The organism is Janthinobacterium sp. LPB2021202312-11-4 (genome assembly GCF_037049705.1).
In the GTDB taxonomy this organism is placed as follows: Bacteria; Pseudomonadota; Gammaproteobacteria; order Pseudomonadales; family Pseudomonadaceae; genus Aquipseudomonas.
This window is the reverse complement of record NZ_JBAGKV010000022.1, coordinates 55,186-110,653: the sequence shown is the minus strand read 5'-3', so window position 1 is coordinate 110,653 and position 55,468 is coordinate 55,186. Positions and strand designations below refer to the sequence as shown.

General features: G+C 59.8%; 58 protein-coding genes and 1 tRNA gene (1 of these 59 cut by a window edge). 19 read left to right on the top strand and 40 right to left on the bottom strand.

Annotated elements, in window-relative coordinates:
- Positions 1-253: 253 nt before the first annotated feature.
- From V5E99_RS22205 to V5E99_RS22195, 3 genes are all read left to right on the top strand, one after another.
- Positions 254-514, top strand: a complete 261-nt coding sequence (locus V5E99_RS22205; protein WP_499804394.1) for a hypothetical protein — start codon at positions 254-256, stop codon at positions 512-514.
- A gap of 95 nt (positions 515-609) precedes the next feature.
- The gene (locus tag V5E99_RS22200) at positions 610-1,017 is read left to right on the top strand and encodes a GFA family protein (protein WP_499804393.1); all 408 of its coding nucleotides are present in this window, start codon (positions 610-612) and stop codon (positions 1,015-1,017) included.
- A gap of 240 nt (positions 1,018-1,257) precedes the next feature.
- The gene (locus tag V5E99_RS22195; RefSeq protein WP_499804392.1) at positions 1,258-1,659 is read left to right on the top strand and encodes a hypothetical protein; all 402 of its coding nucleotides are present in this window, start codon (positions 1,258-1,260) and stop codon (positions 1,657-1,659) included.
- 73 nt (positions 1,660-1,732) lie between these two features.
- On the opposite strand, the gene punC is transcribed toward V5E99_RS22195, so the two are convergent.
- Positions 1,733-2,929, bottom strand: a complete 1,197-nt coding sequence (gene punC / locus V5E99_RS22190; RefSeq protein WP_499804391.1) for a purine nucleoside transporter PunC — start codon at positions 2,927-2,929, stop codon at positions 1,733-1,735.
- Between the two features lie 122 nt (positions 2,930-3,051).
- On the opposite strand from punC, the gene punR reads away from it, so the two are divergent.
- From punR to V5E99_RS22175, 3 genes are all read left to right on the top strand, one after another.
- Entirely contained in the window at positions 3,052-3,972 is a 921-nt protein-coding gene (gene punR / locus V5E99_RS22185) for a DNA-binding transcriptional activator PunR (protein ID WP_499804390.1), read from the top strand.
- A gap of 66 nt (positions 3,973-4,038) precedes the next feature.
- On the top strand, positions 4,039-4,413 hold the full coding sequence (locus tag V5E99_RS22180; RefSeq protein ID WP_499804389.1) for a hypothetical protein: 375 nt from the start codon (positions 4,039-4,041) through the stop codon (positions 4,411-4,413).
- The gene (locus V5E99_RS22175) at positions 4,410-4,607 is read left to right on the top strand and encodes a helix-turn-helix transcriptional regulator (protein WP_499804388.1); all 198 of its coding nucleotides are present in this window, start codon (positions 4,410-4,412) and stop codon (positions 4,605-4,607) included. The genes V5E99_RS22180 and V5E99_RS22175 overlap by 4 nt, the downstream gene beginning before the upstream one ends.
- Before the next feature lie 137 nt (positions 4,608-4,744).
- On the opposite strand, the gene V5E99_RS22170 is transcribed toward V5E99_RS22175, so the two are convergent.
- The 3 genes from V5E99_RS22170 to V5E99_RS22160 all read right to left on the bottom strand — a co-directional run bounded on the left by V5E99_RS22170 (position 4,745) and on the right by V5E99_RS22160 (position 7,429).
- Positions 4,745-5,293, bottom strand: a complete 549-nt coding sequence (locus tag V5E99_RS22170) for an ester cyclase (RefSeq protein WP_499804387.1) — start codon at positions 5,291-5,293, stop codon at positions 4,745-4,747.
- Between the two features lie 46 nt (positions 5,294-5,339).
- Positions 5,340-6,380, bottom strand: a complete 1,041-nt coding sequence (locus V5E99_RS22165) for a polysaccharide deacetylase family protein (protein WP_499804386.1) — start codon at positions 6,378-6,380, stop codon at positions 5,340-5,342.
- Between the two features lie 122 nt (positions 6,381-6,502).
- Entirely contained in the window at positions 6,503-7,429 is a 927-nt protein-coding gene (locus V5E99_RS22160) for a LysR family transcriptional regulator (protein ID WP_499804385.1), read from the bottom strand.
- 117 nt (positions 7,430-7,546) lie between these two features.
- Here V5E99_RS22160 and V5E99_RS22155 point away from each other — a divergent pair, with 117 nt between their 5' ends.
- A complete protein-coding gene (locus tag V5E99_RS22155; protein ID WP_499804384.1) occupies positions 7,547-7,954 on the top strand; it encodes a RidA family protein in 408 nt (135 codons plus the stop codon).
- Here the strand turns inward: V5E99_RS22155 and panB are convergent.
- The 4 genes from panB to V5E99_RS22135 form a co-directional block, all read right to left on the bottom strand.
- Positions 7,942-8,742 (bottom strand): 3-methyl-2-oxobutanoate hydroxymethyltransferase, encoded by an 801-nt coding sequence (gene panB, locus V5E99_RS22150; protein WP_499804383.1) that lies wholly within the window; start codon positions 8,740-8,742, stop codon positions 7,942-7,944. The genes V5E99_RS22155 and panB overlap by 13 nt on opposite strands.
- 46 nt (positions 8,743-8,788) lie before the next feature.
- Positions 8,789-9,595, bottom strand: a complete 807-nt coding sequence (locus V5E99_RS22145; RefSeq protein ID WP_499804382.1) for a helix-turn-helix domain-containing protein — start codon at positions 9,593-9,595, stop codon at positions 8,789-8,791.
- 56 nt (positions 9,596-9,651) lie between these two features.
- The gene (locus tag V5E99_RS22140; protein ID WP_499804381.1) at positions 9,652-10,296 is read right to left on the bottom strand and encodes a LysE family translocator; all 645 of its coding nucleotides are present in this window, start codon (positions 10,294-10,296) and stop codon (positions 9,652-9,654) included.
- 115 nt (positions 10,297-10,411) lie between these two features.
- Positions 10,412-11,065: a peroxiredoxin gene (locus tag V5E99_RS22135; RefSeq protein WP_499804380.1), complete on the bottom strand. Its 654-nt coding sequence runs from the start codon at positions 11,063-11,065 to the stop codon at positions 10,412-10,414.
- A gap of 197 nt (positions 11,066-11,262) precedes the next feature.
- On the opposite strand from V5E99_RS22135, the gene V5E99_RS22130 reads away from it, so the two are divergent.
- The gene (locus tag V5E99_RS22130; RefSeq protein ID WP_499804379.1) at positions 11,263-12,036 is read left to right on the top strand and encodes an SDR family oxidoreductase; all 774 of its coding nucleotides are present in this window, start codon (positions 11,263-11,265) and stop codon (positions 12,034-12,036) included.
- Positions 12,037-12,060: 24 nt separating this feature from the next.
- Positions 12,061-12,966, top strand: a complete 906-nt coding sequence (locus V5E99_RS22125) for a LysR family transcriptional regulator (RefSeq protein WP_499804378.1) — start codon at positions 12,061-12,063, stop codon at positions 12,964-12,966.
- A gap of 8 nt (positions 12,967-12,974) precedes the next feature.
- Here the strand turns inward: V5E99_RS22125 and V5E99_RS22120 are convergent, their stop codons facing one another.
- From V5E99_RS22120 to V5E99_RS22095, 6 genes are all read right to left on the bottom strand, one after another.
- Entirely contained in the window at positions 12,975-14,297 is a 1,323-nt protein-coding gene (locus V5E99_RS22120; RefSeq protein ID WP_499804377.1) for a purine-cytosine permease family protein, read from the bottom strand.
- A gap of 111 nt (positions 14,298-14,408) precedes the next feature.
- Positions 14,409-15,383: a 5-oxoprolinase subunit C family protein gene (locus tag V5E99_RS22115; RefSeq protein ID WP_499804376.1), complete on the bottom strand. Its 975-nt coding sequence runs from the start codon at positions 15,381-15,383 to the stop codon at positions 14,409-14,411.
- Positions 15,380-16,252, bottom strand: coding sequence for a 5-oxoprolinase subunit B family protein (locus V5E99_RS22110; protein ID WP_499804375.1), 873 nt, complete (start codon positions 16,250-16,252; stop codon positions 15,380-15,382). The genes V5E99_RS22115 and V5E99_RS22110 overlap by 4 nt, the downstream gene beginning before the upstream one ends.
- Positions 16,249-17,622 (bottom strand): acetyl-CoA carboxylase biotin carboxylase subunit, encoded by a 1,374-nt coding sequence (locus V5E99_RS22105; RefSeq protein WP_499804374.1) that lies wholly within the window; start codon positions 17,620-17,622, stop codon positions 16,249-16,251. Before V5E99_RS22105 ends, V5E99_RS22110 begins: the two co-directional genes overlap by 4 nt.
- A gap of 10 nt (positions 17,623-17,632) precedes the next feature.
- The gene (locus V5E99_RS22100) at positions 17,633-17,878 is read right to left on the bottom strand and encodes an acetyl-CoA carboxylase (RefSeq protein ID WP_499804373.1); all 246 of its coding nucleotides are present in this window, start codon (positions 17,876-17,878) and stop codon (positions 17,633-17,635) included.
- A 94-nt stretch (positions 17,879-17,972) separates the two neighbouring features.
- Positions 17,973-18,731 carry a 5-oxoprolinase subunit PxpA gene (locus V5E99_RS22095; protein ID WP_499804372.1) on the bottom strand — a complete coding sequence of 253 codons (759 nt, stop codon included), beginning with the start codon at positions 18,729-18,731 and terminating at the stop codon, positions 17,973-17,975.
- A 126-nt stretch (positions 18,732-18,857) separates the two neighbouring features.
- On the opposite strand from V5E99_RS22095, the gene V5E99_RS22090 reads away from it, so the two are divergent.
- The 4 genes from V5E99_RS22090 to tspO all read left to right on the top strand — a co-directional run bounded on the left by V5E99_RS22090 (position 18,858) and on the right by tspO (position 22,993).
- The gene (locus V5E99_RS22090; RefSeq protein WP_499804371.1) at positions 18,858-19,775 is read left to right on the top strand and encodes a LysR family transcriptional regulator; all 918 of its coding nucleotides are present in this window, start codon (positions 18,858-18,860) and stop codon (positions 19,773-19,775) included.
- 151 nt (positions 19,776-19,926) lie between these two features.
- On the top strand, positions 19,927-21,303 hold the full coding sequence (locus V5E99_RS22085; protein ID WP_499804370.1) for a pyridoxal-phosphate dependent enzyme: 1,377 nt from the start codon (positions 19,927-19,929) through the stop codon (positions 21,301-21,303).
- Positions 21,300-22,478 (top strand): cystathionine gamma-synthase, encoded by a 1,179-nt coding sequence (locus V5E99_RS22080; protein WP_499804369.1) that lies wholly within the window; start codon positions 21,300-21,302, stop codon positions 22,476-22,478. Before V5E99_RS22085 ends, V5E99_RS22080 begins: the two co-directional genes overlap by 4 nt.
- Before the next feature lie 71 nt (positions 22,479-22,549).
- Complete coding sequence (tspO, locus tag V5E99_RS22075) at positions 22,550-22,993, top strand: tryptophan-rich sensory protein TspO (RefSeq protein ID WP_499804368.1); 444 nt, start codon at positions 22,550-22,552, stop codon at positions 22,991-22,993.
- Positions 22,994-23,531: 538 nt separating this feature from the next.
- Here tspO and V5E99_RS22070 read toward each other — a convergent pair.
- The 6 genes from V5E99_RS22070 to V5E99_RS22045 form a co-directional block, all read right to left on the bottom strand.
- The gene (locus V5E99_RS22070) at positions 23,532-23,900 is read right to left on the bottom strand and encodes an antibiotic biosynthesis monooxygenase family protein (protein ID WP_499804367.1); all 369 of its coding nucleotides are present in this window, start codon (positions 23,898-23,900) and stop codon (positions 23,532-23,534) included.
- A 41-nt stretch (positions 23,901-23,941) separates the two neighbouring features.
- Entirely contained in the window at positions 23,942-24,916 is a 975-nt protein-coding gene (locus V5E99_RS22065; protein ID WP_499804366.1) for a zinc-dependent alcohol dehydrogenase family protein, read from the bottom strand.
- Positions 24,917-24,978: 62 nt separating this feature from the next.
- Entirely contained in the window at positions 24,979-25,281 is a 303-nt protein-coding gene (locus V5E99_RS22060) for an ArsR family transcriptional regulator (protein ID WP_133839813.1), read from the bottom strand.
- A gap of 100 nt (positions 25,282-25,381) precedes the next feature.
- Positions 25,382-25,573 (bottom strand): hypothetical protein, encoded by a 192-nt coding sequence (locus V5E99_RS22055; protein WP_499804365.1) that lies wholly within the window; start codon positions 25,571-25,573, stop codon positions 25,382-25,384.
- Positions 25,570-26,721: a PepSY-associated TM helix domain-containing protein gene (locus V5E99_RS22050; RefSeq protein WP_499804364.1), complete on the bottom strand. Its 1,152-nt coding sequence runs from the start codon at positions 26,719-26,721 to the stop codon at positions 25,570-25,572. The genes V5E99_RS22055 and V5E99_RS22050 overlap by 4 nt, the downstream gene beginning before the upstream one ends.
- A 78-nt stretch (positions 26,722-26,799) precedes the next feature.
- Complete coding sequence (locus tag V5E99_RS22045; protein WP_499804363.1) at positions 26,800-28,902, bottom strand: TonB-dependent siderophore receptor; 2,103 nt, start codon at positions 28,900-28,902, stop codon at positions 26,800-26,802.
- Positions 28,903-29,267: 365 nt separating this feature from the next.
- Between V5E99_RS22045 and V5E99_RS22040 the strand changes: the two genes are divergently transcribed.
- On the top strand, positions 29,268-31,394 hold the full coding sequence (locus V5E99_RS22040; protein WP_499804362.1) for a TonB-dependent receptor family protein: 2,127 nt from the start codon (positions 29,268-29,270) through the stop codon (positions 31,392-31,394).
- Positions 31,395-31,478: 84 nt separating this feature from the next.
- Here the strand turns inward: V5E99_RS22040 and V5E99_RS22035 are convergent, their stop codons facing one another.
- The 10 genes from V5E99_RS22035 to V5E99_RS21990 form a co-directional block, all read right to left on the bottom strand.
- Complete coding sequence (locus tag V5E99_RS22035) at positions 31,479-31,781, bottom strand: hypothetical protein (protein ID WP_499804361.1); 303 nt, start codon at positions 31,779-31,781, stop codon at positions 31,479-31,481.
- 91 nt (positions 31,782-31,872) lie between these two features.
- Positions 31,873-34,677 (bottom strand): EAL domain-containing protein, encoded by a 2,805-nt coding sequence (locus tag V5E99_RS22030; RefSeq protein WP_499804360.1) that lies wholly within the window; start codon positions 34,675-34,677, stop codon positions 31,873-31,875.
- A gap of 277 nt (positions 34,678-34,954) precedes the next feature.
- The gene (gene fabV, locus V5E99_RS22025; RefSeq protein WP_499804359.1) at positions 34,955-36,151 is read right to left on the bottom strand and encodes an enoyl-ACP reductase FabV; all 1,197 of its coding nucleotides are present in this window, start codon (positions 36,149-36,151) and stop codon (positions 34,955-34,957) included.
- Between the two features lie 93 nt (positions 36,152-36,244).
- On the bottom strand, positions 36,245-37,282 hold the full coding sequence (locus V5E99_RS22020) for a GGDEF domain-containing protein (protein ID WP_499804358.1): 1,038 nt from the start codon (positions 37,280-37,282) through the stop codon (positions 36,245-36,247).
- A gap of 53 nt (positions 37,283-37,335) precedes the next feature.
- Complete coding sequence (locus V5E99_RS22015) at positions 37,336-37,731, bottom strand: RidA family protein (protein WP_499804357.1); 396 nt, start codon at positions 37,729-37,731, stop codon at positions 37,336-37,338.
- A gap of 18 nt (positions 37,732-37,749) precedes the next feature.
- Positions 37,750-38,709, bottom strand: coding sequence for a GlxA family transcriptional regulator (locus V5E99_RS22010; RefSeq protein ID WP_499804356.1), 960 nt, complete (start codon positions 38,707-38,709; stop codon positions 37,750-37,752).
- Between the two features lie 166 nt (positions 38,710-38,875).
- Positions 38,876-39,874 carry a bile acid:sodium symporter family protein gene (locus V5E99_RS22005; protein ID WP_499804355.1) on the bottom strand — a complete coding sequence of 333 codons (999 nt, stop codon included), beginning with the start codon at positions 39,872-39,874 and terminating at the stop codon, positions 38,876-38,878.
- A gap of 146 nt (positions 39,875-40,020) precedes the next feature.
- The gene (locus V5E99_RS22000; RefSeq protein ID WP_499804354.1) at positions 40,021-40,992 is read right to left on the bottom strand and encodes a methyltransferase; all 972 of its coding nucleotides are present in this window, start codon (positions 40,990-40,992) and stop codon (positions 40,021-40,023) included.
- Complete coding sequence (locus V5E99_RS21995; RefSeq protein ID WP_499804353.1) at positions 40,989-42,410, bottom strand: iron-containing redox enzyme family protein; 1,422 nt, start codon at positions 42,408-42,410, stop codon at positions 40,989-40,991. The genes V5E99_RS22000 and V5E99_RS21995 overlap by 4 nt, the downstream gene beginning before the upstream one ends.
- A 144-nt stretch (positions 42,411-42,554) precedes the next feature.
- Positions 42,555-43,739: a DUF2252 domain-containing protein gene (locus V5E99_RS21990; protein ID WP_499804352.1), complete on the bottom strand. Its 1,185-nt coding sequence runs from the start codon at positions 43,737-43,739 to the stop codon at positions 42,555-42,557.
- Between the two features lie 178 nt (positions 43,740-43,917).
- Here V5E99_RS21990 and V5E99_RS21985 point away from each other — a divergent pair, with 178 nt between their 5' ends.
- On the top strand, positions 43,918-44,826 hold the full coding sequence (locus V5E99_RS21985) for an alpha/beta fold hydrolase (protein WP_499804351.1): 909 nt from the start codon (positions 43,918-43,920) through the stop codon (positions 44,824-44,826).
- Positions 44,827-44,835: 9 nt separating this feature from the next.
- Here the strand turns inward: V5E99_RS21985 and V5E99_RS21980 are convergent, their stop codons facing one another.
- Positions 44,836-45,252 carry a DUF1801 domain-containing protein gene (locus tag V5E99_RS21980; protein WP_499804350.1) on the bottom strand — a complete coding sequence of 139 codons (417 nt, stop codon included), beginning with the start codon at positions 45,250-45,252 and terminating at the stop codon, positions 44,836-44,838.
- 159 nt (positions 45,253-45,411) lie between these two features.
- Here V5E99_RS21980 and V5E99_RS21975 point away from each other — a divergent pair, with 159 nt between their 5' ends.
- Positions 45,412-46,074, top strand: a complete 663-nt coding sequence (locus V5E99_RS21975) for a glutathione S-transferase family protein (RefSeq protein WP_499804349.1) — start codon at positions 45,412-45,414, stop codon at positions 46,072-46,074.
- Positions 46,075-46,082: 8 nt separating this feature from the next.
- On the opposite strand, the gene V5E99_RS21970 is transcribed toward V5E99_RS21975, so the two are convergent.
- The 3 genes from V5E99_RS21970 to V5E99_RS21960 form a co-directional block, all read right to left on the bottom strand.
- On the bottom strand, positions 46,083-46,472 hold the full coding sequence (locus V5E99_RS21970) for a c-type cytochrome (RefSeq protein WP_499804348.1): 390 nt from the start codon (positions 46,470-46,472) through the stop codon (positions 46,083-46,085).
- A gap of 438 nt (positions 46,473-46,910) precedes the next feature.
- A complete protein-coding gene (locus V5E99_RS21965) occupies positions 46,911-47,114 on the bottom strand; it encodes a hypothetical protein (RefSeq protein ID WP_499804347.1) in 204 nt (67 codons plus the stop codon).
- A 143-nt stretch (positions 47,115-47,257) separates the two neighbouring features.
- Positions 47,258-47,578, bottom strand: a complete 321-nt coding sequence (locus tag V5E99_RS21960) for a hypothetical protein (protein WP_499804346.1) — start codon at positions 47,576-47,578, stop codon at positions 47,258-47,260.
- Positions 47,579-47,768: 190 nt separating this feature from the next.
- Here V5E99_RS21960 and V5E99_RS21955 point away from each other — a divergent pair, with 190 nt between their 5' ends.
- A complete protein-coding gene (locus tag V5E99_RS21955) occupies positions 47,769-48,710 on the top strand; it encodes a SphA family protein (protein ID WP_499804345.1) in 942 nt (313 codons plus the stop codon).
- A gap of 54 nt (positions 48,711-48,764) precedes the next feature.
- On the opposite strand, the gene V5E99_RS21950 is transcribed toward V5E99_RS21955, so the two are convergent.
- Entirely contained in the window at positions 48,765-49,853 is a 1,089-nt protein-coding gene (locus tag V5E99_RS21950) for a polyamine ABC transporter substrate-binding protein (RefSeq protein ID WP_499804344.1), read from the bottom strand.
- Between the two features lie 47 nt (positions 49,854-49,900).
- Positions 49,901-51,202 carry an NAD(P)/FAD-dependent oxidoreductase gene (locus tag V5E99_RS21945; RefSeq protein WP_499804343.1) on the bottom strand — a complete coding sequence of 434 codons (1,302 nt, stop codon included), beginning with the start codon at positions 51,200-51,202 and terminating at the stop codon, positions 49,901-49,903.
- Between the two features lie 156 nt (positions 51,203-51,358).
- Here V5E99_RS21945 and V5E99_RS21940 point away from each other — a divergent pair, with 156 nt between their 5' ends.
- Positions 51,359-52,255: a LysR substrate-binding domain-containing protein gene (locus tag V5E99_RS21940; protein ID WP_499804342.1), complete on the top strand. Its 897-nt coding sequence runs from the start codon at positions 51,359-51,361 to the stop codon at positions 52,253-52,255.
- A gap of 158 nt (positions 52,256-52,413) precedes the next feature.
- Here V5E99_RS21940 and V5E99_RS21935 read toward each other — a convergent pair whose 3' ends face one another.
- A complete protein-coding gene (locus tag V5E99_RS21935; RefSeq protein ID WP_499804341.1) occupies positions 52,414-52,749 on the bottom strand; it encodes a hypothetical protein in 336 nt (111 codons plus the stop codon).
- A gap of 158 nt (positions 52,750-52,907) precedes the next feature.
- On the opposite strand from V5E99_RS21935, the gene V5E99_RS21930 reads away from it, so the two are divergent.
- Entirely contained in the window at positions 52,908-53,144 is a 237-nt protein-coding gene (locus V5E99_RS21930) for a hypothetical protein (protein WP_499804340.1), read from the top strand.
- Positions 53,145-53,223: 79 nt separating this feature from the next.
- On the opposite strand, the gene V5E99_RS21925 is transcribed toward V5E99_RS21930, so the two are convergent.
- From V5E99_RS21925 to V5E99_RS21915, 3 genes are all read right to left on the bottom strand, one after another.
- A tRNA-Gln gene (locus tag V5E99_RS21925) sits at positions 53,224-53,298 on the bottom strand.
- A gap of 121 nt (positions 53,299-53,419) precedes the next feature.
- The gene (locus tag V5E99_RS21920) at positions 53,420-54,538 is read right to left on the bottom strand and encodes an agmatine deiminase family protein (RefSeq protein ID WP_499804339.1); all 1,119 of its coding nucleotides are present in this window, start codon (positions 54,536-54,538) and stop codon (positions 53,420-53,422) included.
- Positions 54,539-54,552: 14 nt separating this feature from the next.
- Positions 54,553-55,468, bottom strand: partial view of an extracellular solute-binding protein gene (locus V5E99_RS21915; RefSeq protein WP_499804338.1) — the 3' portion only. It continues 182 nt past the right edge of the window; 916 of the gene's 1,098 nt are visible here — the last part of the coding sequence; its start codon lies off the right edge, out of view; the stop codon is at positions 54,553-54,555.

Below are 55,468 nucleotides of genomic sequence, written 5' to 3'. Positions count from 1 at the left end.
AATACATAGCTACGGCAACGTAAAACAGATAAAAAACTTTACCTCACCTGGATCACCCCACAAACATAAACAATAAATTTTAAATACAATAGTAAATTCCCTACAAGAAAACAGGAACTCTTAACCTGTTATCATTTGTATATCCTCTGCTATATTCGCGCTGTCCCCCAAAACGCGACCAGGTTTGGCGACCTGCTGATCGGATCAGTCCTTTACTTAAATCTGATTCGGAGTTTCACCTATGGAAAGATACATGCCCCTAACCGGAATCGACCTGATCCCGGCATCCCTGCTCATCGACACCCAAGCACCACTCGACGTCCTGCAAGCCATGGCCGATTACCGCATCCGCACCGTCACGCAGGTGTTGGAAAACATCGCTTACCGCGCCGAGATTGGTTGTGACACGGTGGTGTTGGCGGATTTCTCCAAGTTGTTGGTCATTCCGTTGCGCGACGGTTGTGACTTGATGGATGTGATCGGCCGGCGCTTGCGGGCGCAGGTTAAGGCTTAACGGGAAACGGGCGCGTGGTAGGCGCCCGTTTTTTTGTGTCGGTGATCGTCGTAGTATCCGGGCCTTGCTTCTCCCCTTCTTTTTTCGAGTAACCGATGAACATGGATGAGTTTCATCAAGGCAGTTGCCTCTGCGGCGCGGTGACGTATGAGGTGTCGGGGCCGCTGAAAGCGGTGTCGCACTGTCATTGCGTCAAGTGTCGAAAGGCCCACGGTGCGGCGTTTGCGACGTATGCCAGTACGCCGAGGTCGGCGGTTTCTGTTTCGAGCAGTGTGGAGGCGCTCAGGCGTTTTCAATCGTCGGCCGGGGTGACGCGGCAGTTTTGTTCGAACTGTGGGACTTCGCTGTTTTGGTCGGATTCGAATGGCGAGTTTGCGGACTGGATTTCGATTGCGATTGGCACGCTGGATACGCCGTTTCAGACGAAGAAGCAGCGGCATATGTGTGTGGCGTCGAAGGCTTCGTGGTTTGAAATCGCGGATCAGTGGCCTCAGGAAGGCTGATGGTTGCGGGTCAAAAGCGTGTTGTCAGGCCGATATGAAAAACGGGCGCCACGAAGGGGCCCGTTTTTTTTTGTTGGTGCGTGAGTGACTTAGCGAGATGCCATCAATCACAACGGGGGGCCCGCACCCAACCATTGCTCGCGTCGATAGTCACCATCACATCAATGAAGTTCTCATAAAAAATCCCCGGCGTAACATCCGCTCCATACCCAACCAATAAGCACCCCGGAGCACACCCTCATGAAACGCCAAACTCTTCTCAGCATCGCTTTTTCGGTTTTTGCAGTGAACGCTTTTGCCGCAACGCCAGCGCATACGATGATCGCTGAAGGCGGTTCGGACCGTCTGATTGAAAGTCGAGTGGCTGAGGGTGGTTCGGATCGGTTGATCGAGAACCGCGTCGCTGAGGGCGGCTCGGATCGTCTGATTGAAAAACGTGTGGCTGAAGGGGGTTCCGATCGTTTGATCGAGAACCGCGTCGCTGAGGGCGGCTCGGATCGTCTGATTGAAAAACGCGTTGCCGAAGGCGGTTCCGACCGTTTGATCGAGAATCGCGTCGCTGAAGGTGGCTCGGATCGTTTGATCGAAAAACGTGTGGCTGAAGGCGGTTCCGACCGTTTGATCCAAAACCGCACCGCATGAATGAATGTCTTTAACGTGGTACTCAACAAAGAGCCCGGCCTGATCAGCCGGGCTTTTTCATGCCTTGGATAAATCAGTCGCCGTTTTGCAGTTCAAACCGCTTCACCGCCCGGCGCTTACCCCGCTGAATCCAATACCCCAACACCGCCAGCGGCACCGTCGCCAGCATCACCACCACCGCAATCTCCAGCGGCCGCTCAATCCCCGTCGATACCAACAAACTCGTAGCAAAACACATCCCCAGTTGCAGCGCGTTTTGTAGCGCGGCGGCTTTGCCGGAGTTTTCCGAAAACGGGATCAACGCATTGGTGACGATGATCGGGAAACTCGCGCCATTGACCAGGCCCAGCAGGCAGAACGGGATCAGCAGTGTGGTCAGGGTCGGGGTGGTCAGGGTGGCGACCAAGTACAGCGCGACCATCGCGACGCCATAGGCGAGGATCAGCCACGGCAGCATCGCGGCGCCGCTGATGCGTTGCAGCAGGCTGCGGCAACTGAAGCCGCCGATCAGGAATCCGATGGTTGGCAGTGCGTAGCTCAGGCCGATGTCGCTGGGGCTGTAGCCCATGCCGCCGAGGATGAACGGTGAGGCGGTGAGCCAGGCGAAGAAGCTCGCCGAGCACGCGGCGTAGATCAGCACGTTGCCGCTGAACGCGGTGGATTTGAGGAGTTGTCCGAAACTGATACGCGGCCGCTCGCCGTTGGCGGTCAGACGTTTCGGTGTGGCTTTGAGCAACGCGGTGGGCACCAGCAGCGCGACGCTGACGCCGAGCAGCACGACGAAAATCGCCTGCCAGCCCCAGTGATCGAGCAGCAGCGCGCCCAGCAGTGGTGCAAGTGCCGGCGACAGGGACATCAGCGGAATGATGGCGGCGAACAGGCGATTGGCCTGTTGCGCCGGGTAGCGGTCAATCACCAGCGCTTGCCAACTGACCGCCGCCGAACACACGCCGATGGCCTGGATAAAGCGCAGCGCCCACAGTTGCACGGCGGTTTCGACCCAGAACATGCCCAGGCAGCCCAGGGCAAACAGGCTCAGGCCCATCAGCAACACCGGTTTGCGGCCGATGCGATCCGACAGCGGCCCCCACAACAACTGTCCGACGGCAAACCCGGCGAGAAAGATGCTCAGGCTCGCCCCCACCGCCCCGGCCGACAGGTGCAGTTCGCCACCGAGGGCGCCGAACGCCGGTAAGTACATGTCCATGCCCAGATAGCCGAGCACGCTCAGCCCGATCAGGTAACCGGTGAAACCAAAAGAATTTTTCATCAACGCCCTAACTGAATCTTCAATCAAATAATTTGTTAGCAGCGTGCCATTATGGGTGGTGGGTATTTGCTGTGAAGCGCTAATAATTGAACAGTCTTATCAATATTTTTGAAGGCAACTGAATGTGGTCTGAATATTCCCTGGATGTGGTCGATGCCGTGGCCCGGCATGGTAGTTTCAGTGCTGCGGCGCAGGAGTTGCATCGGGTGCCATCGGCGATCAGCTACACCGTGCGCCAATTGGAACAATGGCTGGCGGTGCCGTTGTTTGTGCGCCGGCATCGCGATGTGGAGCTGACGCCGGCGGGCAAGTTGTTTATCGAGCAGGCCCGTGGCGTGATGAAAAACATGCTCGACACCCGGCGCCTGTGCCAGCAAGTGGCGAATGGCTGGAGCGGTCAGTTAAAAGTGGCGGTGGATGCCATCGTCAAACAGGAGCGTTGCCGGCAACTGGTGCTGGATTTTTATAAGCAGTTTCCCGACGTGGAGTTGCTGCTCGGTTACGAGGTGTTTAACGGCGTGTGGGACGCCCTCGCCGACGAGCGCACCGACATCGTGATCGGCGCCACCAGTGCGGTACCGGTGGCCAGCCATTACAGCTTCCGCGACATGGGCCTGTTGAACTGGTTGTGCGTGGCCAGCGCCCGGCATCCGTTGGCGTCATTAAGCGGTCCGCTGGACGACGATCAACTGCGCCCCTACCCCGCGCTGTGCATGAACGACACCTCGCGCCACCTGCCGAAACGCGACACCTGGTCCTTGGACAATCAGCGGCGGCTGGTGGTGCCGAACTGGGCCTCGGCGCTGGATTGCCTGCGCGAAGGGCTGTGCGTCGGCATGGCGCCGGCGCACTTGATGCTGCCGCTGATCCAGCAAGGCGAACTGGTGGCCTTGAACCTGCAACGGCCCTTCGCCGCGAGCCCGTCGTGCGTGGCCTGGAACCAGAACAAGCTGTCGCCGGCCATGTCTTGGTTACTGGATTATTTGGGGGATGCCGAGACGATGAATCAGGAATGGCTGAACGAAGTATTGCCCACAACGTAAAGCATCCTTTACATCCACCCAAACATCGGCGAGCATGTAAAGCACCTTTTACATCAGGACGATGAAATGAAACGTTACTACGTCGAAATGGGCGCCGCGCTGGCGCTGTACACGATTCTGCTGACCGGCTCGCTGACCTTGCTGCAACACCTGGAAAACGCCAGCACCGCCCTGCGCATTGTCATCACCCTGGCGCCAGTGCTGCCAGCCGGTTTGATGTGCTGGGCCATCGTGCGCAATCTGCGGCGCATGGATGAAATGCATTTGCGCATTCAACTCGAAGCCCTCGGCTTTGCCTTTGCCGCATCGGCGTTGCTGACCTTCAGTTATGGCTTTCTGGAGAATGTCGGGTTTCCACATATCTCCTGGACCTGCGTCTGGCCTGTGATGGGTTTGATGTGGATCATCGGCCTGCAAATCGCCAGACGTCGCTATCAATGAAAAATCACCTCAAGGAGCTGCGGGCCGAACGCAAGTGGTCGCAGGTGGACCTGGCCGCGTTATTGAACGTCTCTCGGCAAACGATCAATGCGATTGAAAACGGTCGGTACGACCCGAGCCTGCCGCTGGCGTTTCAGATTGCCCGGGTGTTCGAGTTGCCGATTGAGCGCATTTTTGACGATGAAGTGGATTAAACCCGGTTAGACGCTGGCGAATCACGCCCCTGTGGGAGGGGGCTCGCTCGCGAAGGCGCCCACACAGGCAACATCAGCATTGAAAATGTGTTGGCCTCTTCGCGAGCAAGCCCGCTCCCACAGCGGATGTATCAGGGTTACAGCCCCAATTGCTTCATCAACGTCGCGTTGTCTTCGATGTGCCAGTTGGCAGCGATTTTGCCGTTTTCGATTTGGTAGATATCGGTGGCAATGAAATCCACGGTTTGCCCGGTGCCCCGGGTTTCGCCGAAGGTGCCGGTGAAGTGCCCGCGAAAATGCAGGTGCGCCACGACCCGGTCGCCGGCGATGATCATTTGCTCGACCTCGCAACGCAGGTCGGGCACCGCGCCACGGAACGCTTTGGACGCCAGCAACGGCCCCTCCGGCCCTTGTTTTCGGCCTGGTGGCGGGGTTTTGTCGATGAAGTTGTTTGCCAGTGCTTCACGGGCAAAGGTTTCTTCGCCGGTGTTCCAGAATGTGTCGTAGCGGAGGGCGGCGGTTTCCATGACCTTGAGTTGCGCGGGCGTCAGGCTCTTGTCGATCACCAGCACACCGGGTTTGACCAGGTCAGTGGTCGCAGCAGCGGCGGTGCCTGACAGTGTCAGGGCGAACAAAACACCGGCAATGCGGGCGTTGAGGGATGTAAATGCAATTGAACGTGGCATCGTCAGGTTTCCTTTTGAGGGTGTTGAGTGCGCGAGACCGGACGATTCAGATCGTCTCGTTTTCTCGAAGGCTGAGCGGGCTCTTGAGGGTGTAATCGGCGATGGCGTCCTTACGCATGAAGGCGACGCCGGGATGACGTTTGGCGTAGCGCAAAAACTCGTCCCAGACCCGGACCATCTGCGGCGTTCCGCTGATACGGTCGTGCGCACTGACCGACATCATGCGTCGCCGACTGCCGGCCTCTTCGTAGAGCTGATCGAACTCCAGTTTGATCTGCTCCAGAAATTGCCCCGGCGAGTAGTTCCGCCCCTCGATCAGCACGATGTCGTTGTTGCGCAGGGTGTACGGCACCACGACAAAATCCTTGCCGTTGACCTGCTCGATAAAGGGCTCGTCCCTGCTGACATCATCGATGTGATAGACGTAGCCAAGTTCCTGCAGCAGCGACAAGGTATTGGGCCCGCGACGCAGCCAGTTGCAGTTGTAACCGGCCACGGGCTGGCCGGTCACTTCGGTCAGCATGCTGGCGGCCTGTTGCAGGAAGGTCCGTTCCTCGTCCCGGCTCATGGCGAATTGCGAGCTCCAGTGCGGACCGTGACCCGAGGCTTCATGACCACGGGCGACGATGTCCCTGGCCAGCGCCGGATTGCGTTTCACCGCGTCGCCGATCATGTGGCTGGTGACTTTGACGCCGTGGCGATCCCACAGGTCGAGCAACCGGGGAATGCCTTCCCGATAACCGTAGGCAAACCAGGTATTGGTGGCCGGGTCCGACGGGACGCTGTCAGGGAAGTTCACGTGGGGGAACGGGCTGTCGGTGTCTTTGAGCGGCTGTCCGCCAGCCTCGAACTGCATGGAGATCGAGACGACCAACCGCGTATCACCCGGCCAGAAACCACCCCTGGATGTTCCCGAAGCCGATGTTGCCGCGCCGGTGTTTTGAGCGGTGGCAGCGTTTGCCGGGCTGAGCAATGTGCCCGCCGCCAGCACCGCCGCACCGGCGCCGGCCTGGGCCAGAAAGGTTCGGCGTTGCGGGTTCTGCTGAGCGCTGAATCGGGTCGCGGGTTCAGTGTTGATCAGATCCATCGTGTTGACCTCAAGCAAAAAAAATGAAGCGCCGAAAGGCATGGCGCAACGTTAGTGCTTAAGGTTTATTTTGATAATCGAGCGCAAAACGAAAACTACTTTCGGAAATTCCGAATAATTCTTCATGCCAGAGGTCGGGCCACGATCGGCCCATGAAGCGCCATCAGTTCAGCGACCCAATCGATAAATACCCGCAGCTTGATGCTGATGTGCCGGTTCGGCGGAAACGCCACGTAAATCGGCATCGGTTCCAGGCGCCAGTCTTCGAACAGCCGCACCAGATAGCCCCGCGCTTCGTGTGCCTTGGACATGTAGTCGGGCATCCAGAGAACCCCCATGCCGGCCAGCCCCGCCGCGAGGTAGGCATTGCCATCGTCGACCGCCAGCACATAGCGCCCCTTGATCTGGACGCTTTCACTGCCGTTGCTCATGGCATAAGGCAGCGCTTTGCCGGTGCGCGCCCAGAGGAAACCGACGATACGATGCGCCGAGTCTTCCAAGTCTTGCGGATGCAACGGTGTGCCGAGGCGCGCCAGGTAACTCGGCGCCGCGAACACGCCCAGTTGCAGGTCGCCGACGCGCCGGGCCATCAGCGATTGATCGGTCAACTCGCCGCCGCGCACCACGCAATCGACGTTCTCACCGATGATGTCCACCATGCGATCGCTGACCCCCATGTCGATCTGGATGTCGGGGTAGCGCGCATGAAACGCCGGCAAGGCTGGCATCAGGATCATGCTGGCTAACGGACTGGGCACATCCACTCGCAAACGCCCCCGAGGCAACGCCGCAGCGGTGGACAGGCTGGTTTCGGCATCGTCCAGATCCGCCAGCAGCCGCACAACGTGCTCGTAGTAAACGGCACCGTCGGCGGTCAGGTTGACCTTGCGCGTGGTGCGGTTGAGCAATTTGACCCGCAGGCGTGCTTCCAGTTGTTGCACCAGTTGCGTCACGCTGGTCTTGCTCATGTGCAGCGTCTCGGCAGCCTTGGTGAAACTCCCCGCCTCCACCACCCGGGCGAAGGCCTGCATCGCATCAAAACGGTCCATATCTGCTTCCGATTGTTTGGGATTCACAAACAGTGATAGCTACGGTTGCTCGTTTATCGGGTCGGTGCAAGTGCTTACAGTCACTTCATCGTTTTTCAACCGTTGATGGAGACACTGATGACAACCCGTGATGTGGTTTTCCCGCCTGGACGCCAGGCCCTGTATGAACGCAATCGCTATTCCCCGGCGATCAAATCCAATGGTTTTTTGTTCGTTTCCGGGCAAGTCGGCAGCACGGAGGATGGCTCCCCCGAGCCGGACCTGGAGGATCAGGTGCGACTCGCGTTCAACAACCTCAACGCGATCCTCGGCGCCGCCGGCTGCAGCTTCGACGACGTGATTGATGTGACGGTGTTCATCGTCGACCCGGAATCGAAGTTCGACACCATCTGGAAAGTGCTCCCCGAGTTCTGGGGCGAAGCACCGCACCCGACGCTGACCGGCGTCGGGGTGACGTGGCTGTATGGTTTCCAATTCGAGATCAAGGTCATTGCCAAACTGCCGGATTCGGTTCAAGCCGAATAGCCGTGCTCCAGCGCCGGGAATTCCCCACTTTTCACCGCCGCCACATAGGCGAATAACGCCGACTGGATGCTGGTGTGCCCCGCCATAAAGTTGCGCACGAACTTGGGGGCACGCCCGGTCAGGGACAGGCCCAGCAGGTCGTGCAGCACCAGCACCTGGCCGTCGGTTCCGGCGCCCGCGCCAATGCCGATGACCGGGATGCGCACCGCTTGGCTGAGCTGCTCGGCCAGCGCGCCGGGCAGGCATTCCACCAGCAACATCGCGGCGCCGGCCGCTTCCAGAGCGATGGCCGCCGCAACCAATTGCCGCGCCCGAACCGGGTCGCGCCCCTGCACCTTGAAGCCGCCGAAAACGTTGACCGATTGCGGCGTCAGCCCCAAGTGCGCGCACACCGGTACGCCGTTTTCAGTCATGCGGCGAATGGACTCCGCCAGCCATACATCCCCTTCCAGCTTGACCATGTGCGCGCCGGCCTTCATCAAGCGACCGGCGTTGTGCATGGCGTGCTCGGGGGTGGCGTAACTCATGAATGGCATGTCAGCGACGATGAAAGCGCCACGGTTGCCGCGTTTGACGCTGGCGGTGTGGTAAGCCACGTCCTCGACGCTCACCGGGAGGGTGCTGTCGTGACCGTTCAAGACCATGCCCAGGGTATCGCCGACCAGCAGCATTTCCACACCGGCGGCGCTTGAAGCCTGGGCGAAGGTCGCGTCGTAGCAGGTCAGCATGACGATTTTTTCGCCGCGCTGTTTGAGGCCCTGCAAGGTGGTGAGGGTGATGTCGGGCATCGTCGGGCTGCTCATTTCTGGCTGAGTGGTGGTGTTAACGGGCGCATCAGTGCGAGGGATTGCACCAGCGCGAAGGCGAGAGGCCGAAGGCTTTCTTGAAGTGCCGGGACATGTGGCTCTGATCAAAAAAACCGGCCTCGACCGATGCGTCCGACAACGTTCGCCCGGCGTGGGCGAGTTGCTTGACGCGGTCGAGGCGGCGCAAGGTCAGGTATCGGTGGGGGCTGGTGCCGAAGAACAGCCGAAAGTCATGGGACAGGCTCCAGCGATCCCGCCCGGCACAGTCGGCGAGGTCATCGAGGGTGATCGACCGGTCCAGGTTATCGTCGATGTACTCCCGGGCCCTTGCAGCGGCGGCGAAGTGCGGTGTGGTTTTGGCGAGGGGCTGTTCGGCGAGTTCCGCCAGGGTGGTGACGAGGCGGTAGAGCGCATCATCTTCGGCCAGCGGGTCCAGTTCGGCGTCGAGGGTATTGAGCAACGCATCGGCCGCAGCGGCCAGACGCGGATCGCGGGTCACACTGGCCTTGAAAAACGGCAGCGGCTTGCCCTTCACAATCTGCTGAACCAGGGAGGGCGGCACATACACGCCGCGATAACGCAGGCCCGTTTCAGAACCGGCGCAACCGTCGTGCGGCTCGTCCGGGTGCACGATCATGGTTTCGCCGGGCAGGCACAGTCTGGTTTCGCCCCGGTACTGGAATTGGTGCACGCCACTGAGCGTGCGGCCGATGGCGTAGGTGTCATGTTGATGCGGGTCGAAGGCATGGGCGCCAAAGAATGCTTCGAAGCGCTCGACCTTGGAGGACAACGGCGCATGTCTGACCCAGTCCTTTTCTGTAGAGCGATTCGGCATGTTGGCGCACCGGGGCGATGGCTGATGTGAGGTTTCTGGACCATAACATGCGTTCATCACGGCGTCCTGACGTGCAGATAGAACGCCTGAAACATGAAATAAGCACACACCACCAGCGCAATCCCCATCAGCCGATTGAACGCCGTGAAGTAAGACTCACGGGTAATGCGTCGCCCAAGCACGGCACCGAGCAGCGAATAAACCCCCGGTGCACCGCCGCCGGCAATCGCCAGCAACGCCGAGATCAGCGCGATAGACACGCCGGTGATATGCGCGGCCGGCAGCATGACGCTGGTGATCGGCAGCACCACCATGATGCCCTTGGGGTTGAGGAGCTGAATCAGGAAACCGTTCCAGAACGTCAGCGTCTTTTGCGCAGCGGTCGAGGGTTGAGCACCCTCCCCCGGCACGGCGGTGGTCGCGGTGTAAACCTGATACGCGAGATAGAGCGTATAGAGGCCGCCCACCAGGGAAATGTAGGGCAACGCCGCTTGGGAAATAAGCGCCTCGCCGGTGTAGCCGAAGAGGACGAACAGCAGCAACAACGCACACCCCACCCCGACGAAAAACCCCAGCGAACGACGAAACCGTCCGGTCAACCCGGCATTCAACGCCATGAAATTCACCGGGCCGGGGCTGTACATCACGCTGAAGGCGTAGAGAAAGATTTCCATGATCAACCGATAACAGTGACGAGTCATCGGAGTCTACGCAGGCCGGTCAACCGTTGGATTGTACGTTTGTGGGTGACGCAGGGATGTCGCCGCCAGCGGAGAGGCCCTGCTTGCTGGCGGCGATGGGTGCGTCAACCCAGGCTTACTTCGGCTGCGCCACCGTGCGCAGATAAGGTTTCACCGTACGGAAACCTTCCGGATATTTCTTGCGGGCGTCTTCGTCGGACACCGACGTCGGGATGATCACGTCTTCCCCCGGACGCCAGTTCACCGGAGTGGCGACGGTGTGCTTGGCGTTGAGTTGCAAGGCATCGAGCAAGCGCAGCACTTCATCGAAGTTGCGCCCGGCGCTCATCGGGTAGATCAGCATCGCCTTGACCTTTTTGTCCGGGCCGATGATGAACACCGAGCGCACCGTCGCGTTGTCCACGGCGGTGCGGGCGCCGCCGCTGGCGTTCGGGTGGATCATGTCGTAGAGCTTGGCCACCACCAGGTTTTCGTCGCCAATCATCGGGTAGTTGACCGCGTGTCCCTGGGTCTCTTCGATGTCCTTGGCCCAACTCGCATGGTTGCTCACGGGATCGACGCTGAGCCCGACGATCTTGGTGTTGCGCTTGTCGAATTCCGGCTTGAGCTTTGCCATGTACCCGAGCTCAGTGGTGCACACCGGGGTGAAGTCCTTGGGGTGCGAAAACAGGATCGCCCACTTGTCGCCGATCCACTCGTGAAAATGCAGCGTGCCTTCGGTGCTTTCGACGGTGAAGTCCGGTGCTTCGTCGCCTATGCGGATGGTCATGTTCGTTCTCCTGACTGTGAGTTCGTAGGGGAAACTGTCTGCGTTAAACGGACCAAGTATAGGAGACGCTTAAAGACCCGATGGATACGCCGATGATTGGCCGGGAAACCTGAACAATGCATCCCGCCCGCCGTGGCTTATCTTTGTGCGATCCGCCTCTAGACTGAGCCGTACTTTCATCAGCCTGGAGCAACGTCATGCCGGACCATTCATTAAAAGGAAAAGTGGTGCTGATCGCCGGGGGCGCGAAGAACCTCGGCGGCCTGATCGCCCGTGACCTGGCGCAACACGGCGCCAAAGCCGTGGTGGTGCATTACAACAGCGCCGCCAGCCAGGCCGACGCCGATGCGACCGTGGCGGCCATCCAGGCGCTGGGCGCCGAGGCCGTGGCGTTGCAGGCGGACCTGACCACTGCCGGTGCGGTTGAAAAACTGTTCAGCGACGCCGTGGACGCCGTGGGCCGCCCGGACATCGCGATCAACACCGTGGGCAAAGTGCTGAAAAAACCCATGGCCGAGATCAGCGAAGCCGAGTACGACGAGATGATGGCGGTCAACGCCAAGTCGGCGTTCTTCTTTATCAAGGAGGCTGGCAAGCAGCTCAATGACAATGGCAAGATCTGCTCCATTGTCACGTCACTGCTGGGGGCGTTTACACCGTTCTATGCCGCGTATGCCGGCGGCAAGGCACCGGTCGAGCACTTCACCCGGGCTGCGGCCAAAGAGCTGGGTGAACGGGGAATTTCGGTGACGGCGGTCGGCCCGGGGCCGATGGACACGCCGTTTTTCTACCCGGCCGAAGGCGCCGATGCGGTCAACTACCACAAGACCGCCGCCGCCCTGTCGCCCTACTCCCACACCGGCCTGACCGACATCGGTGACGTGGTGCCGTTTATTCGCCACTTGGTCAGCGACGGTTGGTGGATCACCGGCCAGACGATCCTGATCAACGGCGGCTACACCACCAAGTAAGCAACGAGGAAAACCGCTGCACACATGGACAGAATCGAGCAGTACCGAGTGTTCGTCCATGTGGCGGAACTGGGCAGTTTCATCCAGGCCGCACGGGTGCTGAAACTGCCTCGGGCGACGGTGTCGGCGGCCGTCCAGCAATTGGAAACCAGTGTCGGTACGCGCTTGCTGCACCGCACCACGCGCAAAGTCACCCTGACCACCGACGGCGCGCAGTTACTGGAGCGGGCACGGCAAGTGCTGGCGGATATCGAAGACATCGACCAGTTGTTCCAGAATCACCAGCAGCAGGTCACGGGCCGGCTCGATGCCGATGTGCCGAGCCGCATCGCCCGGCGCCTGATCATCCCGGCGCTACCAGAGTTGCTGCGTCAGTACCCGGGGCTGCAACTGAGCCTGGGTTCGACTGATCGAGCGATTGATCTGGTGCAGGAAGGCGTCGATTGCGTGATCCGTTTCGGCGAACCACACAGCAGCAGTCTGGTGGTCAAACCGTTGGGCAAAGTCATTCTGGTCAATTGCGCGGCCCCGGCGTATCTCGCCGAATGTGGCCAGCCCGAACACCCGGACGATCTGGAAAATGGCCATCTGTGCGTGGGTTATGTGTCGGGGGCCGGCGGCCAGGAATTGCCGTGGGAATGTGTCGTCGATGGCATCGAGCAATCCCGCCAGTTGCCCAGCCAGGTCATCGTCAACAACGCCGAAAGTTACATCGCCAGTTGCCGCGCCGGGCTCGGGTTGATTCAGGTGCCGTTGTTCGATGTCCAACACATGCTGGATGCCGGGGTGCTGGTCGAGGTCATGGCGGCGTATCGCGCGCCGCCCATGACCGTTTCAGTGCTGTACCCGGATCGGCGTCAGCGCTCACGCCGGCTCGGCGTGTTCATCGAGTGGTTCACGGCGCTGATCAAGCCCTGCCTGGCGGATTGATCGGGCTGCTATTGCGCCAACGGCAGCCGCAGGCGATTGCGATGGGATAAACCGGCCTGCAAGGCAAACGCCAGCACCACCGTCGCGGGGGCGGAAAAACTGCTCAGCCCGGCGCCGGAAAACATCAGCGCCAGCCCCAACGCCGTGGCGCCGAACCACGCGGTCAAACCCACCGGGTTGAACGCGGCCACTTTATCCAGCGCCGCCACGTCGCTGCGACCATAGAGAATCTGCGCCAACGCCACGCCGACCCACGCCACCACGAAGATCCCCTGATAGGCCAGCGCCTTGAGGAGGTAGGCAAACACGTCCGCAAGCATCAAGCCATAGACGATCACCCCCACCGCCACTGCCCACATCAGGTACGAACCACGCATCCCGAAACGGCCAAAGAACGCCTGCATGTTCAGGGTCGCCAGGTAATAGTTGGCGGTGTTGATCCGGGTTTGCGTGGCCCAGACAAACAGCAACCCCCACAAGCCCATCAACTGCAAAATCGCCATCACCACCGAGACTTCATTCAGCGCGCCTTCGTGGGGAATGCTGCTGACCAGGTAAATGCCCGCCGCGCCGTTGAGCAGGAACGTCACCGCGTAGAACGGCATGCCGAAGTTCCAGCGACCGTGGTACTCGGCGTCTTCAGGCTTGCCGAAACGCGCATAGTCGAAGGTGAACAGCATCAACACCCACACGCCCATGTAGGCGACAAAACAATCCCACCAGCCAAACGCGCTGGGGGTGGCCGGGCCGAAATCCAGCCATTGCGGCTGGTAGCCATAACGACTGATCGACAGCCCCACCGCCACCAGCAAACCGCCGAGGTAGACCGGCAGCAACACGCCGTTGAGCTTGTCGAGCCAGTGCTGCACGCTGCCCAGGATCATCGGCACGCTGTAGAGCACCACCGCCAACGCGGCCAGCGGATAGACCAGCTCCGGGTACAGGTGATTGAGCGCCACGGCGATCACCGAACCTTCGAACACCGCGTAATAGATCGCGGTCGAGAAGAAAATCAACGTCGCCAGGCACGCACCGGTGCTGCCGAACAACAGCCGCGAAAACAACGCCACCGACAAGCCGCTGCGAATCGCAAAGCGGCTGAGCACGCTGTTGACCACGCCGTAACTGATCACCGACAGGACCATGCCGATCAGCGCATTGCGCGCACCGAATGACAACGCCAATGAAGCGCCAACCACGATGTAAAACATCGCACTGCACACCGCCCACCAGGCCATGGTCAGGGACAGTCGGCCCATGCGCGCTTCGGTAGGGACGGGATGATGCGCCGGGTCTTGCCCGGTTTGACTCGATTGCGATAAAGCAGCCATATGCGTGAACTCCAGAACCAGTCAAAGGTTGAAGCGCGGGCAGCCGTCACCGCACCGAAGTGCGGCGTTGGCTCGCCGTTTGGCAGGGCCCGCACTGGACGGCGGGCAGAATCAGGAAGGGAACAGCTTGCTCAAGCAGCTGAGTTTTTTCTTATAGGAACGTCGCGCTTCCAGCGCCTCTTCGAGGGTCACCGCGACAAAGCGGGCCTTCTGGTTGGGTTGCATCTGGCCGATCAAATCGAGGTCGGCGCTGATCACCGTGCCAATCATCGCGTAGCCGCCACCGGACACCGCGTCACGGTGCAGCACGATGGGTTCGAGCCCGGCCGGCACCTGGATCGAGCCGATCGGGTAGCAACTGTCGACGATGTTCGACGGATCGGAACCGGCGCCGAACGGTTGCTCCCGGGGCTGAAAGCTCAGCGCGCTGCCGCCCTTGAAGCGATAGCCGATGCGGTCGGCTTCCGAACCGACGGTCCACGGCTCGGCAAAGAAACTGCGAGCCGCCGATTCGCTCAAACGGTGGTAGTACAAACCGGGCACCACTCGCAGGGTGATTTCGCCGCCCAGCGACTGCCGCAGCGCCATGGGCAAACTGGCCCCGGCGCGGCTCTTTCCGCTGGCGATGCCGACCGGCAGTTCATCGCCGGCGATCAGCCGTCGCCCCTGAAAACCACCGAGCGCACCCAGCGCATAGGTGGAGCGACTGCCGAGCACCACCGGCACATCAATGCCCCCGGCCACCGCCACATAGGCGCGGGCCCCGGCCTTGGGGAAATCAAAGCGCAGCACTTGCCCGGCCTTCACCGTGAACGCCGTGTCGTGGTGCATTTCCACGCCATCGACCCGTGGCGTCATGTGCGCACCGCTGACCGCTACCAGCGCATCCTGCTGAAATTCCAGTTCTGGCCCGAGCAGCGTGCATTCCAGCACCGCCGCGCCGGCCGGGTTGCCGACCAGTTGATTCGCCGCGCTCAAGGCGTATTGATCGAGCGCGCCGGACGGCGGGATGCCCAAGTGGTAATACCCTTCGCGGCCCAGGTCCTGCACGGAAGTGGCGAGGCCGGGTTTGAGGACCTTGATCATGCCAACACCTCCTGCAACGACTTGGGATAGCCAACGGGGTCGGCCAGGAATGCGTCGAGGGAAAACTCCACCGGACGAATCCGCAGATCAAAGCGCCCCGCTTCCACTTCGGCCACGGCGTGGTCGTAAGCCTCGCGGTCCATCGGTTTGAACTGCACGATGTCCCCCGGACGGAAAAACACCATGTGCTCTTTGAGGTACGCGAGGTTCTGTTGCGGGTCGTAGATCGGCGCGGGGGTGACGCCAAACATCTGATATCCACCCGCACCGCGTACCGAGTAAATGCAGCCAAAACAGCCGCCGTGACCGAGGGTCAGTTTTGGCGTGTCGGTGCGCGGTCGCAGGTACTTGGGGACTTGCAACTGCCGCTCGCGCTCAACCATTTGGAACATGAACGGCAACCCGGCGACAAAGCCGACCATCGAGACAAACCACGGCGCGCCACTGTGGGCGGCGATGAACGCCTCGACATCGGCCAGACCGTTGATGCGTGCGGCGTACTCCAGGTCCGTGGCGCTCGGGTCTTGATGGCGGTCGCGAAAGCGCATCAGGGTTTCGTGGGTCCAGGGGTCGTTGTAGAGCACTGGAATCTCGATGATCCGCGTCTGCAACGTGCGCTCGGCAACGGCCCCGGCCTCGGCGATTTTCACCGCTTCGAGCAAAGTGTGAGGGGCGATGCGATCCGGGTCGAAACGAATCTGAAATGACGCATTGGCCAAACAGATATCGAGCACGCCATCCAGCGCCAGCCGCTCTACCGCGCGGGTGACGGCCAGGCCTTTGAAGAACGCGTCCAGGGACATGCTGTCGCTGACTTCGGCAAACAAATGCTCGTCGGCGCCAAAGCTGTAGCGGATGGGCGTACTCATGCTTCACCTCCGCTGCGGCGCTCGGCCAGCCAGGTTTCCAGGGTGCCGGTGTGGAAGTCGGCGCTGTGCAGCCACGGTTGTTCCAGCAATTCGCCGTGCAACGCCAGGGTGTTGGCCATGCCGGTGAGCGTGGTGCCCGCCACCGCGATTCGCGCACGGGCCAGGGCTTGGGCACGATCCGCACCGTGAACAATCAACTTGGCCAGCAGCGAGTCATAGTACGGCGGCACGCGGTAGCCTTGATACAGATGCGTGTCGACGCGAACGCCCTCGCCCTGCGGCCAGATCAGTTCTTCGACCAGACCTGGACTCGGGAAGAAATCCCGCGCCGGGTCTTCGGCGTTCAGGCGCATTTGCAGGGCGGCACCGTTGAGTCGGATGTCGCTTTGCTTGAAGCCCAGCGGCTCGCCGCCGGCAATGCGTAGCATGGCCTGGACCAGATCGATGCCGGTGATCCATTCGCTGACTGGGTGCTCCACCTGAATCCGCGTGTTCATTTCGATAAAAAAGAACTCGCCCGTCGCGTCGTCGTACAGGTATTCCAGGGTGCCGGCGCCCTTGTAACCCAGGGATTCGGTCAGGCGCACGGCACTGGCGCAGAGGGTTTCCCGTTGCAGTTGGCTGAGGACTGGCGACGGCGCTTCTTCGAAGATTTTCTGCCGGCGCCGTTGCAGCGAGCACTCGCGCTCAAACAAATGCACCGCGTGCTGACCGTCCCCCAACACCTGCACTTCAATATGCCGGGCCTTGCTGATAAACCGCTCCAGGTACACCGCGCCATTGCCGAACGCCGCTTGGGCTTCGCGTTGGGAACGGGGAAATTCTTCGCGCAGTTGCTCGGGGTTTTCCGCCAGCCGAATACCGCGCCCGCCGCCACCGGCCGAGGCTTTGATCAACAACGGGAAACCCACGGATTCGGCAGCCTTGAGCGCCGACTCGACGTCGAACAGTTCACCCGGCGAACCCGGCACCACCGGCACGCCAGCGGCTTGCGCCGTGCGCCGCGCCTCGGCTTTATCGCCCATGCGCCGGATCGTCTGCGCGCTCGGGCCAACGAATATGGCGCCGGCCGCCACCACGGCTTCGGCAAAATCGGCGTTCTCCGAAAGGAAGCCATAACCGGGATGCACGGCGTTGGCGCCGGTGGCTTTCAAGGCACCGAGCAAGGCCTCGACGTTCAGGTAACTTTTGTCGGCGCGGGCCGGGCCGAGGATATGCACCTCATCAGCCATGCGCGCAGCCTGGGAGTCAACGTCCGCCTCGCTGCACGCGGCAACGGTGGGAATCCCCAGTGCCTGGGCGGCGCGGATAATCCGCACGGCGATCTCGCCCCGGTTGGCGACCAGCAGTTTATGAATGGCTTGGGTCATGATCGCGCCCTCACTCGTCGTCGAGTGTTGCGACGACTTGACCCGGCTCCACCGGATCACCGTCTTCTACCAAAAAGGCACTGAGGCGACCGGCCGTCCCGGCGGTCAGTTCGGAAAACTGCTTCATGATCTCGATCAGGCCAATCACCGTGTCGGCGCTGACCTGCGCGCCGACCTCGACGAAGTTCGCCGATTCCGGGGTGGCTTTGCGGTAGAAGGTCCCCGGCAAAGGGGTGATGACAGTATGTTCGGCCATGTCTGTTCCTCTTGGAATAGTTGTAGAAAGGCAGGCAAAAATGAATCGGTGTGCAAAACCCTGGCGTCTGTGTGCCAGGTGTTTTCGTGGAGTCTCAGCGCGGTGCACGCACCTCTATTTCCGCGCCATCGAGTGCCTGGCGTGTGGCTTCGACCAACGCCAGGGCGCCCGGTGTGTCGCTGTGCAAACAGATGGAGTCGAATTCGATCTTCAAGTCTTCGCCCTCGACGGTGCGCACCACGCCCTGCTGACAGGCACGCAACACTCGCGCAGCGACGTGGGCAGGGTCGTAGGCACGCACGTTGCGGGTGAAGACGATGGAGCCGCTGAGGTCGTATTCGCGGTCGGCGTAGAACTCGCGGACCACCGGTTGACCGAGTTCTGTGGCGACCCGCCAGATCACCGAATCGGGCATGCAATACAGCAGCAACTCAGGCTCCAGGCGTTGCAGGTTTTCCACCAGCAAACGGGCGGCCTCTTCGTCTCGGGCCAAGTGCATGTAGAGCGCGCCGTGGGGCTTGATGTGTTGCAGGGCCACGCCTTGAACCCGGGCGAGTTCACGCAGGGCGCCCAACTGATAGAGCATGTCGTCGACCAGTTCCTGGGCCGGGGCATTGATGTGTCGACGGCCGAAACCGACCAGGTCGCGAAACCCCGGATGCGCGCCGATGGCCACGCCCAAACGCTTGGCCTGCTCGACGGTGCGACGCATGGTGCTGGGGTCGCCGGCATGAAAACCGGTGGCAATGTTGGCCGAACTGATGAAGCCCATCAGCTCATTGTCGACGCCATCGCCGATGGTCCAGGGGCCGAAGCCTTCGCCCATGTCCGAGTTGAAATCTACTGCTTGCATGACGCTTGCTCCCGACGCTTGTGACTTCATGCAGGCCAAGTTAGATTCCCTCCACCCCCCTTGGGAAGATCTATTATCAGATGGGTTATCTTCTGAAAAACAGATACCTCGTCACCCGGAGTGCTCATGTCCCTGACCCTGCGCCAAGTCCGCTATTTCGTCGCCACCGCCGAGATCGGGCAAATCTCTCAAGCCGCGATTCATTTGAATATTTCCCAGTCGGCGGTGACCACGGCGATCAAGGAACTGGAAAGCATCCTCGGCACACTGTTGTTCCAGCGCTCGGCCCAAGGCATGAGCCTGACCGATGCCGGGCGGCACTTTCTGAATCGGGCCTATGTGATTTTGCGCAGCGTCGACGACGCGTTGAACAGCCCATTGCCGGACATCCGCGCCAGCGGCGTATTGCGCTTGGCCGCGAGCTATACGGTGATCGGTTACTTCCTGCCACACCATTTGCAGCGGCTGGAACACTGGCATCCGGACGTGGCCATCGAAGTCCACGAACAGGAGCGCCAAGCCATTGAACAAGGCCTGCTGGAATGTCGCTTTGACATGGCCGTGGTGCTCACCGCCAACCTCACGCACCCGGACATCGTTTCGGAAATTCTCTTCAACTCCGAACGGCGGTTGTGGCTGCCCAGCCACCATCCCCTGTGCGAACGTTCAGCGGTCAGCCTTGCCGACGTTGCGAAAGAACCCTACATCCTGCTGACCGTCGACGAAGCCGAACAAAGCGCCATGCGTTACTGGGAACATGCGCACCAACAGCCCAACGTGCGGGTGCGCACCAGTTCCGTCGAAGCGGTGCGCAGCATGGTCGCCAATGGCAGCGGCGTGGCGATTCTCTCGGACCTGGTGCACCGCCCCTGGTCGCTGGAAGGCAAGCGCATTGAAACCCTGACCATCACCGACAAAGTGACACCGATGAGCGTCGGCCTGGCGTGGCACCGCGAGCGGGAATTCAGCCCGGCGATGCAGGCGTTCCGCAATTATTTCCACGATGCTTTTTTAGCGCCGCAGCAGTTGTCGGCGCGCCGCTGAACGGGGACGGATAGACGACCGACTGGCGACGAATGGTTGCGGATGGGGCGAACCCGGCCTATGGTCCAAACGAGGTTCTGCCGGCGACTGGCGTGCGAAAAATCGTGGCCCGTTGCCGACCATCCAGTGCATACCCACAGGAGGTGAACACATGCCGAACAACTCCCGCCCCGCCGTGCTCGAACTGATCGGCAATACGCCGCTGGTCCGCGTCAGCCGCTTCGATACCGGCCCGTGCACGCTATTCCTCAAGCTCGAATCCCAGAACCCCGGCGGCTCGATCAAGGACCGCATCGGCCTGGCCATGATCGACGCCGCCGAACGCGATGGGCGCCTGAAGCCCGGCGGTACGATCGTCGAAGCCACCGCCGGCAATACTGGCCTGGGCCTGGCGCTGGTCGGTCGCGCCAAGGGTTATCGGGTGGTGTTGGTGGTGCCGGACAAGATGTCCACCGAGAAGGTCCTGCACCTCAAAGCCATGGGCGCCGAGGTGCACATCACCCGCTCCGATGTCGGCAAGGGCCATCCCGAGTATTACCAGGACGTCGCGGCGAGATTGGCCAAGGAAATTCCCGATGCGTTCTTCGCCGATCAATTCAACAACCCGGCCAACCCACTGGCCCACGAATGCAGCACCGCGCCGGAGATCTGGGCCCAGACGCAACATGATCTGGATGCCATCGTCGTCGGCGTCGGTTCCGCCGGCACCCTGACCGGGCTGACCCGTTTCTTCAAACGCGTACAGCCAGACCTGGAAATGATCCTCGCCGATCCGGTCGGTTCGGTGATGGCTGAATACAGCCGCAGCGGCACCCTCGGCACACCCGGCTCGTGGGCGGTGGAAGGCATCGGCGAAGACTTTATTCCGTCGATTGCCGACCTCTCCAGCGTGCGCCACGCCTACTCGATCAGCGACGAAGAAAGCTTCGACCATGCCCGCCAATTGCTGCGCGCCGAAGGCATTCTCGGTGGCTCGTCCACCGGCACCTTGCTCGCGGCGGCGCTGCGTTATTGCCGCGAACAAACCGAGCCGAAACGGGTGGTCACGTTCGTCTGCGACACCGGCACCCGTTACCTGTCGAAGGTCTATAACGACCAGTGGATGAACGATCAGGGCTTGCTGAAATACAAACGCTACGGCGACCTGCGCGACCTGATCGCCCGGCGTTTCGAGGATGGCCGGGTGATCAGCGTCGGCCCGGACGACACCTTGCTCACGGCCTTCCAGCGCATGCGCCTGGCGGACGTGTCACAACTGCCGGTGCTGGTGGACGGGCAGGCACTGGTGGGCGTGATTGATGAGTCGGATATCTTGCTCGGCATGCAGGAAGACGCCTCGCATTTTCGCCTGACGGTGGCCAGCGCCATGACCGACAAACTGCAAACCCTGGCGCCCGGCGCCAGCCTGGCTGAACTGCAAGCCGAACTCGACCGCGGACTGGTCGCCATCATTGCCGACGCCTCGGGCTTCCATGGCCTGATTACCCGCGTCGACCTGCTTAACCACTTACGGAGATCCCTTACATGAGTCAGCACGATGACAGCGGCGCGCGCCACGGCTTCGCCACCCGCGTGATCCACGCCGGGCAAACGCCGGACCCTTCCACTGGCGCACTGATGCCGCCGATCTACGCCAACTCCACCTACTTGCAGCAAAGCCCCGGCGTGCACAAAGGCCTCGATTACGGCCGCTCGCACAATCCGACGCGTTTTGCTCTGGAACGCTGCGTCGCGGACCTGGAGGGCGGCACCCAGGCCTTCGCGTTTGCCTCGGGGCTGGCGGCGATTTCCACGGTGCTCGAACTGCTCGACACCGGTTCGCACATTGTCTCCGGCAACGACTTGTACGGCGGCACCTTCCGCTTGTTCGACAAAGTGCGCCAACGCAGCGCCGGGCATCGCTTCAGCTACGCCGACCTGACTGACCTCGCGGCATTCAAAGCCGCGTTGCAAGACGACACGCGGATGGTCTGGGTCGAGACGCCAAGCAACCCGTTGCTGAGCCTCACCGACCTCACCGCCATCGCCGACCTGTGCCGCGACCGGGGCATCATCTGCGTCGCCGACAACACCTTCGCCAGTCCCTGGATTCAGCGTCCGCTGGAACTAGGCTTCGACATCGTCGTGCACTCGACCACCAAGTACTTGAACGGGCACTCCGACGTGATCGGCGGCATCGCCATCGTCGGGCAAAACCCGGCACTGGCCGAACGCCTGGGCTTCCTGCAAAACTCGGTCGGCGCCATCTCCGGCCCGTTCGACGCCTTCCTCACCCTGCGCGGTGTGAAAACCCTGGCCCTGCGCATGGAGCGCCACTGCAGCAATGCCCTGGAACTGGCGCAATGGCTCGAGCGCCAGCCGCAAGTGGCCCGCGTGTACTACCCCGGCCTGCCCTCTCACCCGCAACACGAATTGGCACGCCGGCAGATGCGCGGCTTCGGCGGGATGATCGCGGTTGACCTGAACACCGACCTGGCCGGCGCCAAGCGCTTTCTGGAGAACGTGCAAATCTTTGCGTTGGCTGAGAGTTTGGGCGGTGTGGAGAGCTTGATCGAGCACCCGGCGATCATGACCCACGCCAGCATTCCGGCTGAAATCCGTGCGCAACTGGGGATTGGCGATGGGCTGGTGCGGTTGTCGGTGGGGGTTGAGGATCTGGAAGATCTGCGAGCGGACTTGGCCCAGGCCTTGGCGCTGATTTGACGGATGGGTTGCAAGCCGCCGGTTGAGACTGGCGGCACTTACCTCGGAAAACAGGACTCGGCCAGGGACAGATGATGACCTTTTTGATTTTTCTTTTAGCCTGTGCGGCTGCGGCGAGTACCGGGATGATGTTTAAACCGGGCCCGTGGTACGAAGCCCTGAACAAACCCGGTTTCACGCCACCCAATTGGCTGTTCCCGGTGGCCTGGACCACGATTTACCTGCTGCTCGCCTGGGCCGGATACCGCTTGACCCTGATACCCGGCAGCCAAATGGTGCTCGCGTTATGGGCCGCGCAGATCGCCTTGAATACGCTTTGGACACCGGTGTTCTTCGGCGCACACCGACTCTTCGCTGCGATGCTGATCCTTACCCTGCTCTGGCTGGTTGTCGCGGCGATGGTGGTCATGGCATTGCGTCTTGACGTCATCACCGGTCTTATCCTGTTTCCGTATCTGATGTGGCTGTGTGTCGCGGCGGCGTTGAATTTTTCGATCTTGCGTCACAACCGGTAAACCAGAGGCAGAAGACCGTTTTGCGGCTCCTTAAACGGAACATCAGCCTACATAGAAATTGTCAGGACAACGCCTTGAAAGCTCGATGCCCTATCTGTGGTTATATTGCAGAAAACCTGGCGCCAACCCATAAGTGCCCTCAATGCGCCAATTTCTCCCACGATTGGCTGATTTATGATTGGGAAAGCTTTGCTTCAATAAAACGCAGACATGCCAGATACAACCTCTTAATCATTGGAATAACTCTAATTAATTTACTCGCGGCGACCACCTTAAAATCAACAAATGCGTCCCAGTGGTTGTTCAGCTTGTTACTGATACCAGCAGTGATCAGTTTGTTTTATTGTCGAAAGAAACTTAGAGGGAAATCCGAATATCAAGGGCATAGAGGCAGGGATATCTTTCCTTGGTTTATCGGTTTCGGAGGGTTCTAAAGCTGCTGTCTACGAAATCGCTAGCTCTGCCTCGCGATGCAATGAATCCATCACTACACATCAACGCACAACCAGCCTGCATATTTCCGACAACGGCCATTGCTTTAAAACCACAAACCTCTTGAGGCGCCCGCATTACCCAGGCTAACGGTGCTGTTCGATTCATCATGTCCGCCAGCAGAAAAAGCGGCCCCTTCAATATGGTAGACACTCGGTTCTTCCGAAAAATATTCCTCCAGGCCCATCATGAACATCCGGTGATCTTCACTTTGTTCGAAGCCCGGCGTGTGATCCTCAAGTGAAGTCCAGCGCACTATCAGGTTGAATTGCCCGGGGGTTTCAATCCCTTGCGCGAGCAAGTGGCCGCCGTAACCCTTGGCGCGGGTAAGCAAAGGCGTGACCTCGGCAAATGCACGTCGGAACATTTCAATGCGTTCTTTGTGGACGGGCAGCAAAGCAATCTCATAAATCATGGCGTTCCTCTGACAGGACTTAAACGGTTAAAAGTACGCTCTTACGAGATGAGCGATGGCTCGACTGCAATTACGATTTTTCCTTGAATGCCGTTGTTCGGACTTTCCAGCCGGGCATGCGCGAGCGCCATGTCGGCAAGCGAATAGACAGCGCCAACGTGTGGCCGCAGCTGACCACGCGCTACCAATGCGCTCAGCTCATCAAGCTTGCCGCGGTTCTGTCGGGTGAAAACGAAGTGATAACTCGCGTTCTTGCCCCAGGCTTGAACGACGTTTTGCGGCTGTGCAATGTCCACAATCGTGACCACGCGGCCCAGTTGTGCGAGCACATCCGGGCTGCGCGACAGCGTGTTGCCGCCGATGGTGTCGAACACGACATCGACTCCGCGGCCACCGGTTTCCCGGAGGATGGCGTCAACGTAATCCTCCTTTTCGTAGTCGATGACCACATCGGCCCCCAAACTTCGTGCGAACTCGGCGTTTACCTCACGCACGGTCGTGTACACCCTTGCACCCACGGCTTTTGCCAGCTGGATCGCCACATGACCCACTCCCCCCGCGCCGCCGTGTATGAGGATGCTTTCCCCTACTCTGAGCGCTGCACGCACGACCAGTGCTTCCCAGGCCGTCCCGCCCACCAGGGTCAGACTTGCCGCCTCAAGATGGCTCAGCGACGGCGGCTTCTTCCCGATAATGCTTTGGGCCGCAACGTGGTACTCGGCATAACTTCCTGGCCCGTCAAATATTTGCGGGGTGTACCAGACTTCGTCTCCCGGAACGAAGGTCGTCACACCCGGGCCGACTTCTTCGACAACACCCGATACGTCGTGTCCGGTGATGGCCGGCAGTTGCACCAGGTCGGGATAATCGCCACGTCGAACCTGATAATCCAAGGGGTTGATGGAGGTTGCGTGTACCCGCACCAGGACTTGTCCCGCATGGGGTACTGGCTTGGGCACGTCGCAGAGCTCGAACGATTCCGGGCCGCCAAATGATTTAAGCATCATCGCTTTCATTAGAAATACTCGTATCGACAAAAAGGGATATCGAGATATATCGATATCATGCAGTAAAAAAATTACAGATCTTTCCCTATGATCTCGGCGAGCGCACTGATGGTTGCTTCATTGCGCTTGTAGTAGGTCCACTGGCCGATGCGCCTGACTTCGACCAAGCCCACTCGCTGCAGAGTCGCAAGATAGCCAGACACCGTTGACTGCGACAGCCCGATACCTTCTTGAATACTACTGACGCAGACCCCCACCGTGAGAACGTCACCTTCATCTTGCGCAGGGAAGTTCTTTGCGGGGTCCTTCAAGCCTTTCAAGATCTCAAGGCGTGTCGGGTTTGAGAGGGCTTTGAATATTTCAAGTAATTCCATGCGCGGAGAATATCGAGATTTATCGATATGTCAATACAAGAGTTACTGAGGACCTATCGACCCATCGCCGTATCAGTTCCATTTGCCAGATGGCGTGTGATCACGAACGCACCCGACTGGCGTGACGCATCCGTAGCCAAACCAGCCCAAGCAGCCCCAACGGCACACCCAGGCTAAGCCATGACAGCCAGTCATAGACGCCATCGCCGATCAGTGCCGACAGCAAGCCAAACAGGCTTAAAACCGCCAACAACAGCGGCCAGCGGAAGATCATCCAGAGTCCGCGTCTCATGCCCCGCCCTCCGCGCCCAGGCCATTGGTATTCAGTTCGGCCAGGCGTTTTTTCAGCGGTATCTTGCGGCGCAGCAGCCAGAGGTAGAGGCCGCTGCCCAAGACGATGATGCTGATGAGATCGAGCAGTGCCCAGATGATTTTCAGCGGCAAGCCGCCATAGTCACCAAAATGCAGCGGTTGCGAGACCAGCAAGGTTTTCACGTACAGCGGCATTTCGCGCATATCAGTCAGTTCGCCGGTACTCGCGTCCACCAGGGCTGGCTTGAGCAGTCGTGCGGTGAGCGGCGTGGTTCCGCGCATGAATACCGCGTAATGATGCTGGCTGCTGAACTGAGTACCGGGAAAAGCGATGAAACTCGGTTCCATGTCGGGCGCCGCCTTGCGGGCGGTTTCCAGTGCTTTTTGCAGCGACCCGAGTTGCTCCAGCGGCGGCGCATCCTTGTAGGGCGACGTCATTTCTGCCAACTGGTCGCTCTGCCACAGGCCAAAAATGGGCAGCGCAAGGGTGTTGATCACGCCCGTGACGCCCACCACCAACACCCAGGCCAGTGTGACGATGCCGAGCACGTTATGCAGGTCCAGCCATTTCAAACGTAAGCTACGTCCGCTCCGTACGGTGGCGAAGTCGAGTTTGCGCATGAATGGCGTGTACACCACCACCCCGGACACCAGCGAGGCGACCAGCAACAAGCCCATAAAACCGAGGAATAGATAGCCGGGCAGCCCCATGAACAAATCGGTATGCAATCGCAACATCAGGTTCATGAACCCATTGTCCGGCGGCTCCGACGGGAATAAATCGCCGGTGCGTGTATCGAACGGCTGAGTATGGCCTTCATCCGGTGGCGGCATCAGGCTCGTTGCCGTGTACACCGCGCCTAGCGGGCCCTCCGGGTCGAAACCGACAAAACGCACGACCTCACCCGGTCGCGCCATCAATGCACCGGCCATGACCTTGTCGTAGTCGATTCGCGGCGCGTCGGCAGTCAGCGGACGCAGCTCCGGGTGCGGTTCGAAGTAGTGCTCGATCTCTTCATGAAAGATCAGTGGCAACCCCGTCAGGCACAGCAACAACAAGAAGACCGTAGCGATCAGGCTCGTCCATTTGTGGACCAGGAACCAGATACGCAAGGTGTGGGCAGTCATGTGGGGTTGTTTTCCATAAAGATCCACGCTCGCCGAAAGTGTTGTGCGAGGGCTCGATCACCGAGCCCTCAGGCGCTATCAGTATTTCCAGGTCACCGAAGCCACCAGGTTGCGTGGCGCACCGTAGCTGGCGGTAGTGGCGCTGTTGTAAAGCGATAGCAGGTATTTGCGGTCGGTGACGTTGTTCAGATTCAGCGACGTGCTCCAGTTGCTGTCGATGTCATAGCTGGTCATGAAGTCGAGCAAGGCGTAGGCATTTTGCCGGATCGCGCCGTTCGTATCGTTTTCCACCGCGCTCTGCCAACTGACCCGCGTACCAACTTTGGCTTGAGGCAAGCTTGGCAAACGATAGGTGAGCATGCCGCGCACGCTGTGGGCCGGCACATATTTGCGCGCCTTGTCGCCGTCGTCGTTGTCGATGCGTACGTAGGTGTAGCCGCCGAGCAGGTCAAGACCAGGCAGTGCTTCGCCGGAGGCTTGCAGTTCTACGCCGTGGCTCTTGTAGTCCATGGGGTCATAGACAAACCGGCCATCGACAAAGCCGGCAGATTCGGCGACGTTTTGCTGTTCGGTCTTGAAGGCGGCAGCCGTGAGGTTGAGGCGATTATCCAGCAGGCTGCCCTTCACACCGACTTCCATGCTCTTGCCTTCAAGTGGCGCGAGCAATTTGCCGTCGGTGCCCAGGTTGTACTGCGCGCTGTAGATTTTCGTCCAGCTGCCATACACGCTCCACTGCTTATCCAGGTCGTAGACCAGACCTGTGTAGGGCGTCACTTTGCCGTGGGCGCGAGTGTAGTAGTCGGAACCGTAGCTGTCGCCGGAACCGTCCAGGCTGATCATCCGCGCGCCGGCGATCCAGTGCAGGTCATCGGCCAGACTGAAACGGGCGCCGGCGTACAGGCTCTTCTGGGTATCGCTGAAGTTCTGGGTGTTGCTGTCGCTGGTGAACAGGAAGGACGGACGAGCCAGGTTCCCCGCCAGCACCTCCGAGAACGATGCGTCGTAGTAGCCTGTTTCAGCTGCGTCGTATTCCCGGGCCTTCTGGTGGGTGCGGCCATAGGCGGCGCCGAAGGTCAGTTCATGATCGCGGCCGAACAGGCTGAACGGGCCGGAGACTTTGGCTTCTCCCAGCAATTGATGAGCTTCGCTGGTGGTGTTGGCGGCGAACACCGAGGCGTCATCACCGCTGACCCCGGCGACATACAGCATGTTGGTGTCCTGTTTTTCGCTAATGCCGGTGGCCGTGACGGTAGCGTTCCAGCCGTTGCCGAAATCATGCTTGAGTTCAGCGAAAGTGCGCTGGGTGCGCAGGTTCCAATAGGTCCATGGCTGGCCGATGCTGGAGCTGCGGCTGCCGTAATGGATGGCGTTGCCGTCGTTATCTACCAGCGGCAAGTTACCCCAGGTACTGCCGTTGGAATTGCTGTCGTGCTGAGAGAAACCCACGGTCACGGTGTCGGCATCGGACACATCGAACGCCAACAGGCCAGCGGCGACGTTGCGCTCGTGGCTGTAGCGATCCATCCACGAATTGCCCTTGTCGTGGGAATAGATGAAACGGCCCCGCACATTCCCGGTGGAGGTCAACGGACCGGCAACATCCACATCCACACGACGACCGTCCCAGGAGCTGACGCTGGTGTCGATTTGCGCCTGGAAGGTCTCGGTCGGCCGCTTGCGCACGAAGTTGACCGTGGCCGACGGATTGCCGGCGCCGCTCATCAAACCGTTGGCGCCGTGCAAGATGTCAATCTGTTCGAACTCGGCCAGATCCTGGTCACCCACTAGCACGGTGCCCACGAACGGCATGCCCACGCCGTCGTATTCAAAGGTGTTGATATCGAAACCGCGCGAGGTGAATTCGGTGCGGTCGGTCTCGGTTTGCTCCACGGTCACCGAAGGTGCTGAGCGCAGCGCCTCCTTGATGCCCGTGATCTTGAAGTCGTCGAGTGCTTGCCGGGTAATGGTGGTGACCGCCTGCGGGGTTTCCTTGTCCGTCAGCCCCAGACGGGTTGTGCTGGAGACCGGGCTGCCTTGGTAACCCTCGCTTTGAACGTCAGCGCGCCCGCCGCTTGCTTCGATCTGGGTTGCCGGCAAAACCAGATCATCAGCGGCGTGGACCAGGGGCATGGCGCTGCAAGCACCGGCAAGCAACAGGCTAGCGGGGAGACGATGTTTCAAGGAGATATTCCTACGGCTGAATAATCGAGAAGGCAGTCATTTTTTGAGAACGCTATTGATAATCTAACTCAATAACAACCCAGTCCTCGACAAAATTTTCACATTTTGAAATATTTACTGTCTGACTGGTCGATCTGATGGCCCACTATCAGGTCACTGAAAACCTCTCCGCCAATAGCCCGCCCTTCGCAACTGGCAACGAGCGACCGGTAGTGGATCATCAGGCTTGAACGCTTTACCCACGGGACGTCCACGCTGCGGTGCCGCTCTCCCCGCGCAAAAAAATCAAAATCGCCATGTGTTCCACTCGTCCTTTCATACGTCCAGTCTTCACTTCCCCGTTCCCGCCTGTTGGAGTTTTCCCGATGCCGTCGCCCAAATCCCTGCCCACTGCCTTGCTGGGGCTGGCCCTTGCCTGTCCGGCCATGGCCGAGACACAAGGCCTGGAATTGGGGCAGGTGTTGATTCAGGCGCAGGAGCGCAGTGGCGAAGACGCCTCCGTCGAGGACGCCAAGGCCCGGCTCGCCCAAGTGCCTGGCGGCACCAATGTGGTCGATATGCGTCGCCCGTTGCAGGGCCGCGTGGCGAGCAATCAGGATGTGCTGGCTTATCAACCGGGGGTGTATGCCCAGTCTTCGGGCAACGAAGGGGTGAAGATTTCGATTCGCGGATCGGGCATCAACCGGGCGCCGGGGGCTCATGCCTCAGGGCTGTACACGATGCTCGACGGCCTGCCGCTGACCGGTCCGGGCGGCACGCCTTATGAGTTGCTGGAACCGCTGTGGCTCGACCATGTGGAAGTGCTGCGCGGCGCCAACGGTTTTGACAGGGGCTCGCTGGCCTTGGGCGGCGCCATCGATTACGTCAGCCACACCGGTTACAACGCCCCGCTGTTGCAGGTGCGCTATGGCACGGGCAGCCACGGTTATCAGCAACGCCAAGTCAGTTCCGGGCAAGTGCTGGGGGACTTCGATTACTACGTGTCGATGACGGACGCGCGCTCCGATGGCTATCAGGATCACACCGCCAGCGAGAGCCAGGGCGTGATCGCCAACTTCGGTTATCGCTTCAATCCCAACCTGGAAACCCGCTTCTATCTGCGCTATCGCCAGACCGACAACGACCTCGCCGGCCGCGTGACCAAACACTCCATTGAGCACGATCCACGGGCGGCCAACCCCGCCTACGTGGCGCGGGATGACCGTCGCGAGCAGCCGGGCAGCACCTTCATCGGCAACAAGACCACCTACTACATCGACGACGATTCGAGCATCGAGACCGGTCTTGCCTATCACGACTATCCGATGGATCTGCGCGAAGGCCCGAACCGTTTGAAGGTGGCGTACACGGATGTCAGCGGCACGTTCGACTACAAACGTCGCGACACGCTTTGGGGCCTGGAAAGCCATAGCACGCTGGGCCTGCGCACGACCAAACACCTGCCCAACGACGGCGCCAGCGAGTTGGTGCGCATCCCCACTGGCAACACCGCCGGCTACGCGCCGGGCACGCACATTCGTAATTTCACTTATCAGGGTTCGGACAGCGTCCTGCATGTGGGCAACGACCTGGAGATCGCTGACGACCTGTGGCTGACCACCGGCCTCGCCGCCATCTACACCCGACGTGAAAGCGCCGTCACCTACCCGCAAGGTGGTGGCAAGACCAGCCTCGGCGACTGGGACTACGCGCCCCGCCTGGGCCTGCGCTACCAAGTGACGCCGGACGTGCAGGTGTTCGGAAATCTCAGCCGCTCGGTCGAAGCGCCACATCCCTGGTCGCTGATCTACAGCTCCAACATTCGATTCCCGGCCGGCAGCGGTCCTGCGACTGGCGCCCAGCGTGATCCGATCAAACTGCAAAACCAGACCGCGACCACTCTGGAAATCGGTGGTCGCGGCGACAGCGCGATGGGGCAATGGAGCCTGGCCTGGTACTACGCGCAGGTTCGCCATGAATTGCTCTCGGTGCTGCCCGACGCCAACGCCATCACGCCCTACGAACTCAACGCCAGCCCCACCGTGCACCAGGGCGTGGAAGCGAGCCTGCGCAGCAACCTGTGGTCAGCGGGCGATGGCGGCCAGTTGAGCCTGCGCCAGAGCTACACCTTCAGTGACTTCCACTACCGCGACGACGACCGTTTCGGCGATAACCGCCTGCCCGGCCTGCCGATGCACTACTACCAGGGCGAACTGCGCTACGACTGGCCCATGGGCGTCTTCGCCGCGTTCAATACGCAACTGGTGTCCAAAGTCGCGGTGGATTACGCCAACAGCTACGAGGCCGATCCTTACGCGCTATTCGGCGCGACACTGGGCTATAACGCGCCCAAAGGCGACTGGCAAACCTGGCTGGACCTGCGCAACCTGACCAACAAACACTACGCCGCCACCGTCACGCCGGGCTACGACGACAAAGGGCTGGACGCGGCACGGTCCACACCGGGTGAGGGTTTGGGGGTGTATGTCGGGGTTTCGTGGAGTGTGCTTTGAGGCTGGCAGACTCTTAGAGCTTTCTAACGGCGCGCGTTCTACTGGAGAAGTAGATGCCGCGCGCTTGAGCTCTATGCGGTGCGCTTAGTGCGCGTTGAGCAACGCAAATACACCCATTGCTGCCCACAGCACTGAGACGTACTGCATCGGCACAAAGAACAATGTGTTCTTCTTGCGAAAGACGACTTCGCCACCGGTGTCTTTATCAATGAAGACTTTGCCCGGCTGATTGTTCAGCCGATGGCCAACGTAGGCATTGATCGCCGCGCCCACCAAAAGACCGAGCCCCAGCCCGTACCCATGGAAGAGCACCGCGAAAGGCACCACGCAAAGTAGCGGAATAAGAATCGAAAGAACGCCCCATCCTTGCCAAATAACAAAAAACATAACTCATCCCTGACTGATTTTTGAGGCGCGCAATCTAACAAAAAAAATCAGACTGCGGTAACAATTTGAAATAGGTTGACCGTTTCAACCCCTATCGAGCCACCAACGTAGTCGCCAACAACGCCTCCAACCCCATTGGCTTGGCAAAGTAATAACCCTGGGCCTGCCCTGCGCCCATTTCCCGCAGCAGCACCAGCGTCGCTTCATCCTCGACACCTTCGGCCACCACGCTCAGGCCCAGGGATTCGGCCATGCGCACAATCGCCCGGACGATCGCGCGACTGCGGGCACTGGTGGTCAGCTCGAGGATGAACGACTTGTCGATCTTCAAGCCGCTGAAACGGTATTGATGCACATAGCTCAGGGATGAAAACCCGGCACCAAAGTCATCGAGCACCACCGACATGCCGTTGTCGGCCAATTGCTGCATGGTCAGTCGCGCAATCGCCGGTTCAGCCACCAGCGCACCTTCGGTCAACTCCAGGCAAATTCGCGACGGCGCGACCCCATGCCGCGCCAACAATGCCAGCACCTCACTGGCGAAGTCCGGACGCGTCATGCTGTAGCTGGAGCAATTGACGTGCACCGCCGGCCAGTTGGAATGCTCGGGCCTTGCCAGGATCTCGGCGACGCTGGCAAGCATGTACAAGTCCAGGCGCCCGATCAGGCGCAGGCCTTCGACATCCGGCAAGAACTCGCCCGGCGCGATCACCCGGCCGCCCGGCTGATGCCAGCGGATCAGCGCTTCCAGGGCCAACAGTTCGCCGGTTTCGACGCTGACAATCGGCTGGAAATACGGCAGCAGTTCGTCGGTGCGTTTGAGCGCATTGCGCAACGCCCCTTCACGCTCGACCTGATCCGAGACTTCACGACGCACTTCCTGGTTAAACACCGCATAGCTGTCGCGCCCGGCACTCTTGACCCGGTACATCGCCGCATCGGCGTCGCGCAGCAAGTCGGCCGGCTCGTCATGGAACTGACTGTCGGCGCTGACAATGCCGATACTGCAGGACGAAAAAACTTCATAGCCATTGATGAAAAACGGCAGGTCGAACGCCACCAGAATCCGTTCGGCGATTTCGATCACCACCTCCAGCGGCGCCTCGGGCGCGAGCACCGAAAACTCATCGCCGCCCAGCCGTGCCAGCATGTCAGTGTCGCGCAGGCAGCCGCGCAAACGGTGGGCCGCCTGCATCAACAGCAGGTCGCCAAAGTGATGGCCAAGGCTATCGTTGACCATTTTGAACCGGTCGAGGTCGATGAACATCACCGCCAGGTGCCCGCCTTCGCTGCCGAACCGCGACCAGGCCAGATTGAGGCGCTGCTGCAGGTAAGTACGATTCGGCAACCCGGTCAGCGCATCGTGGGAGTTTTCGTGTTGCAACTTGGCATTGGCGTGATCGAGTTCGCGGGTGCGGTTCTGCACCCGAGCTTCCAGTTTGAGGTTGGCGGCATGGATCGCTTCGGCGGCTGTGCGCCGCGACAACGCGGTGTCGATGTGCCGCGACACAAACGTCAGCAACTCCTGGTCCCGCTGGGTGTACTGCACCTGCGAGGTATAGCTTTGCACCGCCAGCACGCCCCGCACCACATCGCCATCGAACAACGGAATGCCCAGCCAGGAGTAGGACCGGAAATACGCCTCGGCCAGTTCGATTTCACCCTGCTCAGACAATCGGTCCGCTTCGTCGACATCAATCAGGCACGCTCGACGCTGACGAATAACGTACTCCGTCAAGCCCCTGCGCCCACGCCGCGCCGCCGGGCAGATGGTCTGGCGCTCGTCGACGTAATACGGAAAAGTCACTTCACTGGTCGCGTCGTCGAACAGTGCAATGTAGAAGTTCTGCGCAAACAGCAGTTCACCGACGATGCCATGCAGGGTTTGAAACAACTCAGCCATGTCGCCAGGCTGGCTCGACAGCTCAGCAATCTGGAACAGCGCGCTCTGCAGATGTTCGGCGCGCTCGCGGTCGGCCACTTCCTGCCTCAAGGCATCGTTGAGCGCCGACAGCTCCAGGGTGCGACGCATCACCGTCTCTTCCAGGTCCGCACGGTGCAGAATCCGGTCCAGCGCCATGGCCACGTGGCGGGCCACCACCAGAAACAACGCACGGTCTTCAGCGCTGTAGGTACGCGCCACGTCGTAGACCTGCATCGCCAGCATGCCAAACACCTCATCCGAGGCATTTTTCAACGGTGCGCCCATCCAGAACTCGGGACGGTCACCCACGCAATAAAACCGCCCTTCGGCTTGCGCCGCGAGGATGCCGGCAGCGTCGATCAGCAACGGCTGAGCAGTGGTCAACACCTGGCCGGTCAACGACAGGTGCGAACGGTCGAGGTATTCGTAGTTTTCGGACTCCAGGGCATCAACGTCGATGATGTCGACGTAATACGGGTAGTCAATCTTGCCGGTGTGAGGGTCATACAGCGCGAGATAGAAGTTCTCGGCGTCGATCAGGCTAGCCAGCAGTTGGTGAACCCCCACCAGAAACACTGAGCGGTCGCGGGTCGAGCTGGCCAGGTAGGTAATTTCATACAGCACACGCTGAGTTATCTGCGCGCGGGCCAGGGTATCGGTCTGCACCTGAATGCCCAGGCGCTGGGCAAATTCGGCGAGCGCCGGTTCCGTGGCATCGTCGACTGGCGCGAGCAGCCAACCCAACACCGTTTCGCCTTTACCGGTGGGCCAGCGGTGCAACTGGCGGGTCAGGCAAAAAGCTTCAAACTCTTCATTCACAACAATTGACGGCCAGTGCACCCGTGGGTCGCCCTGCCCGACCAAATGCATTTGTTCACCCGCGCGGTAAACCACCCACGAAGTGGTATGGCCCCACTTGCGCGCAGAGTCCAGCAATTGCTCGATCGTATCGTCGTTGCCAGCGAGGGCCATGCCGACAGTATCCGAGTTCCCTTTTTGTTGAGATGCGACAACATCGCAATCGTTCGATTGCCGGGGGAAGTCGGTCAATGGACGAAAACTCATCAGCGCTCCCTGAGCCAAAAACTGGCGATACTCACTTACTGATTGCTAGCAATGTGCCAGTGACCTTCTCCTTTAAAGCTTATAGCGGGTTTTTTCAATAGTTTTATTCGCTTTACGGCCAATCAAGGGCCGTGACTGCCTCCCGCACCGGGCGGCGAGGCAGCCTTGTACACCGGCGGCTTACTTAAGCCTGGAGCAGGTTGGAGATCTTGACGTCCGGATCGACGTCCGCCTCGTAGTCCACCCCTTCGACGCCGAAACCGAACAGACGCAGGAACTCGGCTTTGTAACCGACAAAGTCCGTCAGTTCATACAGGTTGTCATTGCTGACCTGATCCCAGAGTTGCTTCACGCGGTCCTGGACTTCGGGAGCCAGTTCCTTGTAGTCCGCACGCAAGCGGCCCTCTTGATCCACGACTGGAGACGGGTTGTACAAGCTGTCCGCGAAGAGCCCGTAGACCTGCTCGATGCACCCTTCGTGCGTGCCCTGCTCTTTCATGACTTTGAACAACAAGGACAGATACAGCGGCATGATCGGGATCGCGGAACTGGCCTGGGTAACCACGGCTTTCAATACCGAAACCCGCGCATCGCCGCCCAAAACAGCCAATCGCTCACGGATACCAAGAACCTTCTGGTCCAGGTCCTTCTTGGCCGCGCCAATGGAACCGTTCCAGTAGATGTCGTGAGTCAGCTTTTCGCCCAGGTAGGTGAAAGCGGTGGTTTTCGCACCTTCGGCCAGAACACCCGCTTCATCCAGGGCATCGATCCACATCTGCCAGTCTTCGCCGCCCATCACCGCTACCGTGCCATCGATTTCGCTTTGGGTGGCCGGTTGCAGCGTGGTGTCCTTGACCACTTCCTTATCGGTGTCCAGGCCGCGCAAGGTCACCGGGTGGTCCAGCGGCTTGAGGGTGGAACTGAAGACTTCGCCCGTCTTGGGGTGCGTGCGACGCGGTGCGGCCAGGCTGTAAACCACCAGGTCGACCTTGCCGAGGTCGCGCTTGATCACGTCGATGGTCTGCTGCTTGATCTCATCGGAAAAAGCGTCGCCATTGATGCTCTTAGCGTACAGGCCCTTCGATTCGGCAAACGAGTGAAAAGCAGCGGTGTTGTACCAGCCGGCAGTGCCGAGCTTGCCCGCATCACCTTCACGCTCGAAAAACACACCGAGCGTATTGGCGCCACAACCAAAAGCTGACGTGATTCGTGCTGCCAGTCCGTAACCGGTCGATGCGCCAATCACGAGTACGTTCTTCGGCCCTGCGGCAATCGCGCCTTTTTCGCTAACGTAGTCAATCTGACTCTTGACGTTGGCTTCGCAGCCAGTGGGATGGGTGGTCACACAGACAAAACCACGAACGCGCGGTTTGATGATCATAAAAAGATCTCCCTCTTGCGAAATATAGAGAGCCAACACTGGCTATAAAAGTCATAGACGCCCGGAAAGCTTACGCGTCACGCGTGACGCTCATCACACCACCTGATTGCGCCCATTGTGCTTGGCCTGGTAGAGCGCATCGTCGGCACGAGTCACCAGGCTTTCCACCGTATCGTGCGGATTAGCGAGGGCGACACCGAAGGATGCCGTCACCGTGTCGAGCACTTCGTTGGTGCCACGCGCCTTGATCCGCAGCGACTGAATTTTTTGGCGCAGCAGTTCCGCGAAGTCACGAGCCGCCGTGAGATCGGTGCACTCGCGCAGGATCACGCAAAACTCTTCGCCGCCATAACGCGCCGCCAGGGCCTGAGGAGGAAGCGAGCTGCGCAACACCTGCCCCACATGTTCGAGCACGCGGTCGCCCAGCGGATGCCCATACTGGTCGTTGAATTGCTTGAAATGGTCAATGTCCAGCATCACCAGCGCAACAATCTGCGCGTCGGTCTTGAGCGCATGCTCCAGCACGCGTGCGAAGGTGTTGCGGTTGAGCACCTGAGTCAAACCGTCCAGGGTCGCGTCCAACTGGGCGCGCTCAAGCTTGTCGCGCAGGCTTTTAATCTCGTTTTGAGCCGAATGCAGTTGAGCGAGAAAGCGCTCCTGCTGATCGTGCATCGCTTGCGTGCTCTGTTGCAGCTCGCTGAGGATCGCCGGCAAACGCTTGTCGACCGGCTCGGCGAGCATGTCCAGGCAATGCCCCAGACTGGCCTTGAAATTGAGACTGCCATTGACGCTGTGCGAGACGTCTCGCTCCATGCCATCAACCAGATTGATCGCCTGTTGCTGGCCGGCGCGGGCATCTTCCAGCTCGTCGCGAATAATGAAGTCGCGAAACAGCTTCGAGGCGGACTCCGAGGGGAAATAGTCGAAGTCTTTGACCACCCGGTCCAGGTGACGATTGAGCTCCGGCTCCAGGCCTTTGCTATAGGTGTACCAAAGCGCGTAATGGACCGGGTTAGGCGGGATGTTGTGACGCACCATGAGCGGCACTGCCTGTTTAAGCAGCGCTGCCGCCTCGCGGTAGTCCTCTGGATACAATGCTAACGCGGTCGCATGCAGCTCTGATTGGCTCATGGCATCACTTTGTTGGTTGTAATTGGCAAATAAGAATGCGCCGCAGCATAGCCCTACGTTCGCCGCACCGCTACACACTTGATCTCCACCAAAAGCCCCGGGTGAGCCAACTCACTGACACCGATACACGTCCAGGCGCACAGGCCTTTTGGGAAGATCCGGTTCTTCACCTCACGAAACACCGCCATGTGTTTCGCCATCTCGACGTGATAAGTCGTCATGTCGACCACATCTTCGAAGCTACAGCCGCCAGCGGCCAGCACTTGCCGAAGGTTTTCCCAGGCGACGACGAACTGCTGCTCAGGATCGTGGATGACCGCCATTTCAGCGGTTCGTCCCACCTGACCGGCACAGTACAGCGTGTCGCCGACCTTGACGGCGGGGGCGTAGCCGGCGCGTGCGACAATCGGCCGCATGGTTTCAGGAATGATGATTTCACGGTCAGACATTGCGCAGTCTCCGGGGGTTTACTTGACCAGCCGCGTTTCCTTGGAGGGTCGGTAGCCAAAGTACGAGCTGTAGCACTTGCTGAAATGGCTCGGCGAGACAAAACCGCAGGCCACCAGCACATCAACCTGGGACAGCTCGGTGTGCTGGAGCAGTCGACGCGCTTCGGTGATCCGCAACTCCAGGTAATAGCGTTGCGGTGTTGTGCCCAGTTGTTCCTTGAACAAACGCTCGAGTTGGCGCCGGGAGCGACCGGCATAAACCGCCAGTTGATCCAGTTCCAGCGGTTCTTCGAGGTTGGCGCCCATCAGGTTGACCACCTCACGCAACGGCGCGCTCAAACAGATATTTTCCGTCGGTTTGATACGCCGGTAGCGCGACTCCTCGAACGCCAGGATGTCCTCGATGCCCTCAACCAGGGCTTTGTCGTGCAAGCCCTTGATCCAGTCCAGCGCCATGTGGAAGGCCCCCGATGGGCTGGACGCTGTGAGCCGGTCCCGGTCAATGATGTAGGGCTCACTGCTGACCTGGGTGACTTTGCAGAATTCCGCCAGCGCCGGGCGATGCTCGGGGTGAATCGCGCAACGGTAGCCATCCAGCAACCCGGCGCGGCCCAGAAACCACGCGCCATTCCACAACCCGGCCAGACTGATGCCCTGCTCCGCCGCCATTTTCAGCAGGTTGATCAATTCATCACTGGCCTTCAATTCGGTGCGGTAGCCGCCGCAAATGACCAGAAGATCGAGGTCACGGATCTCGGAACAGTCGATCCGCGCATCGGGCCGAATGACCAGCCCCAGATCGCTGACGACCTCGCCGTCGTTCAAGCTGAAGGTGCGGGAGGAGAACAATCCGGGGCGCAGCAGATTCGCGGTGATGATCGTATCCAGCGCTTGGGTAAACGCCGGCAGCGAGAAATGCTCCAGCAACAGAAAACCTGTCCGGGCCATTTGAGTGGGTTGGTCTGAGTGCTCATTCAAATAGCGGAGGTTTTTCCCTTTCATGCCTCCGCTGAATTGGCGTCGTTCGATCAAGGTCTGGGTTACTCGATTACGGCTGATGCGTTGATAAAGCATCATGCTAACCGGCAACGGGCTGAAAAGTCGCTATGGGACGGGGAAGTCCCGTTACATCAAGGTCGCCGGCTCAAGGGTCCACCTGCCCCATCATCTGCGCGACCGTTTCCGTGCGATTGGCATAGCGCTGCGCCAACACCGCACACACCATCAGTTGAATCTGGTGAAACAGCATCAACGGCAGGATCAACACCCCCAACGTACTGCCGGCGAACAGCACCTGAGCCATCGGCACGCCGGTCGCCAGGCTTTTCTTCGAGCCGCAGAAGAGGATGGTGATGCGGTCTTCCTGATTGAAACCGAAGGCTTTGCTCAACACGGTGGACGCCACGAGCACCAGCGCCAGGAGGATGCAGCAAACCACCACCAGCCCCCCCAGTTCCCAGAGCGGTATCTGATGCCAGATGCCTTCAAGCACCGCCTCGCTGAACGCACCGTAGACCACCAGCAAGATCGAGCCCTGGTCGACAAACTTCAGCCAACTCTTGTTACGCCCCACCCAACTGCCAATCCAGCGCCGAGCAATTTGCCCGGCAACAAATGGCAGCAGCAGTTGCACGCTGATTTTCAGAATGGCATTCACCGTCGAGCCGCCATCGCCATGCACGTTCAACAGCAACGTCACCAGCAACGGCGTGAGGAAGATCCCGAACAGACTGGACGCCGCCGCACTGCAAATCGCCGCCGGGATGTTGCCCCGTGCTAGGGAAGTAAAAGCAATCGCCGACTGCACGGTGGCGGGCAGCGCGCAGAGGTAGAGCATGCCGGTGTACAGGTCGTTGCCGATCAGCGGCGACAGCAACGGTTTGAGCGCCAGGCCCAGCAGCGGGAACAGGATGAAAGTCAGGCTGAACACCAGCAGATGCAGGCGCCAGTGCCCGGCACCGGCGATGATCGATTCACGGGACAGCTTGGCGCCATGCAGGAAAAACAGCAGGGCAATGGCGATGTTGGTGAGCCAGCCGAAGCCGACGGCGACTTGACCGCTGGCGGGCAGCAGGCTGGCGAGGATCACCACGCTGATCAATGTGAGGGTGAAGTTATCGGGGAGGAATCGAGGGCGGGTCATGAGCAGCATCCGGGAAGCCAGGAACGTGGCGTCGACTCTAACGCGCCTGTCGGTGACCGACTAACGCCAATGAGCCAGTGAGTAGCGCCAAAAGGACACGGCGCCACTTCAACCACTTTCTTTCAGGATGGCTCCGGCAGAGTCACTTAAACACGTCGCGTCACGATCAGCTCCACGGCCGCAATGCGCTCAACGTGTTCATACCCGGCTTCGAGTAATTCCTCACCGAAAACATCCGGGTCGAGTTCGCGGTAGCGCCACACCAGCGACGGATCTTGGAGCTTCTGCGCCACGGCGGCAAGAAACGGGTCCTGGCCGTCAACAATGGCAACCCCGGTGTAAAGCACCAATGACCCGCCCACCGACAACCGCTCAACCGATTCATGAACGATTCTGACCGACAGGTCGGCACCCAGCGCATCGCCGCCATGTCGATACGCCCGTTGCTTTGAATCTTTCATGTAAGGCGGATTGGCGACAATCAAGTCGAAGCGCCCTTCCAGTTCATTGAGCACATTGCTCGTGCGGCAGATCAGATTGTTCAGACCTGCCAGTTCGGCGTTGATGCGGGTGAACATGAGCGCTTTTAGGTTGATATCCACCGCAATGACTTTCGCCTGGGGGTGCGCCTGGGCAATGAGCATCGCACCGGCGCCGGTGCCACAACCGATGTCGACGGCGCGCTTGATGACGCTATGGTTCGAGCGCAGATGACGTTCTATCGACTGTGCGAATCGATAGGTATCCGGGCCAAAAAAGACCGAGTCTTCCTGGACAGTCGGGAAGGCAGAATGAGCCAGTAACAGGTTATTCAGCGTTGACCATCTAACAGTACTTTTGAGACGTCCCTGCTGGTGTTCAAGCAATCGATGGGCGAGCAATTGTTTCTCTTGTGTAAGGGGTAACAGACCAGGTGCAAACGGCCTGTTCCAGCCAAACGCATCCCGCAGCGTTGTGCCAGGTTCGTCGCCAGCCCTGTCGTTGACCCGTTGATGGGTGATGGGCGTTGGCGTGATGAACGTGTATCGGCTGTTTTGGAGCCAAAAACCAAGTTGCAGCAGTGAAGGCTCAAAGCCGAAGTCGTCCGTTGGCACCTGCTCTCTTTCCTGTCCGCTCATGCCTGGTGCCCCTTGATGTTCTCGCTCATCACTTTGACGAACTCCCTCGTAGCAAAGAGTCCGGCCGGGGTCGCGTGCATGGCCGGGTGCATAAAATTGATGAGCAACGACATTCTTTCACCCGGTGCGCACTGCTCAAGGTCGCCGATTAACCCTTGAAGGTCAGGGTCAGCCGAAGACTGCACATCAGGTTGTGTGGAGGTCTTGCTTCTGAATTGAAATCTGAACGCGTTGCCCGTATTACGCGGGGGCTCACCTTCGCCGTCTTCCATCGTCCAGTTGCCGGCAATCCAATCCCGGAGCAACTGTTTTTCGTATCCGCAGAACACCCCGAACATCGGCGCGCCAGCGCCATCGATCAGCTTCCAGAAACGGCTATTGGCCGGGTCTTCATCACGCTTGATCCAGCCCTTCTTTAATAGCGCAGCGAGAAACTCCGGAATCTGCCCGGGTTTCGCCAGCCACTCATTCACTGTCAGGCCTTCTAGCCGGCAATAGTCGGAGTGCATGTGTTGCCCGAACGCTCTTTTGCGCTCAAGCATGGCGATGACTTCTTGCTCCAGATCGAACGACTTGATCACGGCCGTCGAGCCAATCCCCAGTTCGTTGAGCTTGTAGCCTTGAACCACGCGCCGATAAAACTCATCACGCTCCTCCCCCAAGGGCATCAGCGACAGCACGCTCTGGGCAGCCTTACGCGCATGACCGGTGCTGGCGTTATCGATGGTGACATGCAGCGTGAAGTACTGCGGATCGATGCCCAGCTCATTCAATTCAAAAGAGGTGATCAGCAAGTGCAGCGGAAGTTGTTCATAGCCCAGGTTGTAGCCGATGACTTCGGGCAGGAACTGCGCACCGTGATTGCCCAGCGCCAACTGGATAGCGCCCTGGACGTAATAAATATCCGCCAGCGTGTCACTGGGGTCGCCGTCGATGTCGGCGATCAACTTCTTGTACAACGACACATGATTAAGCGCCGGTTCGCCCTCCCCCAACTCTTCCAGATAAGTACGAATCAACCCATGAAATCGATAGTCCGCCCACTGCGGCAACATCGCGTACAGCCAGGCGCCGTCCACTAACTTGGTCGGAGCGACGTGTTGCAGGAAATACATCGCATGGCTACGTCCGCTGAAAAATTGTCGGGGACCACCCGCGTGTCGCGCTTTCAGATAGGCCGCATATTGTTCGGCAACTTGCGCTACACCCTGGCCAATCCACGCCTGAAGTTGCTCCGCAGTGGCCGGTATCTCACAGACTTCACAATCGGCGAGCGCCAGTTGCTGATTGAGAAAATCAACAACGTCGACGTTGACGTTCGGCCGCATCAACGCCTCATAGATGGATCGGGCTTGAGCATTGGCGGCTGGTGCCGGCGGATTTACAGGCGTACCTGTCATGGGCTGAAGGGAAGTCATAGGCATACCTGGCAGTCAAAACTAGGAAAATTCCGGCGATATTCAGTTCGCCGCTCTTCCTGTTACGAGTCACCCCGTTTCGGAAGATTCATTGAATTTCCTGACGGCCCGGCGTTAGGCGCGCAACGCCGACGAAAGGCAGGTTTAGTGCAGTAATGCATAACGACGGCAATGCTCCAGATAACCCTTTTCATGGTTGCCGACCAGTTGAACGACGCTCGACCAAAGCCAGGATGGCGCGTCCAGCATCTTCGAACGACAGGACTGCAACTCACTTATCCAGGACGCGCGCGTGGCCATGTCCATCTGCCGCGCATGGGCGATCCCCACCACCCGCGCCAGATACCCGGCGGCGCGCATCGCATCGCGCTGACTCAGTTGATCGAGTTCCAGTTTCATGTCCTGCGGGAGCAACTCGCGAATAAAGAAACCACTGTCGAGAATCCGCGTCGCCAGCATGCGATTACCCAGGCCTGGCGACAGAAACCTCGCGCCCTCCACCACGCGCTGACCGTTGTCCCTCGGCATGGCCGCCCGGGCTACGCGCGGCGCGGCGGCGCCAACGGCTTCCTTGATGTCCAGCAGGCAATAGTCCTGATCGTCATCGTTACTGATCCCCATCAGTACGGCGTAACGCTTCAAACCCAGCGAACTACAGCCTTTCACCCAGTACGCGGAGTCGAGCATTTCGACGTGATCGTCCTTCGACCGGCCCTTGAGCGAGGTCACCAACGTATGAATTTGCGGGGTGGCACAAAGCGTCTCAAGCGCGTCACGCTCCTTGGCGCAGAGTGCCCAGAAACGTTTACCGAGGGGGATGGTTGGCCGGGTGTTCTCGATGCGTTCCCGAGCCAGGTGTTTCCAGGTTCGCTGCACCGCGCTGCGCATGCTGGCCTTGATCTGCTCGGGCCGTGGCGGTTCTTCATCGACGTCGTCTTCAAAGGCTTGTTCATAACCGCGCATCATTTCTTCAAGCATTCGTGCGGTCGCCACACCCGGCAGATCCGAGCCTCGGGCGGCGGTCGCCAAGGACAGCGCCAACCGAACGAGGTCGTGAGCCGGGTTGCCGATGACGGTTTGATCCAGGTCGCGAATGTGAATATCAATTCGGCCCTTGGAATCACCAGTCGGCCCGAGATTGCCAGCGTGGCAGTCGCCGCAGATCCACACGGCGGGTCCCTTGGGCAGTCGCTTGCCTGACTGGCTATGCAGCCACTCGTAAAACTGCACCGTACTGCCTCGAACATAAGCGTGCGCAGATCGGGCCATCTTGAGATTTCTGAGCTGGGAAAGCGGTTCCAGGCGTGCGGACGGTCGAGGAGTCTTCATGGGCGATTCTTAAAAGGGCTGAGCTCTATGGACTGCTCCCCAGAGCCAGATGTTTCAAAATATTACAGGATCTGTGACCGGGCACCGACGATTGCTCTTTGAGCCGCTAAATCCTCCCGACCAGCTACCCTTTCATAGTTTCGCTGGACGTTACTCAATTCCCTCTAGAGACCTTGCCATGACCCGCCTCCTGCTAACCGCTTTTATGCTGGTTACCCTGAGCCTCCCCGCACAGGCAGACGTCACGCCATTCCCCAGCGCTTTCCGTGTCCAGGACGTCCCGTTGAACGGTGTCACCCTTCACGTACGCGTCGGCGGCAAGGGGCCAGCCGTGGTGCTATTGCACGGTTTCGGCGATACCGGCGACATGTGGGCGCCACTGGCCGCTGACCTGGCGCGGGATCACACGGTCGTAGTGCCGGATCTGCGCGGGATGGGTTTGTCGTCGATTCCGGACAGCGGCTACGACAAGAAGACCCAGGCCGGCGACATTCGCGGGGTGTTGGCGGCTTTGGGCATCGAACATTCGGTGGTGATCGGTCACGACATCGGCACCATGGTTGCCTTCGCCTATGCCGCGCGTTATCCGCAACAGACGGATCGGCTGGTGGTGATGGACGCGCCGGTACCGGGGATCAAGCCGTGGGACGAGATTGTCCGCTCACCGATGCTCTGGCATTTCGACTTTGGCGGTCCGGATGCGGAGCGGCTGGTGGCCGGTCGCGAACGGATTTACCTGGATCGCTTCTGGAACGAGTTCGCGGGCGATCCCACCAAGATCGATGAAGCAACCCGTCAGCACTACGCCAAGCTCTACGCCCGCCCCGGTGCGATGCGCGCCGCGTTCGCTCAGTTCCGCAGCATTCGTCAGGACGCGGTGGACAACGAGGCGTCGATGACAACGCGGCTGACAATGCCGGTGCTGGCGGTCGGCGGTGAAAAGTCCTTCGGCAACAATGAAGCGATCGTGATGCGCAACGCGGCGGACAACGTCACGCAAGTGGTGGTACCGGGCGCCGGGCACTGGCTGATGGAAGAAGCGCCGACTCCGACCATTCGGGCGATTCGCGACTTCATTGCGCAGTGACCGGGCCGTTCATTTAGCCGGTTTCTTCGAAGTGTTCAGCACCACGGCGGCGCGAATCAGCGCCTGTAATGCCTGTTCATCGATCGTTTCGCCTTCATGAATATCGATGGCGCGCCGGGTGTTGCCTTCCAGGCTTGAGTTGAAAAGCCCTGACGGGTCTTCCAGCGAAGCGCCTTTGGCAAAAGTCATTTTCACCACGGCCTTGTAGGTTTCGCCGGTACAAAGAATGCCGGCGTGGGACCACACCGGCACGCCGCGCCACTTCACTTCCTCGACCACTTCGGGGTCAGCCTGGCGAATCAGCGCGCGAACCTGCGCCAGCGTTTCGCCGCGCCAGTCGCCAAGCCCGCTGATTTTTTCGTCGATCTGCGCAGAGGCCGAAGCACCCGGCTCTCCATCGCTTGAATCCTGTGCATCCTTCTTCATGGAGCGTCGTCTCGGGTGATGATGAGAGACCCTTGAGTATTGCTGACAAACCCATTTCCTCCAGAGGCTCAACGACCGTTGGGTCGACTGAGATCACGGGGTCTGACGGATGATCAATAATTTCAGTCGTGTGCTCACTCTTTCCCGAGGAACTGAAAGATGCCGCTGACGCTTTACTACCATCCGCTCGCGTCGTTCTGCCACAAGGTGCTGATCGCGCTGTACGAAAATGGCGTCGACTTCGAAAAAAGAATCATCGACCTGACCAACGAGGCCGACAGAGCCGAGTTGCAGGCGCTCTGGCCCATCGGCAAATTCCCGGTCATTCGCGATCACGCGCGCCAGCGCAATGTGCCGGAATCCACGCTGATCATCGAATACCTGGACCGTGTTTATCCGGGTGAACATGCGCTGCTGCCAGACGATTGGGAGACGGCGCTGGAAGTCCGTTTGTGGGATCGATTCTTCGACCACTACGTCCATGAACCGATGCAACGGATCGTCGCGGATCGGATCTACGCCGCCCACGGCGACCTGACCAAGGAACGCACACTGCTGGCAACGGCATACCGCATGCTCGAACAACGGATGGCGTCCAGAATCTGGGTGGCCAGCGCGGATTTCAGCCTGGCTGACTGCGCGGCAGTCCCGGCATTGTTCTATGCCAGTACGCTGGTGGCATTTCCCAACGACCATGCCCACTTGCACGCCTATTTCGAGCGACTGATGCTCAGGCCCTCAGTGCTGCGGGTCATCGAAGAGGCCAAGCCGTACTTTGCGTTCTACCCGTTCGCAGAAGCGATCCCGGAGCGGTTTCGCTAGCGCTCGGCTCATTGCGGCTGGAAAGTCTGGAGGTAGGCCAAGAGGTTTTCGATTTTTTCCGGGTCGCTGATGCCCCAGAAAATCATGCGGGTGCCGGACACCACACCTTTGGGGTTTTCGATGTACGCGGCGAGGGTTTCGCGGGTCCAGACCACGCCGGACGTTTTCATCGCCTCGGAGTACTGATAGTCCGTGGTGCTGCCAGCCGTGCGCCCGATGATGCCATTGAGCTGCGGCCCGAAACCGCCCCGTGCGGACTCGCCGACCTGATGGCAACCACCGCAGGTTTTGCCGAACAGTTTGCCGCCCGCTTCGGCATCGCCGGCCGCGCTTGCCGGGATGCTGAACAATCCGGCATTGAGCACTAAAGCGAAGGTCAGTAAGGCGACTTGCTTCATGTAACGACTCCGATATTGCTGACAGAAAACGGGCCGCTATTTCATCACGACAGGCGTGTGTATCGAAGCACTAATAATGTTGCCCGGTCGGTCATAGCACCGTTCCATCCTGCAACGCCGCGCCTTGAAAAAAATCGGTCTAAAAAGCCCCGGCCGGGTGTCGAACCCTTTGCTAGTCTCAAAGGTGTAGGTGAAGACGCAGACTGATGCGCAAGAGGATAGCGAGGACGCGTGGGGCGCGCTCCGAAGGGTACACGGTTAGAAAGATCTCCGCGCTGAGATCCAGCCCTTATGCCGTGTGAGGCAGGAAAGTACACAATTTTGAACGCAAAAAACTTTCCTGTGAGAGGCCTGATAAACCTCGTAAGCCGGAGACCAGCACCGGCCACCTACTCGATTTCAAAGCCCGCCTCGTGCGGGCTTTTTCATGGGCGCTGGTTAATCGTGCAACAGGCCCGAGCTGTATTCGTTGAAGTTGTTACCAATCGCGCTGCCGCCAAAATTCAGCTTGTTGGTGCTTCGGCCGTCAAACTGCTGGCAACCGTCCGAAAAGCAGGTGCTGGTGGTCACACCGGACCCCGAACAGGCGCTCAGCAACAAAGCACCGGCGATCAACACGACTTTGAAGAGATTCGATTTCATTGCTCCGTTCCCTTTGGCTGCAAGCATGGCCACGCACAACCCGAAGCCCTCATCCTAAGCCGGCAAGACTCCTGAAACATAATGAAACATCGCAAGCCGACAGCATTGGTTCAGCTATGACACCGAAGGGGCCGGCGACAGCGTCATTTACGCGCCAACTTGTACTTCACGCAGTCTTCATAAAAGCCCTGCCGGATAGCCTCGGGCTTGATTCGCGACTTGCTGTCATAGGTTTGCTCGGTGATACCCATGGCCATCATGCGCATCCACGACTTGTTGAACGGATAAGCCTGGATCTTCTGCCGTGCGGCATACAGTGAGACACCCGCCAGCTTCAGTTCCTGAGCCCTCGCCGCCGTCCCCGCACCCCAGCTGCACATATATTTGTCATTGGACTGCAGCTCCCTGGCCTCGACCGGGATTGCAACGCTCGCCAGGGCAAACGAGATCAACACATTGCGCAATTGAATTCACCTAACCACCTGAAAGTGCGGCGATTCTGGCGATTACTCCGGCGCTTGGGGGCCAGCAAATTGCCTTATCGGTGTGTTTCTGTCCCTTCGCCGCAACCCGAAACAAGCCAAATCCCGACACTCGCCTACACTTCTTCCCCGTGCATTGATTTTTCAGAAAAAGTTTAAAAACGAGGCCCCGATGCTTAAAACAAAACAATTAATGGGTTTGATGGCCTTGTTACCGGCTTTCACCGCGCTCGCGGATGACGGCGGTATCAGTTTCTGGCTGCCAGGCCAGTTCGGCACACTGGCGGCGGCACCGACCACGCCCGGCTGGAGCCTTCCGCTGGTGTACTACCACGTCAACGCCAGCGACGGCGGGAGCAAGCCATTCCCACGGGGTGGCCGGACCACCCTGGGGCTGGATGCAAAAGCCGATTTGCTGTTCGCCAGCCCCACGTACACCTTCGCCGAACCGTTGCTGGGGGCTCAGGCGGCCGTGTCGATGGTCGCGGCGGTGGGCCGTTCAGAGGCCAATATCGACGCCACGCTGACCGGCCCGCGCGGACGAACCTTTTCCGGGGGCACGGACGACAGCTTGAAGGGCGCCAGCGACGTTTACCTGTTGGGCACGATGAAATGGAATTACGGCGTGCACAACTTCATGGCGTACACCATGGGCAACCTGCCGGTCGGCGCGTATGACCCGGATCGCCTGGTCAATATCGGGCTCGGCCATGCCTCGCTGGATGCCGGCGGCGGCTACACCTACTTCGACAAAACCAACGAGTTTTCCGCCGTGGCGGGCCTGACCCACAACTGGGAAAACCGCGACACCCATTACAAAAACGGCGTCGACGCGCATTTGGACTGGAGCGCCTCACGCTTCGTGACCGACCAGACTCAACTGGGCCTGGTCGGTTACTTCTATCACCAAGTCACAGGCGACAGCGGCAGCGGCGCGACCCAGGGCGATTTCAAATCCAAAGTCAGCGCCGTCGGGCCCCAGGCCGGGCATTTCTTCAAGGTCGGCAAAGACCTGTGGTACGCCAACCTCAAGGGTTACTACGAGTTTGATGCCGAGAATCGCCCCGAAGGCTGGAACACCTGGCTTTCGTTGGTGATTCCGATATCGGGTTAAGCGAAACCGTTCGTTGGGCCGCGCCTGTCGCGGCGCGGCCTGGCGGGACGGTTATTACGTATTGGTTTTCAACTTGTTCCACAACCGCGTCGTCAACCGGGCAATGGCCGGCGGCAGGTCTTCGACAATGAACAGCTTGTCCAGCACCGTTTTCGGCGGGTAAATCGCCAGGTCCTGCTTCACCTCCGGTACCACATATTGATCCGCCGCCAGGTTGGCGTTGGCGTAATGCACGCTGTTGCTGATATTGGCGATCACCTTGGGCTCAAGCAGGTAGTTCATGTAGGTGTAGCCGTTCTTTTCGTGCGGCGCGGCTTTGGGCATGACCACCATGTCGAGCCACAGCGTGGAGCCTTCGTTCGGGATCGAATAAGCGATGTCGATGCCGTTCTTGGCTTCCTTGGCACTGGCGGCGGCTTGGACGATGTCACCGTTGAAACCGATCACCGCGCAGATGTTGCCGTTCGCCAGGTCGCTGACGTATTTGGAGGTGTGGAAGTACTGAATATACGGGCGGATTTTCAGCAACGCCTGCTCGGCCTTGGCGTAGTCCGCCGGCTCGTGACTGTGATGCGGCAACCCCAGGTAGTTGAGGGTGATCGGCAGGATTTGCGTCGGGTTATCGATGATCGCCACGCCACACTGACTCAGCTTCTTGATGTTGGCCTCATCAAAAAACAGGCTCCAGGACCGGGTGACATCGGTATTGCCGAAGATCGCTTTGATCTTCTCGACGTTGTAACCAATCCCCGCCGTGCCCCACATATAGGGGAAACCGTACTGATTGCCCGGGTCGTTGACCTCTAGTTTTTTCATCAGCGCCGGGTCGAGGTTTTTCCAGTTGGGCAACTGGCTTTTGTCGAGTTTCTGGATCGCCCCGGCCTTGATCAGCCGCGACAGAAAATGGTTCGACGGACTGACCGCGTCATACCCGGTGTTACCGGTCATCAACTTCGATTCCAGGACTTCGTTGCTGTCGTGGATGTCGTAGGTTGCCTTGATCCCGGTTTCCTTGGTGAACGTGGGCAACGTGTCGTCGGCGATGTAACCACTCCAGTTGGAAATATTGACGTGTTCATCAGCGAACGCCGCCGCCGAAAACGTTGTGAGCAAGACCGCCAGGGAAACAGGATGGACGCGCATGTTCGATCACCTTTGAAGAACTTTTATTGTGTGTGATAGCCGGTGTTCTAGATTTCTGTTCTGGCCCTGACCGCCTCCACGCGCATGCGAAGCATGGCACCGATATCGAGAAAGGGTTTGGGCGGCAGCCAACCGGGCTGAGCCCTTTGCATGACCGACGTCAACAAGGGCGAGGTGGCACCCGAGGCCAATTCCGCCAGCAGCCGCCCCCACAACGTGCCGCGAGCGACGCCCGAGCCGTTGCAACCGGCCACGGCGAACACGCCCTCCTCGACCTTGGCGAAAAACGGCTGGCCGGAACGCGAGGCGCTCAGGTGTCCGGTCCAGGTGAATTGAATGTCTTGCTCGCTCAAGAATGGAAACCGGCGTTGCAAACCCAGCACATGGTGTTTTCGGCGCACGTGCAGATCAGTGTTGGATAAATCCCGGGCGCGGTACTCGGCGGTGTTGCGGATCATCACCCGACGGTCCGGGGTCAGCCGCACCGTGGCGCCCAGTGGCCGGGTGGAGAGCACGCCCCACGGTTCGACGCTGCCGATCGCTTGAAACTCTTTATCGCTCAAGGGCCGCGTGAGGCTGGCGCTGAGCTCCATCGCGAACGTGCCACTGTCGGCGATGCCTGAGCGCGGGATGAAGGCATTCAGGCACACCAAAACTTGCTTGGCGACGATGCTGCCCTCGACGCCTTGGGCGCGGATGTGTCCTTTGCCCGCACGCTCAAGCCCGGTGATGTCGGTGTTTTCGTAGAGCGTCACCGTCGGCGGTAACGCCTCCAGCAAGCCCTTCACGTACTTGGCCGGTTGCAGCAAGGCGTTGCCGTTGCCACACCAGATCGCCGCCTGGTAATGCCCGGTGCCGAGTTTTTGCTTGAGCGGTTCGCCTTGCAGAAACTGCGCAGAAGCGCCCACCGCGTGCAGCGTTTGCAGCTTGGCCTCGACATGGGTCAGCTTGGCCGGGTCGCTCACGGCGAAGAAGTAACCGGCCTCCCGGAAATCGCACTCGATGCCATGACGGGCAATCCGCTGACGGACTTCCTGGCTGGCGGCGCGGGAGATCGAGGTATCGATGTCATAACCGGCGAAGCCCTGATGACCGCAAAGTTCATCGGTGGCCGGGTGTTCGTGGGCCACCACGAAACCGGAGTTGCGCGCCGACGCGCCTTGCGCCGCCCGTTGCCGATCGACGATCACGATGCGCGCCTGAGGGTGCAGTTCGGCCAGGGAATGAGCGGCGCACAACCCGGTGATTCCGGCGCCGATGATCAGCCAATCGGCTTGTTGCGTACCGCTCAGGCGATCACGCACCGGGGCATCGCCCGCTTGCGCAATCCAGCCACAGACATTTTCCATGCATCACCTCATTTGACTGTAGATCGGCGTGCCACCTTCTGAACTCATGCGATGGACGCATAACGGGGTTCAGAGGGTTACAGCCAGAGCTGGAATCTATAAGGTCCGAAGTGATACAACCAACGTTATAAAATCATCGAGCCATTCGGAAAACGCATGGATAACATTCGCCACGTTCCTTCCCTCCAGGGCCTTCAAGCGCTGATAGAAGTCGCCGATTGCGGCAGCTTCACCCAAGCGGCGCAAAAGCTGTTCCTGACCCAAAGCGCCGTCAGCCGGAAAATCCAGCAATTGGAAAACCATTTCGGCGTGCCGATGTTCGTCAGAAGCAGCCGCAGCCTGCAGTTGACCGTCGAGGGGGAACAGGTGCTGGCCAGCGCCCGGAGTATTCTCGAACAACTGAAAAATCTGGAAGATCGGCTCTCACCGCAAAAACGCCCATTCCGCATCCGCATGCACGTGTCCCTGGCGGTGCGCTGGTTGCTGCCGAAACTGAGCGATTTTTACCTGCGCCACCCCGACGTTTCCCTGTCGATTGAAACCGTGGCCACCGAGATCGTCGAACCGGCCAGCGACAGCGACGCCTACATCCTTTACCTGCCCGAACCTTCGACCGATCCCGCCTGCCTGGCGCTGTTCGAAGAAGCGCTGGTGCCGGTCTGCGCGCCCGGTCTGGCCGACGCCAGCCGACCACTGGATTCGGTGGATGACCTCGTGCGCTTCGCCCTGCTGCATCGTTCGGCGGACAAGCAAGCGTGGATCGATTGGCTGGCAGCCAATGGAGGAAAGCCGCTGGAAGACTACCGGCACATCCCCTTCAACCTCGATGAACTGGCGCTGGACGCTGCCGCACGCGGGCTCGGCGTGGCGATGACTGACATGACCCTGGCCCAGGAATCGATCGATCGCGGGGTGCTGGTTATTCCGTTTGGCCAACCGTTGAAGACCCGGGGCAACTATTCACTGTGCCCGCAACCTGCGGCGGCGTCGCATCCGGCGTGCGGCGTGATCATGCAGTGGTTTGCGCAGCAGGCGCAGCGGGTTGCCGGATGAAGGCAGGCCGGCGTCAGGTCGGGGTTGCCGACGCTGGCAATCGGGGCAACCCGCAAAAACCGCACGCAAAAAAAAGCCCCGCGATCAAATGAATCGCGGAGCAAAGAAATTGGTTGGTTGCGGCCAACCAAAGGAGCACGGTTAAAAACGCTGATCGGTTACAGGCATTCCTGCGCGGTACGTTCGAAGCTCGACGGTGTGAAGCTCGACGCCAGCAAGTGGCGCTCATACACAAATACCTTGCCGCCGTCCGGGGCTTTGTAGGCTTCCAGCACGTTATCCGCCGTGACTTTGCTCGGCACCACGATCCGGTAGCTGCGCTGGGTTTGCGAGACGCTCGGGGCCAGTGCATTGCCCTGGAGCTTCGGCACCACGCAGTCTGCGTACTGGGCGGGCGTCTTTTTGGTGTGCAGGGTCAGCGTCGGGTCGTTAGGCGCGGAGGCGCAACCGGCCAGCAAAAACGTTACAACAGCCAGTTGAGTCAATGTCTTCATCACGCAGTTCCTTGAGCAGCGTTTTCGATGGAGGCGATTCTCGGCGTTTATCCCGCGAAGCAGAACTTGCGTTTGTTGATGGTCACTATTACTTGAACCGATGGTTGTGCCGCGTGCAGACTGCTCGGCAGCCCGACTACAACTAAAAGGAATTCCCCGTGCGAACGTTTGACCTGATCCGCGATGCCGTCCTGCCTGAGTTTCGCGACCGGGTGGCTGAATACCTGGTGGAGTACGAAACCGTGTTGCGCGACAACGCGCCCGATTCAGAACAAGTGCGCAGCACCGCCCAGCAGTTGCGCGGTTATTTACGCGGTTTGAACACCACACGGGTGTTGGGGATGGCGGATTGGGAAGAGCTGGATCGGCGCGTGACAGGCACCTGGCTGGAGTAGCCTCGCCGTCGAGGCATAACAAAAAAAGGGACTGGCCTGCTTTCTTTGCAGAAAATAAACCAGCCCCTTTTCGGGAATATGGCAGGGGCGGCTGGATTTGAACCAACGCATGGCAGGATCAAAACCTGCTGCCTTACCGCTTGGCGACGCCCCTGTATCTGTAACAGAAGGCCCTTGTGAGGGCCTCTGCAAGAATGCGCGGCAATTTATCAACTTTCGCGCCGCATGGGAAGCCCCAAGCGAAGATAAATTTGTTTTAAAACAGCCACTTGTTATTAAACGAACGGTTGATGACTGGTCACACAGTGAATTCCGCCGCCCCCGGCGGAGATCGCATCGATGTTGAGCTGCACCACGTCGCGGTTCGGGTAGAGCCCGGACAACAGGCTAAAAGCCCTGGCATCGGCGGCCCGATCGCCAAATTCAGGCGCGATGATCGCGCCGTTGATCACGAAGTAGTTGATGTAGCCCGCCGCGAAATCCGGGTTGTTCTTGCTGAATTTACTCTGGCGCGGGTTCAGCGGTGGCGACACGGTGTGCACCTGCAGCTTGCGACCATCGGCGTCCGTGGCATTGTTCAGGATCTCCAGGTGCGCTCGGGTGACCTTGTAGTCGTATGACGCGGGGTCGTTGTCGAGGTTGGCGATCACCACGCCAGGCTGGATAAACCGCGCATAGAAATCGACGCGGGCGTCGGTGATGTCCTTGCCCTTGATGCCCGGCAGCCAGATGATTTTGCGCAACCCCAAGCGTTCTTTCAGTTCTTGCTCGACCTCGGCCTTGCTCCAGTCCGGGTTGCGATTGCCATTGATCCAGCTGCTTTCGGTCATGATCCCGGTGCCGTGACCGTCCACTTCAATAGCGCCGCCCTCGCCCACCAACTCGCTGCGCAGATAATCAGCCTCGGCATTACGCGCCACCTGCGCGGCCAGTTTTGCATCCTTGCTGTGCTGCTGCTTGTTGCCCCAGCCGTTGAAGTTGAAGTCCACCGCGCCCAGCTCACCCTGGCCATCAATGACAAAGTTGGCGCCGATGTCGCGCATCCAGATGTCGTCGAGTTCAGTGGTGACGTAGGTCATGTTGGTGGTGCCGCAGTGCTCTTCGGCGAGGTCGCGCTCGCGCTGGCGGCAGAACACGGTCACCGGCTCGTAACGGGCGATGGCGCGGGCGATGCGCCCAAGGGCGGCTTGCACATCCGCGGTGAAATCCTCCCAGATCGCGTCCTGCGCGCCAAAAGCGATAAACGCGCGCTCGTGTTTGTCACCCTCGTCCGGCATGTGCCAGACACCGGCGCTGGCCGCTTGCGCGTACAAGGGCTTCAGGCCCACGGACAGCGCGGCGCCAACCCCGGCGACGACTGAAGCGTGTTTGATGAACTGACGACGTGTCGACATGTATGAATCCCTGATCATTTCGCCGTAGCGGTCTTGAATTTGGTCCAGGTGCGCATGCGGGCGCGCATATCGGCCTGGGGAATGTCCTTGCCGGGAATCAGCCGCGCATAGGTGGCGTCATCGAGGTAGATATCCGGGTTCTCGCGCATCGCGGCATCGACGCTCGGGCGGGCCTTGGCATTGGACGTGGGGTAACCGGTGAAGTTACTGATGGCGGCCATGTTTTCCGGGCGCATGACGAAGTTGATAAACGCATAGGCGTATTCCGGGTGTTGGGCGTCGACCGGTATCGCCAGGGTGTCCATCCACACCGTGGTGCCTTCACGGGGAATGCGGTACTGGAACGACGTCGTCTTGCCGGCGCTGTCCGAGGTGCGTTGGGCCTGGATCATGTCGCCGCTATAGCCGAGGGACATGCACAGGTTGCCGTTCACCAGGTCGGTCACCGGTTGCGACTGGAACTTGCGAATGTACGGCCGCAGCTTCATCAGCAACTCGCTCGCCGCCGCCAGATCTTGCGGCTTGGCACTGCGCGGATCGCGGCCGAGGTAGTTGAGCACCACCGCCAGCACTTCATCGGGCGAGTCGATCATCGAGATTCCGCAATCGGCAAACTTGGCCGCCAGTTCCGGTTTGAACAGCATGTCCAGGCTGTCGACCGGCGCATCCGGCGCACGTTTTTTGATTTGCTCATCGTTATAGGTCAGGCCGATGGTGCCCCAGGTGTAGGGAACCGTGGCCTGGCTCGACTGCACATAGTGGGTGCGCAGCTTCTGCAAACCGGGTTCGATGTCGTCCAGATGAGTGAGTTTGGAGCGATCCAGCGGCAGCAGGCTGCCGGCGCGCATCAAGCGTTCGGCCACGGTGTCGCCGGGGAAGATCAGGTCGTAACCGCTACCGCCGGCGAGCATCTTCGCTTCCAGGGTTTCG

Excerpts from the sequence above, each read along its gene's own strand:
- V5E99_RS22040 (WP_499804362.1), top strand. The coding sequence starts at position 29,268 with ATGCCGTCGCCCAAATCCCTGCCCACTGCCTTGCTGGGGCTGGCCCTT.
- V5E99_RS22180 (WP_499804389.1), top strand. The coding sequence starts at position 4,039 with ATGAAACGTTACTACGTCGAAATGGGCGCCGCGCTGGCGCTGTACACG.
- V5E99_RS21935 (WP_499804341.1), bottom strand. The coding sequence starts at position 52,749 with ATGAAGACATTGACTCAACTGGCTGTTGTAACGTTTTTGCTGGCCGGT.
- V5E99_RS22125 (WP_499804378.1), top strand. The coding sequence starts at position 12,061 with ATGGACAGAATCGAGCAGTACCGAGTGTTCGTCCATGTGGCGGAACTG.
- V5E99_RS22020 (WP_499804358.1), bottom strand. The coding sequence starts at position 37,282 with ATGAGCCAATCAGAGCTGCATGCGACCGCGTTAGCATTGTATCCAGAG.
- V5E99_RS22205 (WP_499804394.1), top strand. The coding sequence starts at position 254 with ATGCCCCTAACCGGAATCGACCTGATCCCGGCATCCCTGCTCATCGAC.
- V5E99_RS22065 (WP_499804366.1), bottom strand. The coding sequence starts at position 24,916 with ATGAAAGCGATGATGCTTAAATCATTTGGCGGCCCGGAATCGTTCGAG.
- V5E99_RS22095 (WP_499804372.1), bottom strand. The coding sequence starts at position 18,731 with ATGCAAGCAGTAGATTTCAACTCGGACATGGGCGAAGGCTTCGGCCCC.
- V5E99_RS22140 (WP_499804381.1), bottom strand. The coding sequence starts at position 10,296 with ATGACTCGTCACTGTTATCGGTTGATCATGGAAATCTTTCTCTACGCC.
- V5E99_RS21955 (WP_499804345.1), top strand. The coding sequence starts at position 47,769 with ATGCTTAAAACAAAACAATTAATGGGTTTGATGGCCTTGTTACCGGCT.
- panB (WP_499804383.1), bottom strand. The coding sequence starts at position 8,742 with ATGCCCGACATCACCCTCACCACCTTGCAGGGCCTCAAACAGCGCGGC.
- punR (WP_499804390.1), top strand. The coding sequence starts at position 3,052 with ATGTGGTCTGAATATTCCCTGGATGTGGTCGATGCCGTGGCCCGGCAT.
- V5E99_RS21920 (WP_499804339.1), bottom strand. The coding sequence starts at position 54,538 with ATGTCGACACGTCGTCAGTTCATCAAACACGCTTCAGTCGTCGCCGGG.
- V5E99_RS22005 (WP_499804355.1), bottom strand. The coding sequence starts at position 39,874 with ATGACCCGCCCTCGATTCCTCCCCGATAACTTCACCCTCACATTGATC.
- V5E99_RS22145 (WP_499804382.1), bottom strand. The coding sequence starts at position 9,595 with ATGCCGAATCGCTCTACAGAAAAGGACTGGGTCAGACATGCGCCGTTG.
- V5E99_RS22135 (WP_499804380.1), bottom strand. The coding sequence starts at position 11,065 with ATGACCATCCGCATAGGCGACGAAGCACCGGACTTCACCGTCGAAAGC.
- V5E99_RS22170 (WP_499804387.1), bottom strand. The coding sequence starts at position 5,293 with ATGCCACGTTCAATTGCATTTACATCCCTCAACGCCCGCATTGCCGGT.
- V5E99_RS22175 (WP_499804388.1), top strand. The coding sequence starts at position 4,410 with ATGAAAAATCACCTCAAGGAGCTGCGGGCCGAACGCAAGTGGTCGCAG.
- V5E99_RS22165 (WP_499804386.1), bottom strand. The coding sequence starts at position 6,380 with ATGGATCTGATCAACACTGAACCCGCGACCCGATTCAGCGCTCAGCAG.
- V5E99_RS21975 (WP_499804349.1), top strand. The coding sequence starts at position 45,412 with ATGCCGCTGACGCTTTACTACCATCCGCTCGCGTCGTTCTGCCACAAG.
- V5E99_RS22080 (WP_499804369.1), top strand. The coding sequence starts at position 21,300 with ATGAGTCAGCACGATGACAGCGGCGCGCGCCACGGCTTCGCCACCCGC.
- V5E99_RS21990 (WP_499804352.1), bottom strand. The coding sequence starts at position 43,739 with ATGAAGACTCCTCGACCGTCCGCACGCCTGGAACCGCTTTCCCAGCTC.
- V5E99_RS22100 (WP_499804373.1), bottom strand. The coding sequence starts at position 17,878 with ATGGCCGAACATACTGTCATCACCCCTTTGCCGGGGACCTTCTACCGC.
- V5E99_RS22110 (WP_499804375.1), bottom strand. The coding sequence starts at position 16,252 with ATGAGTACGCCCATCCGCTACAGCTTTGGCGCCGACGAGCATTTGTTT.
- V5E99_RS22155 (WP_499804384.1), top strand. The coding sequence starts at position 7,547 with ATGACAACCCGTGATGTGGTTTTCCCGCCTGGACGCCAGGCCCTGTAT.
- V5E99_RS22060 (WP_133839813.1), bottom strand. The coding sequence starts at position 25,281 with ATGGAATTACTTGAAATATTCAAAGCCCTCTCAAACCCGACACGCCTT.
- V5E99_RS22050 (WP_499804364.1), bottom strand. The coding sequence starts at position 26,721 with ATGACTGCCCACACCTTGCGTATCTGGTTCCTGGTCCACAAATGGACG.
- V5E99_RS22105 (WP_499804374.1), bottom strand. The coding sequence starts at position 17,622 with ATGACCCAAGCCATTCATAAACTGCTGGTCGCCAACCGGGGCGAGATC.
- V5E99_RS22015 (WP_499804357.1), bottom strand. The coding sequence starts at position 37,731 with ATGTCTGACCGTGAAATCATCATTCCTGAAACCATGCGGCCGATTGTC.
- V5E99_RS22200 (WP_499804393.1), top strand. The coding sequence starts at position 610 with ATGAACATGGATGAGTTTCATCAAGGCAGTTGCCTCTGCGGCGCGGTG.
- V5E99_RS22090 (WP_499804371.1), top strand. The coding sequence starts at position 18,858 with ATGTCCCTGACCCTGCGCCAAGTCCGCTATTTCGTCGCCACCGCCGAG.
- V5E99_RS21945 (WP_499804343.1), bottom strand. The coding sequence starts at position 51,202 with ATGGAAAATGTCTGTGGCTGGATTGCGCAAGCGGGCGATGCCCCGGTG.
- V5E99_RS22115 (WP_499804376.1), bottom strand. The coding sequence starts at position 15,383 with ATGATCAAGGTCCTCAAACCCGGCCTCGCCACTTCCGTGCAGGACCTG.
- V5E99_RS21950 (WP_499804344.1), bottom strand. The coding sequence starts at position 49,853 with ATGCGCGTCCATCCTGTTTCCCTGGCGGTCTTGCTCACAACGTTTTCG.
- V5E99_RS22130 (WP_499804379.1), top strand. The coding sequence starts at position 11,263 with ATGCCGGACCATTCATTAAAAGGAAAAGTGGTGCTGATCGCCGGGGGC.
- V5E99_RS22070 (WP_499804367.1), bottom strand. The coding sequence starts at position 23,900 with ATGATTTATGAGATTGCTTTGCTGCCCGTCCACAAAGAACGCATTGAA.
- tspO (WP_499804368.1), top strand. The coding sequence starts at position 22,550 with ATGATGACCTTTTTGATTTTTCTTTTAGCCTGTGCGGCTGCGGCGAGT.
- V5E99_RS22085 (WP_499804370.1), top strand. The coding sequence starts at position 19,927 with ATGCCGAACAACTCCCGCCCCGCCGTGCTCGAACTGATCGGCAATACG.
- V5E99_RS22120 (WP_499804377.1), bottom strand. The coding sequence starts at position 14,297 with ATGGCTGCTTTATCGCAATCGAGTCAAACCGGGCAAGACCCGGCGCAT.
- V5E99_RS21970 (WP_499804348.1), bottom strand. The coding sequence starts at position 46,472 with ATGAAGCAAGTCGCCTTACTGACCTTCGCTTTAGTGCTCAATGCCGGA.
- V5E99_RS22195 (WP_499804392.1), top strand. The coding sequence starts at position 1,258 with ATGAAACGCCAAACTCTTCTCAGCATCGCTTTTTCGGTTTTTGCAGTG.
- fabV (WP_499804359.1), bottom strand. The coding sequence starts at position 36,151 with ATGATCATCAAACCGCGCGTTCGTGGTTTTGTCTGTGTGACCACCCAT.
- V5E99_RS22055 (WP_499804365.1), bottom strand. The coding sequence starts at position 25,573 with ATGAGACGCGGACTCTGGATGATCTTCCGCTGGCCGCTGTTGTTGGCG.
- V5E99_RS21985 (WP_499804351.1), top strand. The coding sequence starts at position 43,918 with ATGACCCGCCTCCTGCTAACCGCTTTTATGCTGGTTACCCTGAGCCTC.
- V5E99_RS21940 (WP_499804342.1), top strand. The coding sequence starts at position 51,359 with ATGGATAACATTCGCCACGTTCCTTCCCTCCAGGGCCTTCAAGCGCTG.
- punC (WP_499804391.1), bottom strand. The coding sequence starts at position 2,929 with ATGAAAAATTCTTTTGGTTTCACCGGTTACCTGATCGGGCTGAGCGTG.
- V5E99_RS21995 (WP_499804353.1), bottom strand. The coding sequence starts at position 42,410 with ATGACTTCCCTTCAGCCCATGACAGGTACGCCTGTAAATCCGCCGGCA.
- V5E99_RS22035 (WP_499804361.1), bottom strand. The coding sequence starts at position 31,781 with ATGTTTTTTGTTATTTGGCAAGGATGGGGCGTTCTTTCGATTCTTATT.
- V5E99_RS22030 (WP_499804360.1), bottom strand. The coding sequence starts at position 34,677 with ATGGCCCTCGCTGGCAACGACGATACGATCGAGCAATTGCTGGACTCT.
- V5E99_RS21965 (WP_499804347.1), bottom strand. The coding sequence starts at position 47,114 with ATGAAATCGAATCTCTTCAAAGTCGTGTTGATCGCCGGTGCTTTGTTG.
- V5E99_RS22160 (WP_499804385.1), bottom strand. The coding sequence starts at position 7,429 with ATGGACCGTTTTGATGCGATGCAGGCCTTCGCCCGGGTGGTGGAGGCG.
- V5E99_RS21980 (WP_499804350.1), bottom strand. The coding sequence starts at position 45,252 with ATGAAGAAGGATGCACAGGATTCAAGCGATGGAGAGCCGGGTGCTTCG.
- V5E99_RS22000 (WP_499804354.1), bottom strand. The coding sequence starts at position 40,992 with ATGAGCGGACAGGAAAGAGAGCAGGTGCCAACGGACGACTTCGGCTTT.